50 protein-coding genes and 5 tRNA genes (1 of these 55 running past the window's edge) are annotated in these 57671 nt (G+C 31.4%); 31 read left to right on the top strand and 24 right to left on the bottom strand.

Features of this window, described 5'->3' with window-relative positions; genetic code table 11:
* A protein-coding gene (locus tag G0Q09_RS03905; RefSeq protein ID WP_219034032.1) for a site-specific DNA-methyltransferase crosses the window boundary here: on the top strand, positions 1-784 show its end. 878 nt of this gene lie to the left of the window's left edge; the window shows 784 of its 1662 coding nt (coding positions 879-1662); the start codon falls outside the window, past its left edge; the stop codon is at positions 782-784.
* A gap of 2 nt (positions 785-786) precedes the next feature.
* Positions 787-3477 carry a DEAD/DEAH box helicase gene (locus tag G0Q09_RS03900; RefSeq protein ID WP_219034031.1) on the top strand — a complete coding sequence of 897 codons (2691 nt, stop codon included), beginning with the start codon at positions 787-789 and terminating at the stop codon, positions 3475-3477.
* Positions 3478-4003: 526 nt separating this feature from the next.
* Here G0Q09_RS03900 and G0Q09_RS03895 read toward each other — a convergent pair.
* The 3 genes from G0Q09_RS03895 to G0Q09_RS03885 all read right to left on the bottom strand — a co-directional run bounded on the left by G0Q09_RS03895 (position 4004) and on the right by G0Q09_RS03885 (position 5156).
* Positions 4004-4074: transfer RNA gene (locus tag G0Q09_RS03895), tRNA-Cys, on the bottom strand.
* Positions 4075-4126: 52 nt separating this feature from the next.
* A complete protein-coding gene (folB, locus tag G0Q09_RS03890; RefSeq protein ID WP_219034030.1) occupies positions 4127-4483 on the bottom strand; it encodes a dihydroneopterin aldolase in 357 nt (118 codons plus the stop codon).
* Positions 4484-4553: 70 nt separating this feature from the next.
* Entirely contained in the window at positions 4554-5156 is a 603-nt protein-coding gene (locus G0Q09_RS03885; protein ID WP_219034029.1) for a superoxide dismutase, read from the bottom strand.
* 135 nt (positions 5157-5291) lie between these two features.
* On the opposite strand from G0Q09_RS03885, the gene G0Q09_RS03880 reads away from it, so the two are divergent.
* Both G0Q09_RS03880 and G0Q09_RS03875 read left to right on the top strand, forming a co-directional pair.
* Positions 5292-6497, top strand: a complete 1206-nt coding sequence (locus tag G0Q09_RS03880; RefSeq protein WP_219034028.1) for a serine hydrolase domain-containing protein — start codon at positions 5292-5294, stop codon at positions 6495-6497.
* Positions 6472-7179, top strand: coding sequence for a 3'-5' exonuclease (locus G0Q09_RS03875; protein ID WP_219034027.1), 708 nt, complete (start codon positions 6472-6474; stop codon positions 7177-7179). The genes G0Q09_RS03880 and G0Q09_RS03875 overlap by 26 nt, the downstream gene beginning before the upstream one ends.
* A 53-nt stretch (positions 7180-7232) precedes the next feature.
* On the opposite strand, the gene G0Q09_RS03870 is transcribed toward G0Q09_RS03875, so the two are convergent.
* Positions 7233-8654, bottom strand: a complete 1422-nt coding sequence (locus G0Q09_RS03870) for a hemolysin family protein (RefSeq protein WP_114998216.1) — start codon at positions 8652-8654, stop codon at positions 7233-7235.
* Between the two features lie 178 nt (positions 8655-8832).
* On the opposite strand from G0Q09_RS03870, the gene G0Q09_RS03865 reads away from it, so the two are divergent.
* Positions 8833-10569: an ABC transporter ATP-binding protein gene (locus G0Q09_RS03865; RefSeq protein WP_371875727.1), complete on the top strand. Its 1737-nt coding sequence runs from the start codon at positions 8833-8835 to the stop codon at positions 10567-10569.
* A 131-nt stretch (positions 10570-10700) separates the two neighbouring features.
* Here G0Q09_RS03865 and G0Q09_RS03860 read toward each other — a convergent pair.
* The 5 genes from G0Q09_RS03860 to G0Q09_RS03840 form a co-directional block, all read right to left on the bottom strand.
* Positions 10701-10772: transfer RNA gene (locus tag G0Q09_RS03860), tRNA-Glu, on the bottom strand.
* 98 nt (positions 10773-10870) lie between these two features.
* Positions 10871-10942, bottom strand: a tRNA-Glu gene (locus G0Q09_RS03855).
* Between the two features lie 286 nt (positions 10943-11228).
* Positions 11229-11300, bottom strand: a tRNA-Glu gene (locus G0Q09_RS03850).
* 12 nt (positions 11301-11312) lie between these two features.
* Positions 11313-11567, bottom strand: a complete 255-nt coding sequence (gene rpsT, locus G0Q09_RS03845) for a 30S ribosomal protein S20 (RefSeq protein ID WP_038334974.1) — start codon at positions 11565-11567, stop codon at positions 11313-11315.
* A 94-nt stretch (positions 11568-11661) separates the two neighbouring features.
* Positions 11662-11733: transfer RNA gene (locus G0Q09_RS03840), tRNA-Glu, on the bottom strand.
* Positions 11734-11951: 218 nt separating this feature from the next.
* Between G0Q09_RS03840 and G0Q09_RS03835 the strand changes: the two genes are divergently transcribed.
* Positions 11952-12584 carry a C40 family peptidase gene (locus G0Q09_RS03835; protein WP_038334971.1) on the top strand — a complete coding sequence of 211 codons (633 nt, stop codon included), beginning with the start codon at positions 11952-11954 and terminating at the stop codon, positions 12582-12584.
* A gap of 56 nt (positions 12585-12640) precedes the next feature.
* Here the strand turns inward: G0Q09_RS03835 and G0Q09_RS03830 are convergent, their stop codons facing one another.
* The 4 genes from G0Q09_RS03830 to G0Q09_RS03815 form a co-directional block, all read right to left on the bottom strand.
* Positions 12641-13348: a rhomboid family intramembrane serine protease gene (locus G0Q09_RS03830; RefSeq protein ID WP_219034025.1), complete on the bottom strand. Its 708-nt coding sequence runs from the start codon at positions 13346-13348 to the stop codon at positions 12641-12643.
* Positions 13348-15915, bottom strand: a complete 2568-nt coding sequence (locus G0Q09_RS03825; RefSeq protein ID WP_219034066.1) for a DNA gyrase/topoisomerase IV subunit A — start codon at positions 15913-15915, stop codon at positions 13348-13350. Before G0Q09_RS03825 ends, G0Q09_RS03830 begins: the two co-directional genes overlap by 1 nt.
* A 4-nt stretch (positions 15916-15919) precedes the next feature.
* Positions 15920-16387: a hypothetical protein gene (locus tag G0Q09_RS03820; RefSeq protein ID WP_219034024.1), complete on the bottom strand. Its 468-nt coding sequence runs from the start codon at positions 16385-16387 to the stop codon at positions 15920-15922.
* Between the two features lie 93 nt (positions 16388-16480).
* Positions 16481-18331, bottom strand: coding sequence for a DNA topoisomerase IV subunit B (locus G0Q09_RS03815; protein ID WP_125348938.1), 1851 nt, complete (start codon positions 18329-18331; stop codon positions 16481-16483).
* Between the two features lie 107 nt (positions 18332-18438).
* Between G0Q09_RS03815 and G0Q09_RS03810 the strand changes: the two genes are divergently transcribed.
* A complete protein-coding gene (locus G0Q09_RS03810) occupies positions 18439-19578 on the top strand; it encodes a methionine aminotransferase (protein WP_114998290.1) in 1140 nt (379 codons plus the stop codon).
* A 55-nt stretch (positions 19579-19633) separates the two neighbouring features.
* On the opposite strand, the gene ychF is transcribed toward G0Q09_RS03810, so the two are convergent.
* A complete protein-coding gene (gene ychF / locus G0Q09_RS03805) occupies positions 19634-20725 on the bottom strand; it encodes a redox-regulated ATPase YchF (RefSeq protein WP_125348936.1) in 1092 nt (363 codons plus the stop codon).
* Positions 20726-20807: 82 nt separating this feature from the next.
* Positions 20808-21209: a hypothetical protein gene (locus tag G0Q09_RS03800; RefSeq protein WP_219034023.1), complete on the bottom strand. Its 402-nt coding sequence runs from the start codon at positions 21207-21209 to the stop codon at positions 20808-20810.
* A gap of 62 nt (positions 21210-21271) precedes the next feature.
* Between G0Q09_RS03800 and G0Q09_RS03795 the strand changes: the two genes are divergently transcribed.
* Positions 21272-21784, top strand: coding sequence for a thioredoxin family protein (locus G0Q09_RS03795; protein WP_219034022.1), 513 nt, complete (start codon positions 21272-21274; stop codon positions 21782-21784).
* A 36-nt stretch (positions 21785-21820) separates the two neighbouring features.
* Here the strand turns inward: G0Q09_RS03795 and G0Q09_RS03790 are convergent, their stop codons facing one another.
* Positions 21821-22516 carry an ATP-binding cassette domain-containing protein gene (locus tag G0Q09_RS03790; RefSeq protein WP_219034021.1) on the bottom strand — a complete coding sequence of 232 codons (696 nt, stop codon included), beginning with the start codon at positions 22514-22516 and terminating at the stop codon, positions 21821-21823.
* Between the two features lie 243 nt (positions 22517-22759).
* On the opposite strand from G0Q09_RS03790, the gene G0Q09_RS03785 reads away from it, so the two are divergent.
* The 11 genes from G0Q09_RS03785 to G0Q09_RS03735 all read left to right on the top strand — a co-directional run bounded on the left by G0Q09_RS03785 (position 22760) and on the right by G0Q09_RS03735 (position 34163).
* On the top strand, positions 22760-23581 hold the full coding sequence (locus tag G0Q09_RS03785; protein ID WP_219034020.1) for a prephenate dehydratase: 822 nt from the start codon (positions 22760-22762) through the stop codon (positions 23579-23581).
* Positions 23578-24720 carry a pyridoxal phosphate-dependent aminotransferase gene (locus G0Q09_RS03780; protein ID WP_219034019.1) on the top strand — a complete coding sequence of 381 codons (1143 nt, stop codon included), beginning with the start codon at positions 23578-23580 and terminating at the stop codon, positions 24718-24720. The genes G0Q09_RS03785 and G0Q09_RS03780 overlap by 4 nt, the downstream gene beginning before the upstream one ends.
* Positions 24717-25565, top strand: a complete 849-nt coding sequence (locus tag G0Q09_RS03775; protein ID WP_219034018.1) for a prephenate dehydrogenase — start codon at positions 24717-24719, stop codon at positions 25563-25565. The genes G0Q09_RS03780 and G0Q09_RS03775 overlap by 4 nt, the downstream gene beginning before the upstream one ends.
* A 46-nt stretch (positions 25566-25611) precedes the next feature.
* Positions 25612-26691: a bifunctional 3-deoxy-7-phosphoheptulonate synthase/chorismate mutase type II gene (locus tag G0Q09_RS03770; RefSeq protein ID WP_115002148.1), complete on the top strand. Its 1080-nt coding sequence runs from the start codon at positions 25612-25614 to the stop codon at positions 26689-26691.
* Between the two features lie 6 nt (positions 26692-26697).
* Positions 26698-27618, top strand: a complete 921-nt coding sequence (gene rsgA / locus G0Q09_RS03765) for a ribosome small subunit-dependent GTPase A (protein ID WP_219034017.1) — start codon at positions 26698-26700, stop codon at positions 27616-27618.
* A 102-nt stretch (positions 27619-27720) separates the two neighbouring features.
* Positions 27721-27993, top strand: a complete 273-nt coding sequence (locus G0Q09_RS03760; protein WP_038333228.1) for a hypothetical protein — start codon at positions 27721-27723, stop codon at positions 27991-27993.
* Between the two features lie 135 nt (positions 27994-28128).
* Positions 28129-28578 carry a D-aminoacyl-tRNA deacylase gene (gene dtd / locus G0Q09_RS03755; protein WP_038333231.1) on the top strand — a complete coding sequence of 150 codons (450 nt, stop codon included), beginning with the start codon at positions 28129-28131 and terminating at the stop codon, positions 28576-28578.
* Between the two features lie 19 nt (positions 28579-28597).
* Positions 28598-30490: a DUF3857 domain-containing protein gene (locus G0Q09_RS03750; protein WP_038333234.1), complete on the top strand. Its 1893-nt coding sequence runs from the start codon at positions 28598-28600 to the stop codon at positions 30488-30490.
* Positions 30491-30497: 7 nt separating this feature from the next.
* Positions 30498-32516, top strand: coding sequence for a transglutaminase family protein (locus G0Q09_RS03745; RefSeq protein ID WP_219034016.1), 2019 nt, complete (start codon positions 30498-30500; stop codon positions 32514-32516).
* Positions 32517-32604: 88 nt separating this feature from the next.
* Complete coding sequence (locus G0Q09_RS03740) at positions 32605-32931, top strand: nucleotide pyrophosphohydrolase (protein ID WP_038333238.1); 327 nt, start codon at positions 32605-32607, stop codon at positions 32929-32931.
* Positions 32932-32933: 2 nt separating this feature from the next.
* Complete coding sequence (locus G0Q09_RS03735) at positions 32934-34163, top strand: 3-phosphoshikimate 1-carboxyvinyltransferase (protein WP_038333240.1); 1230 nt, start codon at positions 32934-32936, stop codon at positions 34161-34163.
* Positions 34164-34219: 56 nt separating this feature from the next.
* On the opposite strand, the gene G0Q09_RS03730 is transcribed toward G0Q09_RS03735, so the two are convergent.
* Both G0Q09_RS03730 and G0Q09_RS03725 read right to left on the bottom strand, forming a co-directional pair.
* Positions 34220-36052 carry an ABC transporter ATP-binding protein gene (locus tag G0Q09_RS03730; protein WP_180905440.1) on the bottom strand — a complete coding sequence of 611 codons (1833 nt, stop codon included), beginning with the start codon at positions 36050-36052 and terminating at the stop codon, positions 34220-34222.
* 149 nt (positions 36053-36201) lie between these two features.
* Complete coding sequence (locus G0Q09_RS03725; protein ID WP_038333244.1) at positions 36202-36627, bottom strand: DUF2147 domain-containing protein; 426 nt, start codon at positions 36625-36627, stop codon at positions 36202-36204.
* A 332-nt stretch (positions 36628-36959) separates the two neighbouring features.
* Here G0Q09_RS03725 and epsC point away from each other — a divergent pair, with 332 nt between their 5' ends.
* From epsC to clpB, 3 genes are all read left to right on the top strand, one after another.
* Positions 36960-37733 carry a serine O-acetyltransferase EpsC gene (epsC, locus tag G0Q09_RS03720; RefSeq protein WP_125348924.1) on the top strand — a complete coding sequence of 258 codons (774 nt, stop codon included), beginning with the start codon at positions 36960-36962 and terminating at the stop codon, positions 37731-37733.
* A gap of 12 nt (positions 37734-37745) precedes the next feature.
* Positions 37746-38654: a cysteine synthase A gene (gene cysK, locus G0Q09_RS03715; protein ID WP_038333247.1), complete on the top strand. Its 909-nt coding sequence runs from the start codon at positions 37746-37748 to the stop codon at positions 38652-38654.
* A gap of 157 nt (positions 38655-38811) precedes the next feature.
* Complete coding sequence (clpB, locus tag G0Q09_RS03710; protein ID WP_219034015.1) at positions 38812-41424, top strand: ATP-dependent chaperone ClpB; 2613 nt, start codon at positions 38812-38814, stop codon at positions 41422-41424.
* 54 nt (positions 41425-41478) lie between these two features.
* On the opposite strand, the gene G0Q09_RS03705 is transcribed toward clpB, so the two are convergent.
* Positions 41479-41988, bottom strand: coding sequence for a DUF2480 family protein (locus tag G0Q09_RS03705; RefSeq protein WP_038333255.1), 510 nt, complete (start codon positions 41986-41988; stop codon positions 41479-41481).
* Between the two features lie 100 nt (positions 41989-42088).
* Between G0Q09_RS03705 and lpxB the strand changes: the two genes are divergently transcribed.
* The 4 genes from lpxB (at position 42089) to G0Q09_RS03685 (ending at position 45796) form a co-directional block, all read left to right on the top strand.
* Positions 42089-43201: a lipid-A-disaccharide synthase gene (lpxB, locus tag G0Q09_RS03700; protein ID WP_219034014.1), complete on the top strand. Its 1113-nt coding sequence runs from the start codon at positions 42089-42091 to the stop codon at positions 43199-43201.
* Positions 43202-43448: 247 nt separating this feature from the next.
* The gene (locus G0Q09_RS03695; RefSeq protein ID WP_219034013.1) at positions 43449-43889 is read left to right on the top strand and encodes a hypothetical protein; all 441 of its coding nucleotides are present in this window, start codon (positions 43449-43451) and stop codon (positions 43887-43889) included.
* A 13-nt stretch (positions 43890-43902) separates the two neighbouring features.
* Positions 43903-44460, top strand: coding sequence for an RNA polymerase sigma factor (locus G0Q09_RS03690; RefSeq protein ID WP_038333274.1), 558 nt, complete (start codon positions 43903-43905; stop codon positions 44458-44460).
* A complete protein-coding gene (locus tag G0Q09_RS03685; protein ID WP_219034012.1) occupies positions 44447-45796 on the top strand; it encodes an outer membrane beta-barrel protein in 1350 nt (449 codons plus the stop codon). The genes G0Q09_RS03690 and G0Q09_RS03685 overlap by 14 nt, the downstream gene beginning before the upstream one ends.
* 16 nt (positions 45797-45812) lie before the next feature.
* Here G0Q09_RS03685 and G0Q09_RS03680 read toward each other — a convergent pair whose 3' ends face one another.
* Positions 45813-46250, bottom strand: coding sequence for a DUF2141 domain-containing protein (locus G0Q09_RS03680; RefSeq protein WP_257468052.1), 438 nt, complete (start codon positions 46248-46250; stop codon positions 45813-45815).
* Positions 46251-46326: 76 nt separating this feature from the next.
* Between G0Q09_RS03680 and G0Q09_RS03675 the strand changes: the two genes are divergently transcribed.
* The gene (locus G0Q09_RS03675) at positions 46327-48291 is read left to right on the top strand and encodes a ComEC/Rec2 family competence protein (RefSeq protein WP_219034011.1); all 1965 of its coding nucleotides are present in this window, start codon (positions 46327-46329) and stop codon (positions 48289-48291) included.
* Here G0Q09_RS03675 and G0Q09_RS03670 read toward each other — a convergent pair.
* The 4 genes from G0Q09_RS03670 to G0Q09_RS03655 all read right to left on the bottom strand — a co-directional run bounded on the left by G0Q09_RS03670 (position 48281) and on the right by G0Q09_RS03655 (position 54669).
* On the bottom strand, positions 48281-48724 hold the full coding sequence (locus tag G0Q09_RS03670; protein ID WP_125348917.1) for a thioredoxin family protein: 444 nt from the start codon (positions 48722-48724) through the stop codon (positions 48281-48283). The two genes, G0Q09_RS03675 and G0Q09_RS03670, sit on opposite strands and share 11 nt — an antisense overlap.
* Positions 48725-48739: 15 nt before the next feature.
* Complete coding sequence (locus G0Q09_RS03665; protein ID WP_219034010.1) at positions 48740-50824, bottom strand: peptide MFS transporter; 2085 nt, start codon at positions 50822-50824, stop codon at positions 48740-48742.
* A gap of 29 nt (positions 50825-50853) precedes the next feature.
* A complete protein-coding gene (locus tag G0Q09_RS03660; protein ID WP_219034009.1) occupies positions 50854-52338 on the bottom strand; it encodes a peptide MFS transporter in 1485 nt (494 codons plus the stop codon).
* A 171-nt stretch (positions 52339-52509) separates the two neighbouring features.
* Complete coding sequence (locus G0Q09_RS03655) at positions 52510-54669, bottom strand: S9 family peptidase (protein WP_219034008.1); 2160 nt, start codon at positions 54667-54669, stop codon at positions 52510-52512.
* An 844-nt stretch (positions 54670-55513) separates the two neighbouring features.
* Between G0Q09_RS03655 and G0Q09_RS03650 the strand changes: the two genes are divergently transcribed.
* The 4 genes from G0Q09_RS03650 to G0Q09_RS15170 form a co-directional block, all read left to right on the top strand.
* Positions 55514-55777: a hypothetical protein gene (locus tag G0Q09_RS03650; RefSeq protein ID WP_219034007.1), complete on the top strand. Its 264-nt coding sequence runs from the start codon at positions 55514-55516 to the stop codon at positions 55775-55777.
* A gap of 50 nt (positions 55778-55827) precedes the next feature.
* Positions 55828-56541 carry a GLPGLI family protein gene (locus G0Q09_RS03645; RefSeq protein ID WP_219034006.1) on the top strand — a complete coding sequence of 238 codons (714 nt, stop codon included), beginning with the start codon at positions 55828-55830 and terminating at the stop codon, positions 56539-56541.
* An 11-nt stretch (positions 56542-56552) separates the two neighbouring features.
* Positions 56553-57293: a GLPGLI family protein gene (locus G0Q09_RS03640; protein ID WP_219034005.1), complete on the top strand. Its 741-nt coding sequence runs from the start codon at positions 56553-56555 to the stop codon at positions 57291-57293.
* Between the two features lie 202 nt (positions 57294-57495).
* Positions 57496-57671 (top strand): transposase (locus tag G0Q09_RS15170; protein WP_219034065.1); only part of this gene is annotated, 176 nt, incomplete at its 3' end.

Here is a 57671-nt window from a genome sequence, read left to right as displayed (position 1 = left end):
AAAATTGTTCCCTGAATTTTCTAAAAGTGAATGGTTTGGTACTCCTAAGCCTGAAAAATTAATTAAGAAAATTCTATTATTATGTACAGAAGAAAATGATTTAGTACTTGATTCTTTTTTAGGTTCAGGAACTACTGCCGCAGTAGCTCATAAAATGGGGCGTAAATACATAGGTATTGAGTTAGGTGAACATGCAATTACACATTCTGTTCCTCGTTTAAAACAAGTAGTTGATGGCGAGCAAGGTGGTGTCTCTAAAGCTGTCAATTGGCAAGGGGGCGGTGGTTTTAAGTTTTATACTTTAGCTCCTAGTTTATTAAAGAAAGATAAGTTTGGGCAATGGATTATGTCCGATGAGTACAATGCCGATATGTTAGCCGCTGCAATGGCAAAACAAGAAGGTTTTAAATACAACCCAAGCGAAACGCAATTCTGGAAACAAGGTAATTCATCAGAGCAAGATTTTATTTTCACTACCACACAGTTTCTTACCGTTCAGCAATTAGAAGCTATTGCAGAAGATATGCAAGTAGGCGAAAGTTTATTAATTTGTTGCAAAGCATTCCAAACAGAATGTAAAAACAAGTTTCCAAATATTACCATCAAAAAAATACCGCAGTTGTTATTAGACCGTTGCGAATTCGGTAAAGACGATTACAGTTTAAATATCGTCAACATACCACAAGAAGATAACCAAGAAGACTACGATGTAGAAGAAGAAATTGAAAATGATGAGGAAGTAGTTGATACAAAAGAAAATAACCAAAAATCATTATTTGATTAACTATGAATCAAAACACTATTAACCAAATAAAACAACGTTTATCGTTGCGTTTACCTTTAGCAGAAGCGTTAGAAGTTACAGCAACCATAGCAGATCATATTCCTCTAAATAAAACGAAAAGAAATACTACTGTTCAGGAAGATTTACAAGTCATAAAAGGCTTGTATCCTTCTTGTACTGATTTTCAGCGTGCATTTCCTTCCATCACCCACAATATAGCTACAGGGGTTGGTAAAACACGTTTAATGGGGGCTATCATTACCTATTTGTATTTAGCAAAAGGCGTTAAGAATTTCTTTATTCTAGCACCTAACTTAACCATTTACGAAAAACTAATCAAAGATTTCGGAGACCCAGCATACAGTAAATATGTATTCAATGGTATTTCAGAATTTGTCCACAATCGTCCTGTAATTATTACAGGAGATAATTATGCACAGCAAGGGGCTTTGTTTAGCGAATCAGAAGTACGCATCAATATTTTCAATATCTCTAAATTCAATTCAGATAACAAAGGTTCTAAATCTGGTGGTGTAGCATTAGCACCTAAAATGAAACGTTTATCAGAATATCTTGGCGAATCGTATTGGAAGCACTTATCTTCTTTAGATGATCTTGTTGTCTTGATGGATGAAGCTCATCGTTATCATGCAGATGCTTCTAAAAAAGCGATTGATGAATTAAATCCTGTATTCGGGATTGAATTAACTGCTACGCCAACAGATGAAAAAGGAAAACCGTTTAAAAACATTGTTTACGAATATACCTTAGCTAAGGCATTAGCAGATGGTTTGTATGTGAAAAATCCAACCATCGCTAAACGTAAAAACTTCGATCCAAAAGGAAAAAGTACCGAAGAAATTGAACAAGTGAAATTAGAAGATGCTATTTCTATTCACCAACAAACCAAAACGGATTTAGAATTATACGCACTCAATAACGATCAGAAATTAGTAAAACCTTTTGTTTTAGTAGTTTGTAAAGATATTACCCATGCTAAAGCGGTTTATGATTATATCAATTCAACTACTTTTTACGAAGGGCAATACATAGGGAAAGTTTTACAAATCGATTCTTCTACTAAAAAAGATGAAGAAATAGAACAGTTATTCGTTTCGTTAGAAAATCCAGAGAACGAGATAGAAATTGTTATTCACGTGAATATGCTCAAAGAAGGTTGGGATGTTTCCAACTTATATACTATTGTGCCTTTACGTGCAGCTAATGCAACCGTATTAATCGAACAAACCATTGGTCGTGGATTGCGTTTGCCTTTTGGTGGTAAGCGTACGGGCGAAGCTAATATTGATAAATTAACGGTAATCGCACACGACAATTTCGATTCAGTAATTGCAGAAGCTCAAAATCCTGATTCTTTATTAAACAAAATGTCTTTTGTAGAATACGATGAAGAACAGGTAAAAGAAAAAACCATTGCAACGACTTCTGTATCTAAAGCAGAGAAAGAAATTGCAGTGGAACAAGCAAAGGTTGATGCTATTGTAGATGTGCAACAAAAACAAACAGCACAAAATCAAGTTGATGCTAAAAAGGCTATTATTTCTGTATTACCTACATTAAATAAAATTCCAGAGATAAAGAAAGTTGAAGATTTTGCTAAACCCGAAGTAAAAGCTATTGTAATAGAAAAAATTATAGAGAATTTTAGCCAAGGACAAGGGAATTTATTCGCTGCTGATATTGTTAAAGAAGCCGAATTAATTTATGAACCTGTTGTTTCTAATTACAAAAAGCAAATCATAGAAATTCCTCGTATGGACTTAGTTCAAGGGGATGCTCATGCTTATTTTGAAGATTTTGATTTAGATATTTCCGGATTTCAGCTTAAAGCATTCGATGATGAAATTTTAAGACAAAGTTTATCTGATAAAAAAGATATAGAAACTCTTAGAGCTGTTTCTAGTGGTAATTATGGTAATCCTATCAATAATATCATTGTAGAATTATTAAATTATTCGGATGTAGATTATGATGATAATGCTGAATTATTACATAAGCTAGCAAAACAAGCCTATGGTGCAATAGAAGCTAGTAATTCAGATGAAAAAGATATGAAAAAAGCAGTATTTCAATTTAAGAAAACCATTGCTGATCGTATCTACCTTCAAATGAAAAACCATTTCAAAATTGAATACAGCAACTACGAAAAACCAAACGTATTACCATTTACCAAAATAGAATCACATAATTTTAAAGCATTAGATAATAATGGTTTTAAAGATTATAGAGATACTATCTCACCTGTTAGTTTAGTACCAAAGTATGTATTTACAGGTTTTGAAAAAGCATGTCATTTTGAATACAAGTTTGATTCAAACACAGAAAAAGAATTAGCATTTGTACTTGAGAATGATAGTACAGTAGTAAAATGGTTAAGACCGGCAAGCAATCAATTCCGTATTTATTGGGATAATAACTCTAAACGTTACGAACCGGATTTTGTAGTTGAAACTGAAGATGCAATTTATATGGTTGAACCAAAATCGAAAGATAAAATGCAAGATTCCGATGTATTACAAAAAGCTGATGCAGCAAAAATATATTGTAAATACGCAACAGAAAACAATCTTGAAAACGGAGGAAAACCATGGTATTATGTTTTAATTCCACACGACGAAATTAATAAAACAATAAATTTTGCATACTTACTAAATAAGTTCCTAACAAAATAACAATTTGTAGCATCTGTCACAAAGCATTTACACATAATGGTTACAAAGAAGTATCCGATGGAGTTTGGAGACCTCAATCAGATCCATATTCTTCACAGATATGTAGCATAAATTGTGGCAAAAAACATACAAAGAAAGTACATGATTTAATTGATGAAGTTGAAGACAAATATAATAATGGAATAGATCCACATTCTAATCAAGAATATCAAAGAGGTAATGATGGAAGAATTTACGAAACCAAAAAATGTATTATGTGTTTCGGTAAAGGGTATACTGATTACATAAACCCTGCTAATGGTCAGAAAGAGTCTGAAATTTGTTCAATGTGCAATGGTGCAGGACATTTATCATATTAATAGAAATAAATTGTATTGAAAAAAAATATATCTTCTTATAAAAGATTGATTTTTTATTATCTTAGTAAAACAAAAGTAAGAAATCGAGTAAAATCGGACTAATGTCGGACTATTGAAAAACAAAAAAAGTTAACTATCTAAATACAAGACAATTAACTTTTTAATTGAGGTTCCTAGCGGATTCGAACCGCTGTGGACGGTTTTGCAGACCGCTACCTAGCCTCTCGGTCAAGGAACCATTCCCGTTGTTTTGGATTGCAAATATAGCAATAATTTCAGAAAAAAAAAGTTTAATACGATTTTTCTAAAATAACACTCACTTTTTCTACATGCCCACCAATAGGAGGATTCAGCTTAGATAATTTTACTTTTGCATACGTGACATTCGTAAGTTCTTGACCTATACGATCTAAGACTCTTTTACAAACATGTTCCAAAAGTTTTGAACGAATACCTACTTCTTCCTTCACAATTTTATTTAACGAAACATAATCCAAAGCATCTATCAATTCATCCGATTCTGTTGCTTTCGTAAAGTCTGCATGCGCTTCCAAATCAACCAAATAATCAGAACCAATACGTGCTTCTTCATCTAAACATCCGTGATTCGAATATATTTTTATATTTTCTAAAATAATTATTCCCATAGTTCAAAGATAAAAAAAGACTTGCGTATTTCTACACAAGTCTTGTATTGTTTAATTTTTTTAAACCTTATTATTTTGCAGATGCATATCTTTCCGCAACTTTATCCCAGTTAATTACAGAGAAGAAAGCCTCAATATAATCAGGACGACGGTTTTGGTAGTTTAAGTAATAAGCATGTTCCCAAACATCTAATCCTAAAACTGGAAATCCTTGTACATCAGCAACCGGCATCAAAGTAGAATCTTGATTTGGAGTTGATGTAACAACTAATTTTCCATCTTTTACGATTAACCAAGCCCATCCAGAACCAAAGCGTGTTGCAGCAGCTTTAGAAAACTCATCTTTGAAAGCTTCAAAAGATCCAAAAGCAGCGTTAATTGCATCAGCAACTTCTGCAGTTGGTTGATTAGCACCACCTGGAGTTAAAATTTCCCAGAATAAATTGTGATTATAGAAACCTCCACCATTGTTACGAACAGCAGGTTTGTCAGTTCCTTTTGCTAAAATTTCTTCGATTGTAGCGTTTGCTAAATCAGTTCCTTCAATAGCAGCATTCAAATTATTTGTGTACGCAGCATGGTGTTTATCATGGTGAATTTCCATTGTTTTTGCGTCAATATGAGGTTCTAATGCATCAAATGCATAAGGTAATTTTGCTAATTCAAAAGCCATAATATTTATTTTTTAGATTTAATTTTCTTGTATAAAGATACACAATAACTCAACAAATATGATTCCGAAATGATAGAATTTTAACATTATTTAATAGTAAAAGCTTATTTTAGTAAAAGATTCTAAATTTTTGAAATGAAAATACTTTGGAAAATAATAAAATGGTTCATCGTAATCATTTGTGTATTAATCCTAATTCTTTATGCAACAGGGAATGACTACATTTTTCGTGGCGTAAAATTAACCTATATGAAAGGTGAAAGCACTGCAAATATCAACGATTACAAAGATTTTGATAACAATGTAATTTTGGCAGATGCACCGCGAGTTTGGCATCAACATTTAGATTATAATCAATTTCCGTTGTCAGCTAATTTCGAAAAGGAGATGAACGATTTCGGAACTGCTGGGTTAGTTATTATAAAAGATAATCAAATTTTGAGCGAATATTATTTCAATGGATATGCGCAAAATGATATTACCAATTCTTTTTCGATGGCGAAAACATTCACGACAATGATGTTAGGAAAAGCGATTGAACAAGGTTATATCAAAGGTTTAGATCAAAAAATAACAGATTTTATTCCCGAATTTAAAAACGATAAATTTGGAGCTGAATGCACCGTTGGTGATTTATCTGCGATGACTTCTGGTTATGATTGGGACGAAGATTATTATTTTCCTCTAAATCCTACTGCAAAAGCATATTATGGCGATGATATAGTTAAACAAATGTTAGCTCGAAAATTTGTTTCTCAACCTGGTGGACATTTCAAATATCAATCGAGTGACACGCAATTATTAGGAATTGTGATTGAACGCGCGTTAAAAAATAAATCGTTATCACAATATTTTCAAGAAGAATTTTGGCAACCAATGGGTATGGAATTAGATGCACAATGGTCGAAAGATAATCCGAAAGGAATGGAGAAAACCTATTGTTGCTTCAATGCAACAGCGCGAGATTTTGCCAAACTTGGACAATTATTATTGAATGATGGAAATTGGTACGGAAAACAAATTTTAGATTCAGTATTTGTTCAGAAAATGGTTTTACCAAACAAAAAAGCATTCGGACCAAATGAGTCACAAATTTATGGTTATTCAGTTTGGATGGATTACAATTACAAAACGCCTTTTTATGCAATGTTAGGACATTTGGGACAACGTATCATTGTAATTCCTTCAGAAAAATTAGTTATTGTTCGAACTGGAAAAACGCATAATGATCAACCAAACAATCATCCAATTGCAGATGGCGATGTTTACCGATTGGTAGACGAAGCAATGAGAATTAATCAAAAAGTGAAAGAAAATGATCCAACGAATTCCTTACAGTAAAATATTATTTTTAGATATCGAAACGGTTCCACAAACCGATGATTGGAATCTTTTGTCTGAAAGAACACAAGCTCTTTGGGAAAAGAAAACAGCTTATCAACGCAATAATAATGAAATTTCTCCTGAAGAATTTTATCACGAACGTGCTGGAATCATGGCTGAATTTGGAAAAATTGTATGCATTTCAGTCGGAATTGTAGTTAAAGATTCTTTTATTCATATCAAAAGTTTTTATGGTCACGACGAAAAGAAATTGTTAGAAGATTTTAATTCAATGTTGATTGAAAATTTTTTCAAGCCTGATCATATTTTATGTGCACACAACGGAAAAGAGTTTGATTTTCCGTACATCGCTCGCCGAATGATGATTAATCAAATTGAAATTCCAGCTATTTTGCAATTATTTGGTAAAAAGCCATGGGAAGTTCAGCATTTGGATACAATGGAATTATGGAAATTTGGCGATTACAAGAACTTTACATCGTTAGATTTATTGGCAAATGTTTTCGAAATTCCAACACCAAAAGATGATATCGATGGTTCACAAGTTGCACGAGTTTATTACGATGAAAACAATGTAGAACGCATCAAAGATTATTGTGAAAAAGATGTTGTAACCTTGATTAATGTTTTCCGAAAAATGCGTTACGATCAACCTTTACAACGAAAAGAAGATATATAAAAACGAAAAAAATCCGCTAATGAGCGGATTTTTTATTCTATATTTTCTAATGATTAATTTTCATCATCTTCGGCTGAATCTGGTTCATCGCGAAAGTTTTCAATCAATTCATCTTTCACTTTCAATTGAACTTGCTCAACAGAATTTCGGTACATTTTGATAATTGTTCCTGTATATTCTTCCAAATCAATCAAATCTCCTTCCGTTAATTCTTTATCAGGATAACATTCAGAAATCAATCCAGCCAACGTATCATAATGTTCACTTTCTTCGAATCTAAACGGTACTAAACGATTAATATCGCTTATCGCGTTGTGTGCATTTATATTATAAACACCTTCAGAAACACGAGAAACTATCGGATCTTCGTTATCATATTCGTCTTGAATTTCTCCAACCAACTCCTCCAAAATATCTTCCATCGAAACAATTCCTGCAACTTCACCAACTTCATTTGTTACAATTGCAATTTGCATATGTTTTTTCTGAAATTGTTTCATTACATTCTTAATCAATGCATTTTCTGAGATAAAAATTGGCTCTCGCAACAATCCTTCAATTTCAGTTTGATTTGGATTTTCCAATAATTGCTTGATTAAATCCTTAGCGTAAATGATACCTTTTATATTATCAAATTCTTCTTCGTAAACAGGATAACGCGAATAACCTTCATTAATCGCATAATCTAACGCATCTTTTACAGAAGTATTAATATTAATTGCAGAAACATTTTTACGTAATGTTTGAATATTCATCACTCGACGATCATCAAACTCAAACACATTTTGAATTAAATTACGCTCAGATTCTTCAATTGCTCCACCTTCAGAACTTTCTGTAATAATCATTTTCAACTCTTCTTCTGTGTGAATTTCACCTCCATGAATAGGATGAATTCCAATCGCACGAAGAATTACATTTGCCAAACCATTCATTAAAACAATAAGAGGTTTGAAAACAAAATAAAATGCACGAAGAGGCCAAGCTACTGTAAAAGTAGTTTTTGTTGGATACTGAATCGCAATAGATTTCGGCGCTAACTCACCAAAAACAATGTGCAAAATAGTAATGATAACGAAAGCTGCTGGGAATGCAACATTATGCGCAATCGCTGTCCAAGAAGGAGAAGTTAAACCAACTACTTCAAAAAGTTTTACGATTACAGGTGTTAAAGAGCTTTCTCCAACCCAACCAAGACCAAGCGAAGCTAATGTAATACCTAATTGTGTTGCGGCAAGATAAGAATCTAAATGATTAACGATTCGTTTTGCAGCATTTGAAGTTCTTTCGTTAATATCTTGATTAACTTCAATTTGTGACGAACGTACTTTTACAATTGCAAACTCGGCTGCAACGAAAAAACCATTTAATAAAACAAGGAAAATTGTAAGCAAAAGTTTTGCTACAGAAATTTCATCGGCGACATTGTGATTAGCGACTAAAAACAATGTCGAAATCTGGGAGTATGTATCCATTCTTCGAATTTAAAAAACTGACTTGTTATAAGTTTTTATAAGTCAGTAAATCAATACATCTAAATTAATAAAAAAAATTAAAAATCACAACGTTTTGATTCGTAGCAAAATTACAAAATTTATAAATACAAAATCTTAGAAATTATTGATTCGAGAAAATGATTAAAAAAATCACTAAATTTCCACTTCATTTACCAAGCAACAATTTGCCATGCAAAAGCAAGATTTACATTATATTATCGAGGTCAAAAATTTATCGATTTCTTTTGGAGATAAACAAGTTTTGAATAACATCAATTTCAAAGTAGAACAAGGTGATACATTAGGAATTGTTGGAGAATCTGGCTCAGGAAAGTCGTTAACTTCATTGGCAATTATGGGTTTATTGTCTCCTAATGCAATTATTCATCCCAAAAGTGAAATTCTTTTTCGTCAAGATGATAAAATGATAGATTTGCTTAAACTTTCGCCTAAAGAACTGGAAAAAATAAGAGGAAATGAAATCGGAATGATTTTTCAAGAACCAATGACTTCTCTAAATCCAAGTTTACGTTGCGGGGAACAAGTGGAAGAAGCGATTCGTTTGCATCAAAATTTATCGAAAGAAGAAGCTAAAAAGAAAGTTCTTCATCTTTTTGAACAAGTAAAATTACCAAATCCCGAACGTATTTATAAAGCCTATCCGCACGAATTATCTGGCGGACAAAAGCAACGTGTAATGATAGCAATGGCGATTTCTTGCGAGCCGAAATTATTGATTGCGGATGAACCTACAACAGCTTTGGACGTTACGGTGCAAAAAGCGACGTTAGATTTATTGAAAGAATTACAAGAAAAAAATAACATGAGCATGTTGTTTATTTCTCACGATTTGGGCGTAATTGCAAATGTTTGCGAAGAAATTTTGGTGATGTTTCGTGGTGATGTTGTAGAACAAGGAAATGTGGAAACTATTTTTAATCATCCGAAAGAAAATTATACAAAAGGTTTAATTGCTTGTCGACCTCGATTGGATGAACGCGCAAAACGTTTACCTACGGTGAAAGATTTCTTAGAAAATCCAAATTTCAAAACTGAAATCTATACAGAAGAGGAACGAGAAGCTTTTCACGAAAAAATTTATGTAAATCCTCCAATTTTAGAGGTTAAGAACTTGAAGAAATATTTCTATCCTTCGACTCTATTTGGAAACGCTACAATCCCGAATGTAAAAGCTGTCGATGATATTTCATTCAAAGTATATCCAGGTGAAACAATGGGCTTGGTTGGCGAATCGGGTTCTGGAAAAACAACCTTGAGTAGAACGGTTTTGTTATTAGAAAAATCAACTGCCGGCGAAATTTATTATAATGGTATAGATATTACGAAACTAAAAAAAGAGCAAATTCGTAAATTAAGAAGAGAAATTCAGATTATTTTCCAAGATCCATATTCAAGTTTAAATCCTCGCCAAACCATTGCGCAAATTATTACAGAACCAATGCAAGTGCATAAAATTGGTCAGAATAAAGCTGAGCGATTAAAAACGGCTTCATCTCTTTTACAAAAAGTGGGTTTATCAGATCAAGATTTGAACAAATATCCGCACGAATTCTCTGGTGGGCAACGTCAACGTATCGGGATTGCTCGTGCTTTGGCTTTAAATCCTAAATTTATCATTTGTGATGAATCTGTTTCTGCGTTGGATGTTTCTGTTCAGGCGCAAGTCTTGAATTTATTAAATGATTTGAAAACAGAGTTTAGTTTTACCTATATATTTATTTCGCACGATTTGGCGGTTGTAAAATATATGAGTGATCAATTATTGGTCATGCAACACGGAGAAATGAAAGAATTGAACGATGCAGACAAGGTTTATGCGCATCCGATAACAAACTATACCAAAGAATTGATAGAAGCAATTCCAAAGCTATAAAAGGATCCTTTATAAAAGCAAAAAGCGTTTGAAGTTTATTTCCTCAAACGCCTTTTTATTGATCGCAATAAATCAATATAAACTAAACTATTTCAAAATAAAAAAAGCATCCAAATCTGAATGCTTTTTAGTAGTCCCTAGGGGAATCGAACCCCTCTTTCTAGAATGAAAATCTAGTGTCCTAACCGATAGACGAAGGGACCTCCTTTCGTATTATTGTGGTGCAAAAATAAACGTTTATTTTTTATTACCAAACAATTTTCGAAAAATTTATACTATTTTTTTTAATCAAGTCAAATTGTAGTCCCTAGGGGAATCGAACCCCTCTTTCTAGAATGAAAATCTAGTGTCCTAACCGATAGACGAAGGGACCACTTAATATGAATTAATTAATTCGAATATTATTTATTTTGAATGAACGTCATTTTGTGTTGGGAGTTGTAGAAAAGTCGATGTATAATTCTAATAATTTGAACCAAGTTGAATTATACAGCGACATTTTCATTCCCGATTAATCATCTAAACATTATGATTAACCTTTACAAACAAAACACAAAAAACAATTTCCTTTACACAGTATTCTACTGGTTGTTTAAAAAATCAACAACTATGAACAAGGAAAAAAAAGATTGCAATAATGCAATCCATCTATTAATTTGTAGTCCCTAGGGGAATCGAACCCCTCTTTCTAGAATGAAAATCTAGTGTCCTAACCGATAGACGAAGGGACCACTTTTATTTTATTAAGCTAATCCCGCAATATGTTTCGCTAACTTTGATTTTAAGTTTGAAGCTTTATTCTTGTGAATAATGTTTCTTTTTGCTAACTTATCAATCATTGAAGAAACTTTCGGAAAAACTGTTTCTGCTTCATTTTTATCAGACTCAGATCTTAAAGCTTTAATAGCTGTACGAGCTGATTTGTGATAATATTTATTACGATCGCGTCTTACCGCTGACTGTCTAATTCTTTTTAATGCTGACTTATGATTTGCCATAACTTAAATCTCTTTCTATTTTAGTTCGGCAAAGATATAAACAAATATTTTATCTCGCCAAATTAATTTAATAATTTTCTAAAACACTTTTATGTAGCCCATAGGAGAATCGAACTCCTGTTTCCAGGATGAAAACCTGATGTCCTAACCACTAGACGAATGGGCCGCATGACGGCTTAACCACTTGTTGTGAAAAGCGAGTGCAAATGTAGAACAATTTTTTGGACTTCCAAATATATTTAAAAGTTTTTTTGAATATGTTTTTGTTAAAAAATGTTAAGGAAGTTAATATTTTGTCAAAACAACTCTTATATATAATGAGTTATAATTTTAACAATTACTTTAGCGGTGCTATTAAAATTTATACAAACGAATACTCAATATATGAAAGCATCGATATTAGGTGTAGCTGCAGTGGTTTGCACGATGTTTATTACATCATGTTCATCTTTAACCCCAGTTAGTGAAGCTACAGAATATTCTTCGAGAAGTTTCGTACCGAAACCAAGAGCTATTGAAGCTCAAGCTAAAATAATCAATAAACATGCCAATTTAGATGTTACACCAATAGAAATTAACGATGAAGCGAAATCTATGGTTGTGTTAAACAGCGTTTTAGAAGAAACGAATGAATTGTTTGCAGGGTTTTTATTAAAAGAAGCAGAAACGTATATTGGTACACCTTACCGATACGGAGGCACAACAAGAAGTGGTATTGATTGTTCTGCCTTTGTTAGAAACGTTTTCGAAACTTTCAATAAAAATTTACCTCGTGTATCTGCAGATCAGGCAAGAGAAGGTTTTACAGTTAGTACAGACGAAGCAAAGGAAGGAGATTTAGTTTTCTTTGCAACAAGAGGTCGTGGTAGAGTTTCGCATGTAGGAATTGTTCATGGAAGAAATAAAGATGGAGTTTTAGAATTTATTCATTCATCTACTTCTCAAGGTGTTATGGTATCTTCTTTAAATGATAGATATTGGGGACCAAAATTCTTATACGTAAAAAGAATATTATAACATTATCATAAAAAAAGCATCAAGTAATTTTGATGCTTTTTTTTTGTCTTATTTTTTTATTTTCGATGTTCTCTCAAAATCATCACAAGCAATACAATTAATGGAACAATCATTCCTAAAATATAATATGTATTGATTTGTAAAATTGTTGGATAAAATAATATTGCAGATAATAATCCCACAATTGCTCCACCTAAATGCGCTGAATGCCCGATGTTCCCTAAATTAGTTTTCATTCCATAAACTGAATATCCTAAATATAAAATTCCGAAAATCCAGGCTGGAATTGGTAAAGCAAAAAATAATCTTAATTCCATTTCAGGAAAAGCTGCAATTGCAGCGAATAAAATCCCTGTGACTCCTCCAGAAGCTCCTACTGCCGAATAAAAAGTTTCTTTCTTGTGAATCAACAAAGACAAAAGATTTCCGCCAATAACCGCTGCAAAAAAAACTAAAAGAAACATTCCGTAACCTACATTTAGTTTAGCATTCGAAAAGTCTCCTAATAAAAATCCTTCTGGACTTGCAAAAAAACCGATAACAGGATTCGCAAAAAAGTAAAGAGTTAACATATTGAATAACAAATGAGTAAGATCAACATGTAAAAATCCTGAACTTAAAATTCTATAGTATTCCTTATTATATAATATCGACCCTACTTGGAATTTATATTTTTCAAAAAAAGCTAAATCGTTAAAACCTTTCCAACTTACCAAAACATTCAATCCAATAACGACTAATGCCACAATAGAGATGTCTCCCATTATTCTTCTATATTTTCTTCTTCATTATTATCCTCCTCAATCGCATCAAATAGCGTCGGCTGCGGCTCTTCTTCTGACTCCTCCTCTTCTTCTGGTTCTTCGAATGGAAGCGGTTCTAACACATTAATCTGTTTTAATTTATATGTCGTCAATTGATTTCCTTGCGCTTTAATTCCTTTAACTGTAATAAATTCTTCTAAATTTATCACTTCTGGTTCTTTTTCTAAACCTTTTACTTTCGGGAAAATCAACTCAATAACTGGTAAATAATCTGTCGAAACAACTTTTATTGATGATTTACCATCTTCTAACGTATAAAAAGTTTGTGGAGAAAATGTATCTTCTAAAAGGAAACGTTTCACAAAATAACGATCTTTTTCTGCATCATAATACACGCAAGAAATCGGTTTTGAAGGTTTCCATTTCTCGATAATTTCTAAATCTTCGTCAAAACGATTACTCAAATCAAACGAAACCAATTTTGCTTCACCTTTTTTATTAATCGTTAAAATTTTATCATCACCCTTAAAAGAACCTAATAAAATCCCCAATCCATCTGCATTTAGGCGTTTTGTATCCGTATCAAACCAAATTTGACGAGGTGCTAAAGTCGAAACTCCTTCCTCTTTCAATTCTACTTTTTTGATTGGATATTTTGTTACTAAATTTCCTTTTGATGCACGACCTTTAATCGCTAAATCAGCAAAATTAATATCAAATTTTAATTTTTTGATTCGTTGATGAGTTTTTAAAATAATTGATACAACTTCGGCTTCTCCATTTGGATTTGCTGAAAAATACAACACTTCCGAACCTTTATTACCAGCCGTTAAATCATATTCTTTATCGCGAGTAATTCCCGTTACAGCAAAACGTTTTTGATAAGCCGGACCATTTTTACCATCGCGATAAATCAAGTTATAAATGGTACGTTTATCATTTTTATGCCAAATTCCAACATGAATAATTCCTTTTCCAACAAAAGTTTTTGCATCAACTTTTGTCACAATCATCGAACCATCATGTTTGAAAACCACAATATCATCAATATCAGAACACTCGAATAAATACTCGTCTTTTTTCAATGAAGTTCCGATAAAACCTTCGTTTCTATCCACATAAAAACGTGTATTTGCAACGGCAACTTTTGTCGCATCAATCGTATCAAATGTTCTAATTTCTGTTTTACGTTCTTTTCCTTTTCCGTATTTTGTCTTTAGGTTTTTGAAATAATCGATCGCATAATCAATCAAATTTGCTAAATGATGTTTTACATTCTCGATTTTATCTTCTAATGATTCAATAAATTGTTGTGCTTTATCTAAATCAAATTTTGAAATACGTTTGATTCGAATTTCTGTTAAACGCGTAATATCTTCTTCCGTAACTGGACGAATTAAATGCGCAATATGTGGCTTCAGCCCTTTATCAATCGCAGAAATTACACCTTCCCATGTTTCTTCTTCTTCGATATCGTGATAAATTCTATTCTCGATAAAAATTCGTTCCAACGAAGAAAAATGCCATTGTTCTTGCAGTTCATCTAACTCAATTTCTAACTCTTTTTTCAACAATTCAACTGTATTGTTTGTATTGTGAATTAAAATTTCAGAAACTGTTAAAAATTCTGGTGTTTGTTCATTAATCACACACGCATTTGGCGAAATAGAAATCTCGCAATCCGTGAATGCATACAATGCATCAATTGTTTTGTCTGGACTACTTCCTGGAACAAGATGAATTAAAATCTCAACTTCAGCCGCTGTATTATCTTCAATCTTTTTGATCTTGATTTTACCTTTATCATTGGCTTTTAAAACTGAATCAATCAAAGATCCTGTCGTTGTGCCGTAAGGAATTTCCGTAATTTTTAACGTTGTTTTATCTTCTTGCAAAATCTTTGCACGAATACGCACTTTACCACCACGCAATCCATCATTATAATCGGAAACATCAACCAATCCAGAAGTTAAAAAATCTGGGAAAATTTGAAATTTCTTTCCTTTCAGATGTAAAATTGACGCATCAATTAACTCATTGAAATTGTGTGGCAAAATCTTTGTTGACAAACCAACTGCAATTCCTTCTACTCCTTGTGCCAAAAGCAAAGGAAATTTGATTGGAAGATCAATTGGTTCTTTATTTCGACCATCATAAGATGGTTGCCATTTTGTAGTTTTTGGATTATAGACAACTTCTAACGCAAATTTAGTTAATCGAGCTTCGATATAACGCGACGCAGCTGCTCGGTCACCAGTGTAAATATTTCCCCAGTTTCCTTGCATATCGATCAACAATTCTTTTTGACCAATTTGAACCATTGCATCAGAAATCGCCATATCACCATGCGGGTGATATTTCATCGTATTTCCTACAATGTTCGCAACTTTGTTATATCGTCCGTCTTCCAACTCGCGCATTGAATGTAAAATTCTACGCTGAACTGGTTTCAACCCATCATAAATAGATGGAATTGCTCGTTCTAAAATTACATAAGAGGCATAGTCAAGAAACCATTCTTGGTACATACCAGAAACCTTCTTGATGCTCTCTTGATTGTCTTGCATCATGTTAAATAGCTACTTCTACATTGTTTTTGACCATACAATTAGACTCCACAATTTTGTCTAATTCAGTCAAAATAATATTAATATTTCGGTTAGAAATGAATGCTAAACGAAATTTGACTTTTGTTAAATTGGTAGGATTCTTTTTACTGTTAATATAAAAGACAACGTTTTTTGAAAGAATTCCTTTCTGAAAATCGTATTTGATCAATTTATACTTCGGTAAATCGATTTTGTTCGTTTTTGAATCTAAGAAGGGTAAAAATCCAACATTCTTCGTTTCAAAAGTTATGGTTTCACCTTTTGTGTCTATCGCAAAAAATTGATTTCCACTTTTATAGCTTACATAAATAAACAACGCTATAAAAATTGCAACAACATAAGGTGGTATTATGTGATACTTGTAAGGTAAAATACCAGCATACATAATAAGGTTTAGAATGATTAAAATAACGATGGTGAAATTTAGCATTTTAAAGAGCTGTATCACATTTTTATTATTCTTCTTCATATTTATAAAATAGGTGTTTAGGTTAGATAGAAAGTAAGTTTTTTATATAATATTCTAATTTTTAATAGCTTCTACAGCCAAATTGTTAATAATAAATTCTTGTCTTGTTGGTGTATTTTTTCCCATGTAAAATTCTAAAAGACTTTCGATGGTTTGATCTTTTCCAATCATTACTGGTTCTAAACGAATATCTTTTCCGATAAAATGTTTGAACTCATCTGGCGAAATTTCACCTAATCCTTTGAATCGTGTAATCTCTGGATTTTTAACTTCTTCCAACGCTTTTATACGTTCTGGTTCAGAATAACAATAACGTGTTTCCTTCTTGTTTCTCACACGAAAAAGTGGTGTTTGCAAAATATACAAATGTCCCTCTTTGATCAATTCTGGGAAAAATTGTAAGAAAAATGTAATAATCAACAAACGAATGTGCATTCCATCGACGTCAGCATCAGTTGCAATTACAACATTATTGTAACGTAAATCTTCTAATCCTTCTTCGATGTTTAATGCCGCTTGTAAAAGATTAAATTCTTCGTTTTCATAAACAATTTTCTTTGTCAAACCGTATGAATTCAACGGTTTTCCTCTCAAACTAAAAACCGCTTGCGTTTCTACACTTCTACTTTTGGTAATCGATCCACTTGCCGAATCTCCCTCGGTAATAAAAATAGTTGTATCTAAACGTAATTCAGCTTTCGGATCATTATAATGTTGACGACAATCGCGCAATTTCTTGTTATGTAAACTAACTTTTTTGGCGCGATCACGCGCTAATTTTCGAATTCCAGAAAGCTCTTTTCGTTCCGTTTCTGATTGTTTAATCTTGCGTTCTAATGCTTGCGCAACTTCTGTATTTTTATGTAAAAAGTTGTCAAGATTCGTTTTGATAAAATCATTTACAAACGTGCGAACCGTTGTCATTCCTGGTCCAATTTCATTCGAACCAAGTTTAGTTTTTGTTTGCGATTCAAAAACTGGCTCAATTACTTTGATCGAAATTGCTCCAATAATTGATTTTCTAATATCCGCAGGATCATAATTTTTATTATAAAATTCGCGAACAGTTTTCACAACAGCCTCTTTAAAAGCTGTTAAATGTGTTCCTCCTTGCGTTGTATTTTGACCATTCACAAAAGAATAATACGTTTCCGAATATGATTTCGAGCTGTGCGTCATCGCAATTTCGATATCTTCTCCTTTCAAATGGATGATATCATAAATTGTTTCTTCCTCGATATTATCATTCAATAAATCTTTCAATCCGTCTTTCGAAAAGAATTCTTCTCCATTGAAAATAATTTTCAATCCTGGATTTAAGTAAACATAGTTTTTCAACATTTTGTCTACATATTCTTTTCTGAATTTAAAATTCAAGAAAATCGATTTATCTGGGATAAATGTAATTTTAGTTCCTTTTCGTAAAGATGTTTCTTTTTCATCTTCTTGATTTGCTAAAATCCCTTGCTCAAACTCTGCAATACGTGTTTTTCCATCTCGAATAGATTGCACTCGAAACGATGTTGACAACGCATTTACAGCTTTTGTACCAACACCATTTAAACCAACCGATTTTTTGAAAGCTTGTGAATCATATTTACCACCTGTATTCATCTTAGAAACGGCGTCAACCATTTTTCCAAGCGGAATTCCACGTCCATAATCACGAACCGTTACCTCATCTTCGCGCAGATTAATTTCGATTGTTTTTCCTGCACCCATCACAAATTCATCGATACAGTTATCTACAATCTCCTTCAACAAAATATAAATTCCATCATCTTGAGACGAACCATCTCCCAGCTTCCCAATATACATCCCAGGTCGCATGCGAATATGTTCGCGCCAATCAAGGGTTTTGATATTGTCTTCCGTATAATTTACTTGTTGATCTAATTCTGACATTTGAGTTGTTGAGTGTTAAACGAGTTTTACAAAAATAAGAAAAAATTTCCTAAAAATATTAAGGTTCATTGTTTTGATTTTGAGCAAAAACGACCTAATTTACCAATATGATAAAATCTAAACTACCCAATGTTTCGACAACCATTTTTTCGGTAATGAGTCAATTGGCAAATGAACATCAAGCGATTAATTTAGCGCAAGGTTTTCCTGACTTTAATGCAGATTCTGAATTAATTAGTCGTTTAAATTATTATTCAACACAAAATTACAATCAGTACGCGCCAATGACTGGCGTCGAAAAATTGCGTGTATTACTTTCAGAAAAATATTCTAATCTTTATCAATCTGATTACGATTTTCAGAATGAAATTAACATTACGAGTGGTGCAAGTCAAGCGATTTTTAATGTTGTTTCTACATTAATTCATCCAAATGATGAAGTAATTATTTTTGAACCTGCTTACGATTTATATCAACCAACGGTTGAATTATTTGGAGGAAAAATTGTTCCAATTCAGCTAAAATATCCTGAATATTCTATCGATTTTGAAGAATTGAAGAAAAAAATTAATGATAAAACGAAATTGATTATCGTTAATAATCCGAATAATCCAACTGGAAAAATTTTATCCGAAAATGATTTAAAACAATTTGAACAAATCCTAAAAGATTCAAATTGTTATTTGCTTGCAGATGAAGTTTATGAGCACATTACATTTGATGGAAAATCGCATCAAAGTTTTGCAAAATTAAAATCAGTAAAAGACAAGATTTTCATCGTAGGTTCTTTCGGAAAATTATTTCACATAACTGGTTGGAAAATCGGTTATATTTTAGCCGAAAAAGAATTGATGAAAGAGTTTAGAAAATGTCACCAATTCAATACTTTTTCTACGCATACACCATCACAATATGCAATTGCAGATTATTTAGAAAAACCTGATCATTACTTGCATTTGAATGATTTTTTTCAACAAAAAAGAGATTTATTTGTTAAAGGTTTAGCTTCAACAAATTTTGAAGTTTTGCCTTGCGAAGGAACTTATTTTGTAAGTGCAAATTATGCTAAAATAAGTGATTTATCTGATGATGAGTTTGCAAAACAGTTAACCATCAAAAATAAAGTTGCGACGATACCAATTTCAGCATTTTACCATGATAAAACAGATAACAAAGTAATTCGATTTTGTTTTGCTAAAAAGGATGAAACACTTTTAATGGCTTTAGAAAATTTGAAAAGTTTGTAGAAAAATAAAAGCTCAATCTTTCGATTGAGCTTTTTATATAGATATAATTTAAATCTTAAACATTAAACAAGAAATGCATAATATCACCATCTTGTACGATGTACGCTTTTCCTTCTACGTTTAATTTTCCTGCTTCACGACATTTAGATTCTGATCCGTATGTAATAAAATCCTCAAATTTGATTACCTCTGCACGAATAAATCCTTTCTCGAAATCAGTGTGAATAACTCCTGCCGCTTGTGGTCCTGTAGAACCTTTTTTGATTGTCCAAGCACGAACTTCTTTTACACCTGCTGTGAAATATGTTTCTAAATCTAACAATGTATAAGCAGAACGAATCAAACGATTAACTCCTGGCTCTTCTAATCCTAATTCTTCCAAGAAAATTTGACGCTCATCAAACGTTTCTAACTCGTTGATGTCTGCTTCTATTTGTGCCGCTAAAATTAACACTTCTGCGTGTTCATCTTTTACAGCTTCTTTCACTTTTTCTACCCATTCGTTTCCGTCTTTTGCAGCAGACTCGTCTACATTACATAAGTACAAAACTGGTTTAGAAGTAATCAATTGTAACGAATCCACAATTTCTTGCTCTTTTTCGTCCAAATCCATTTCACGAACATTTTTCAACTCTTCTAAATGAGCGATTACAGCTGTTAAAACTTCTACAACTTTTTGTTCGTCTTTATTTCCTGCTTTTGCTGCTTTTTTAGATTTATCGATACGTTTTGTAACTGTATCCAAATCTTTCAATTGCAACTCAATATCAATTGTTTCTTTATCACGCAATGGATTAATAGAACCATCAACATGTGTAATATTTTCGTTTTCGAAACAACGTAAAACGTGAATAATTGCATTACACTCTCGGATATTTCCTAAAAATTGATTTCCTAAACCTTCTCCCTTACTTGCTCCTTTTACTAAACCAGCAATATCTACAATTTCTACAACAGCAGGCACAACGCGCTCTGGATTTACAATTGCTTCTAACTGATTTAGACGAGTATCTGGTACAGAAACTGTTCCTACATTTGGTTCAATTGTACAGAAAGGATAATTCGCCGATTGCGCCTTTGCATTCGACAAACAGTTAAATAAAGTAGATTTACCAACATTAGGCAATCCAACAATTCCACATTTCATATATGTTGTCTCTTTTTTTAATGATTGAATATTAGAACGATGTTCTAATAATTTTGTGCAAAGATAATGATTTCCATTAAATTTATTTAACCGAAGAAACTCTGTTCAATTTTATATTTAATACATTTCCAGAATATGATTTCATTTCACCATAAAAACAATCGCAAGTCGCATTATAAGTTAAATCATAATAATTAGAAGTTTTATCAAGATTTATTTTTCTGAATTTGAGTTGAGGAAAATTAAACACAACAGAATCTGTCACATCTTTTTCATAACCATCTTGAAAATCAAATTCTATTTTTAATTTTGATTTATTTCTTGAAACATCCATAACCGCATCACTCTTTGTCAAAGGAACTTCTACCACTTTCGATTTATAATCCAAAAAATCTTGTTTCCATTTTCCTTCAATTGTTTTTATATTATTGGATGCGCAACTCACAAGAAATAGCAAAAAGATAAATCCTAAAAAATGTTTCATAAGTGTTAATTTTTTATTGAAAATACAATTATTTATTTACATTTACTTAAATACTTATTACAATGAAATTAAAAGCCTTAATCGTAAGTTTTATGATTGCTTTCGCAGGAATCGTAAACGCGCAAACAGCAACAGAAATATTAACAAAAGCTCAAAACCAAGCGAAGGTTGAAAATAAAAATGTCTTTTTAATTTTTCATGCTTCTTGGTGCGGATGGTGTAAAAAGATGGAAAAAAATATGGACGATCCAGCTGTGAAACCATATTTTGATGCGAATTATGTCAAAACATTTATTACTGTACAAGAACGTGCAGAGAAGAAAAATTTAGAAACTCCTGATGGAGATGCTGTCAATGAGAAATTAGGTGGTAAAAATCAAGGTTTACCTTTTTGGGTAATTTTAGATTCGACTGGAAAAGTTTTAGAAGATTCTCGCGTAAATGGAGAAAATCTTGGTGGTCCAGCTTCTGAAGAAGAAGTAAATCACTTGATTGCAAAACTTGAAAAAACAACGAAAAACGATAAAGTTGATCCAGAAAAAATCAAAGAAGTTTTTATCTTGAAAAAGAAATAATTCACAAAAAAATCCGCTCAATGGACGGATTTTTTTTTATTGTGTTAAAACATGAAAAGCTTCTTCCAAGTTTTTATATTGTCCTTTAAATTCTTCTATCGCTTGATCGGCTACAATTTTTCCTTTATTCAAGAGGATTACACGCGAACAAAGCGCTTCTACTTCTTGCATAATATGTGTCGAAAGTATCACCGTTTTTTCTTTTCCAATTTCTTTAATTACCTCTCTAATTTCAATAATTTGATTTGGATCCAAACCATTTGTAGGCTCATCTAAAATTAAAATTTCTGGGCTAGAAATAATCGCTTGCGCCAATCCAACACGCTGTTTATATCCTTTAGATAATTGATGAATTTTCTTATGTTTTTCTGGTGATAAACCTACTTTTTCAATGACTTCATCAATTTTTGATTTAGGCACATTTCGAATATTTGTTACAAATTCCAAATACTCTCTTACATACATATCCATGTACAATGGATTATTTTCTTGCAAAAATCCAATCAACTTTTTCGATTCAATTGGTTGCGTCGAAACATTAAAATCATTCACAGAAATTTCACCAGAATCTGCATTTATTGCATTGGTAATACTTTTCATCAATGTCGATTTTCCTGCTCCATTTGGTCCAAGTAAACCAACAACTTCGCCATTATTTATAGAAAACGAAACTTTGTCTAAAGCCATCTGTTCACCGTATTTTTTTACTAAATCTGTAATGATTATTCCCATTTGATGAAAAATTTTCGATAAAATTAGCAAAAAAGATTTGGATAACTGAAAAATTATTTTTTAGATTTGTAGAACAATTAGAAAAACGAAATGGCAACATTCAATTATTTTAACGCATTCTTTTTTTACTTTTTTGGATATTATCCAGGAGAGCAGGGACTGCGTTGTCAAAATTGATTGTTAACATTCATAATAAGATAATATAAAGTCCCGCAATTTGTGGGACTTTTTTTGTGGAAAAAAATGAAAGAAAGAGTTGCAATACAAGGTTACATTGGTTCATATCATCACGAAGCTGCCAATAATTATTTAGGAAATGACATCGAAATTGTAGAATGCGACACATTCAAAACTTTAGCAAAGTCGCTTGCAAAGGGAAAAGTTGAAAAAGCAATCATGGCAATTGAAAACACAATTGCTGGGGCAATTTTACCAAACTATGCATTGCTAACGAAATATAATTTGAAAGTTGTTGGAGAAATTTATTTATCAATTCAACATCAATTGATGGTAAAAAAAGGACAAACTTTAGATGATATAAAAGAAGTTCGTTCGCACCAAATGGCATTGTTACAATGTGATAAGTTCCTTGAAAAACATCCAACATGGCGCGTTGTAAATGATATCGACACTGCATTAACAGCCAAAGATATTATTGAGCAAGATTTGAATGATGTTGCTGCAATTGCCTCAAGAAAAGCGGCAGAAGTATATGGATTAGACATTTTAGCTTCAAGTATTCAGACGTTTCAAGATAATTTTACTCGCTTTTTTGTATTGCAACGCGAGCACAACGATTACGAAGATTTCAATAAAGTTTCGATGCGTTTTTCTGTTCCACATAAAGCTGGTGCTTTAGTAGATGTATTAAATCAAATTGCAGAATGTGGAATAAATATGGACAAAATACAATCTGTTCCGATTATTGAAAAACCTTGGGAATACTCTTTCCATATTGACATTACGTTCGAGCAAAAAGAACAATATTATGAATTGCTTGGAAAAATTGCAAGAAAGTTAACGGATTTAGAAATATTAGGCGAATATAAACTGGGGAAAAAATGATAGCAGAAGCCCAACGATTACAAAGTGTTCAAGAATATTATTTCTCGAAAAAATTACAAGAAATAGCGAACATGAAAACCGACATTCCAATCATTTCATTAGGAATTGGAAGTCCAGATTTACAACCTCATCCAGATGTGATCGAGGAATTAATCAAAAGTTCACGAAACGGAATCAATGGCTATCAAAGTTATCGCGGAATTCCAGAAATGCGCGAAGCAATGGCAAGTTTTTACAAAAACAAATTTGATGTAGACGCCAATCCTTCAACAGAAATTTTGCCACTTATGGGCTCTAAAGAAGGAATTATGCACATTTCGATGGCATTTTTGAATGAAGGTGATAAAGTTTTAATTCCAAATCCTGGATATCCAACTTATTCATCTGTTACAGAATTAGTGCAAGCAGAACCTTTATTCTACGATTTGAAAAATGAAAATGATTGGCTTCCAGATTTTGATCAGTTAGAAAAATTAGCCGAGCAAAAACCAAAAATTATGTGGCTCAATTATCCACATATGCCAACCGGAGCCAAAGCCCCAAAAGACGTTCTTAGAAAATTAGTAGAGTTTGCAACTCGTCACAATATCTTAATCGTAAATGATAATCCGTATAGTTTTATTTTGAACGATGAACCGACAAGCATCTTAGGAATTGAAGGTGCAAAAGATGTTTGTATCGAACTGAATTCATTAAGCAAAACCTTTAACATTGCAGGTTGGCGAGTAGGAATGGTGATTGGAAAAGAAAGTTTTATTAATTCTATTCTAAAAGTAAAGTCAAATATGGATTCGGGAATGAATTTTGCGATACAAAAAGCCGCGACAAAAGCTCTTTTAGTTGATGATTCTTGGTACGATGAATTAACAAAAATTTACGCAGAAAGACGAAGAATCATTTGGGAAATCGCTGATATTTTAAATGTAAAATATAATCCCAATGCAACAGGAATGTTTATTTGGGCGAAGCTTCCAGAAGGAAAAGATGATAAAAAATTTATTGATGAAATTTTATACAATAAAAAAGTATTTATTACACCAGGAAGTATTTTCGGAAGCAATGGTGAAGGATTTATAAGATTTTCACTTTGCGCACCTGTCGAGAAGTTGATTGAAGTAAAGAGAAGATTAGAAGCATGAAAATAATTTCAGTAATCGGTTTAGGATTAATCGGAGGTTCTTTTGCTTTAGCATTAAAAAAAGTTGGTGTTGCCGAAAAAATAATCGGTGTTGATCAAAATATTGAACATCAAATTCAAGCTTTAGAATTAGGAATTGTGGATGAAATCGCTCCTTTGAATGAAGCACTTTCTCAATCAGATTTAGTAGTGATTGCGGTTCCAATTAATTCAATTCAAAAAGTTTTACCAGAGATTTTAGATCAAATTAATGATAAAACGATTGTTATGGATATGGGATCAACAAAAGCTGGAATTTGTAAAAAAGTTGCAAATCATCCCAAAAGAAAACAATTTGTTGCCACACATCCAATCGCAGGAACGGAAAATTCTGGACCAAAAGCTGCTTTTCCTGAGTTGTTTTTAAACAAAGTTGCGATTTTGTGTGATGTTGAAGAAAGCGAAAAAGAAGCAGTAAAAAAAGTAAGAAAAATTTATCAATCGCTCTGGATGAATGTTAAAACAATGACTTCGGAAGCGCATGATGCGCACATTGCGTACGTTTCTCATCTTTCGCACATTACTTCTTTCGCCTTAGGACAAACAGTTTTGGAAGAAGAAAAGAATGAAGATGCAATTTTTGACATGGCTGGATCTGGTTTCGAATCTACGGTTCGTTTAGCAAAAAGTTCTCCTGATATGTGGACACCAATTTTGATTCAGAATCGAGAAAATTTACTCAATGCTATTGATGCTTATCAAACACAAATTTCGAAAATCAGAAAAATGATCGAAGAAAAAGACGCCGAAGATATTCATCAATATTTAAAAAACACAAACGACATACGTCGAATATTAAATAAATAATTACTCTCAAATAAAATAAATATTAAATCTTAAATTTGTAAATGTTATGGAAAACAATAACTGGATAAAAGAATACGATAAACCAATGATCATCGCTGGACCTTGTAGTGCAGAAAGTGAAAAACAAATGATGACAATCGCTGAAGATTTGGACAAAGATTATGTGCAAGTTTTCCGTGCGGGAATTTGGAAGCCTCGTACTAAACCAAATTGTTTCGAAGGAGTTGGTGCAATCGGATTAAACTGGTTGAAAAAAGTAAAAGACGAATTCGGAATGAAAATCGCAACTGAAATCGCCAATGCAAATCACGCAAAATTAGCGTTAGAATATGATGTTGACGTTTTATGGATTGGTGCTCGTTCTACGGTAAACCCTTTTACAGTACAAGAAATTGCTGAAGCTTTACGTGATACAGACAAAACAGTTTTGGTTAAAAACCCTGTAAATCCAGATTTAGATTTATGGATTGGTGCTTTGGAACGTTTAGAAGGTCAAGGAATCAAAAATTTAGGTGCTATTCACCGTGGTTTCTCAACATACAAAAAGACAAAATACCGTAACAATCCGCAATGGCAAATTGCGTTAGATTTCAAAAACAAATTGCCAAACGTGCCAATTATTTGTGATCCATCACATATTTGCGGAAACAGAACAGGATTGTTCGATGTTGCGCAACAAGCCTTCAATTTCGAATACAATGGATTGATGATCGAAACGCATAACAATCCTGATGAAGCTTGGTCTGATGCAGCTCAACAAGTAACACCAGCTCGTTTATTAGAAATCTTAAAAGATTTAGAAATTCGTGTTTCTGATGATCCAGATGCAATTTACAAAACTGGAATTCAGAATTTACGTCATCAAATTGATGAATTAGATAACTCTATTTTAGATGCAATTGCTCAACGTATGAAAGTTGCAAACTCTATCGGAGAATTGAAAAAAGAACATAATGTGGCAGTTTTTCAGCCAGATCGTTGGAAACAAATCAAAGATAATTCTGTAAAAGCAGGAGTTTCTTTAGGTTTATCTGAAGATTTTGTTGACAAATTATTGCAAGCAATTCACCAAGAATCTGTTGCGCAACAAAACCAAATTATGGTAAAAAAAGAAGAAAAAATTTAAACAATATTGAAAGGAATTGTCATAAAATCTACTGGTAGTTGGTATCATCTTTTAACCGAAGATGGTGCAACCTATCAGGCAAGAATTAGGGGAAAATTTAGAATAGCCAATATCAAACATACCAATCCAATTGCTGTTGGAGATGAGGTTGAGTTTGAGATTGATAAAGATGATATTGCAGTCATTACAAAAATTCATGATCGCAGAAATTACATCATTCGAAAATCTGTTAATCTATCCAAAAAAACGCACATTATTGCCTCTAATATTGATGTTGCTTTTTTGGTTGTAACGCTTTCTAATCCCAAAACTTCGTTTGGTTTTATTGACCGTTTTTTGATTACTGCCGAAGCTTATCATATTCCTGTTGTAATTTTATTCAACAAGATGGATTCGTACACGGAAGATGAAATGGTTGAGTTAGAAATTTATAAATCAATTTACAATTCTATCGGTTACGAAAGTCTTGATATTTCTGCTGAAACTGGTCTAAATTTAGATCTTGTAAAAAATCGAATGAAAGATAAAGTAAGTTTGGTTTCGGGACATTCTGGTGTTGGAAAATCAACGTTGTTGAATACTTTAAACCCTGATTTGAACCTAAAAACGCACGAAGTTTCTGATTTTAATAGCAAAGGACAACATACCACAACTTTTGCACAGATGTACGAATGGCCTTTTGGAGGTTTCATTATTGATACGCCTGGAATTAAAGAATTTGGTTTGGTTCACATCGATAAAACCGAATTACAAGGTTATTTTCCTGAAATTTTAGAATTGAAAAACAATTGTAAATTTGATAATTGTATTCATGTTAACGAGCCAAAATGTGCTGTGCGTGATGCAGTAGAAAATGGAGAAATCCCAGTTTCTCGCTACGAAAATTATCTCACTTTTTTAGAAGAAGATATTTATACCGAAAAATAATTAAAAGCCATTTCTTTCGAAATGGCTTTTTTATTTTTTCAAATTACGGTTTCACGTAAAAATAATTCAACTTCTCATTTTATTTTTGTTAAAATTAATTGAATGAGCAATTTATCCGTACAAATCGCTTTAGATTTTGTGGAATGTACAAAGGAACAAAAAGAAAGATTTTTATTGCATTTAGAAGATTTAAATTGGAAACCATTAAATCCAAATAAATTGTGGACTGCTGAATTCGATAATTCTAAAAACAAAGAAAATAAACTAAAAAATATAGAACAAGAACTAATTAATGCAAAACAAATATCGAAGCTCTATGAGCTAGATTATGTGATAATTGCAGATGAGGAAATCTATTTTAACCAACTAACTTAAACCTATAGCGATTGCTTTCTAAACTTAAATTACAACAAGCGTTATAACACATCTAAAAGATGAGTTGTAACGCTTTTTTATTTGTTAATAATTTCTTAAATTTCAATCAATTTAATACCGATTAAAACAATATTTATGCGAGTGATTTTACAGCGTGTGCAACATGCTTCTGTAATGGTGGATGGAGAAATAACTGGAAAAATAGAAAGTGGAATTTTGACCTTGGTTGGCTTTGAACCTGATGATACGAAGGAAGATTTTGAATGGATTTCGAAAAAAATAATTCAACTTCGAGTTTTCAATGATGAAAATGATGTGATGAATTTAGATGTGCAACAAACAAATGGAGATATTTTGGTTGTTTCTCAATTTACGTTACATGCCTCTACGAAAAAAGGAAATCGTCCGTCATATATCAAAGCGTCAAAACCAGCTGTTGCAAACGAACAATATGAAACATTTTTGAACGTTTTAGAATCAAATTTCAAACCTGTACAAAGAGGAATTTTTGGTGCAGATATGAAAGTAGAATTATTGAATGATGGTCCTGTAACCATTTTTATCGATTCAAAAAATAAAGAATAACTTGATTAATAGATATTGAATGAAACAAACTCTACTTTTTTCAACTTTTTTGATTAGTTCATTTTCTTTTGCTCAAAACTATGCGGTCGATCAAATTCCATCCGATTTGATAAAAGATGCTTACGCTATTGTACGAAAAAATGAAGAAAAAATAGAACTTCTCAAAGTTGATGAATTAAAATATACGGAAGACGTTGTCGTAACGGTTTTGAGTAAAGCGGGCGATAATTATGTTGGTGCGCAAGCGAATTATGATGCAAATACAAAAATTGACTTATTCGAGGCAACTTTGTATGATGCAAATGGAAAAGAAATTAAAAAATTCAAGACCAAAGATTTTGGTGACCAAAGTTATGTAACAGGTGGACAAATGTACACGGATGATCGCATAAAATATTTGAATTATACTCCAACAAATTATCCTTACACGATACATTATAAAATTGTTACAACGAACAAAAATACACTTTGGATTCCGCGTTGGTCACCTATACGAGCAGCGAATTTATCAATCGAAAAATCGTCTTATCAATTTGTAAATAAAACATCTTCAACTATTCGATTGAAAGAAGATAATTTTAAAGGTTTTGACATTGCAAAAACAGGAGATAACAATAATTTGAGCTATTCATTAAACAATGTTTTGGCATTTAATGAAGAAGATCAAATGGTTGGAAGTCAAAAAATATTTCCTCGCGCTATTTTAGCTTCAAATCAAATTAATATCGATGGTGTTAAAGGAAATTTTGACAATTGGAATGATTACGGAAAATGGACTTTTGATAATTTAATTCGTTCAAAATTAGATTTTACTCCATCTCAAAAATTAACTTTTCAAAATATGGTCAAAGATGCAAAATCGGACGAAGAAAAAGTTCAGATTTTGTACAAACATTTGCAAAATAAAGTTCGATATATTGGCGTACAACTGGGAATTGGAGGACTTTCGCCTTTTCCAAATTCTTATGTTGAGAGCAAAAGTTATGGCGATTGCAAAGCCTTATCTAATTATATGATTGGAATGTTAGATGCAGTGAATATCAAATCGTATCACACCATATTATTTGCTGGAAATCCAATTGATATTGATGAACAAATGATGTATCAACAAGGAAATCACATGATTGTTTATATACCTCTAAATGGAAAAGATATTTGGTTAGAAGCAACAAGTCAAACAGCTCCTTATAATTATTTAGGTGATTTTGCAGGAAATAGAAAAGTATTAATTGTTGATGAAAAAGGCGGAAAAATTATTCCTTCGCAACAATTCAAAACAGAAGATAATCAATTATTCGTCAATGGAAATGCAACACTTTTAGCAGATGGAACATTAAATTTTGATTTTTCTGAAACTTCCAAAGGTTTGATTTATGAGAATTTTGCAAGATTTAATCAATTAAGCGAAAAAGATCTTGATGTTCGTTTAAAAAATCGATTTTCTTACTTACAAGGAATATCATTCAAAAAGAAAGAATTTAATAATGATTGGAAAAATGCTGTTTTTACTTCAAATTTCGAGTTTTCAGCACCAAATTATGCTAAAATTCAAGGAAATAACATCATTCTGAATATTATTCCAGTGAATAAAGAAGAGACTTCTGTCAAAAAAATGAAAGATAGAAAGTTTGATTTCAACATCGAGACAGGATATGTTGACGAAGTTTCGTATACATTGACACTTCCTTCTGGTTATAAATTACCACAAAAATTTGATGCTATAACCGTGAAATCTGCTTTTGGAGAATATCAATTAGAAATCAATCCGAAAGAAAATAATGCATTCGAAATAAAACGTATTTACAAACAATTTTCTGGAACTTTTTCGAAAGAAAAATACAACGAATATGTAGAATTTAGAAGACAAATTTCGGGTTACGACAACACAAAACTACTTTTAGAAAAATTATAACACTAATATGAAAACAATATTTACGATTGTTGCGACAGTTGCAACTGTTTCGAGTTTTGCACAAGATGTAAAATTTGGAAAACTATCTAAACAAGATTTCGAGAAAACAAAAAGTACAATTCAAGCTGATGCTCCAGCAGAAGTTTTATATGCTGACGGAAATTATAAAGTTAGTTTTAATACCAATCAAGGCGGTGTTGAGCAAACAAAAAAAGTTTTTTATAGAGTAATTGTTTTTGATAAGGATAAAACACCTGATGATGTTTTAAAAATAGAAATTCCTCTTTACAAAAGCTCAGGATCAGATCAAGATAAATTGATTACTTTAAAAGCGGTTACCTATAACCTTGAAAATGGAAAAATTGTTGAACAAAAAGTTGAGAAAAAAGATATTTTCTTAGATAAAGTCCATCGTTTTATGGATAAACAAACGTTTACATTTCCTAATGTAAAAAATGGATCGATCCTAGAATATACGTACGAAATTATTTCCCCTTTCTATGGAAATACTGATACGTGGTATTTTCAACAATCGATTCCTGTGGTTGCAAGTAATTTCACGATGCAAAATCAAGAACATTTTAATTATCAACAAGATTTGAGAGGTGCATTTGCTCCAAAATTAACAAAAAATTCTAAAGATGATACTTTTTCAACTACTTCTTTTGGAAACAGAGGTGTTTCATCTTTTGGGGGAAATATGGGAAATCAAGGCGCGACATCAAGTAACCACAAATTAAAAATTGACACGCAAACCTATTCATTAACTAATTTACCTTCTTATTCTCGCGAAGCTTATGTACTTAATCCGAGAAATATGTTAGCAAGTATTCAGTTTGAGTTAGCTTCATTTGTGGTTCCAGGAAGAACCTCAGAAAATTTTTCTACAACTTGGGAACGTATTGGTAAAGATTTGATGGATCATGAAGATTTTGGAAGACAATTAAATGGAAATAACTTTTTAGATGAAACAGTAAATACTACAATTGTTGGAAAATCTACAAATATTAAAAAAGCTCAAGCAATTTACAATTATGTAAAAAACAACATGGCTTGGAATGATTATTTAGGTCAATATACAGATAAAGGAATCCGAAAAGCATTTAACGAAAAATCTGGAAATTCAGCGGATATCAATCTTATGTTAACAGCTATGTTGCGTAAAGCCGGATTAGACGCAAATCCAATTGTTTTGAGTACGTTGCAAAATGGTTTAATCAATTATTCGTTTCCTTCACGTAGCAAATTGAATTATGTAATTGTTGGAGCAACAATAGATAATGAATTTTATTTAATGGATGCAACTGATAAAAATGCTCAAATTAATTTATTACCAATTCGAGCAATTAACGATCGTGGATTTATGGTAAATGACAAAGGAATAAAAGAAGTTCCTCTTCGTAATTCGGTTATGACCAATGATAAAATATCAATTACGGCAGATTTAAAAGCAGACGGAACATTAACTGGAATTTTTTCGAATGTTCGCGATAATTATTTTTATATGTTTGATAAAAGTGAAATCGCAGATGATCCAAAAGCGTTCGAAAAAGAATTTGTAGAAGATTATAATTTTGAAATTTCAGAATTTAAAACACAAGATAACAAACAAAATGTAATTCGTCATCAATTCAAATTTGATGATGTAAAAGTAGATGTGGCTGGAAATAAAATATTATTCAATCCATTTTTATTTGTTGCGAATACAAAACATAATTTAAATCTAGATCAACGTAATTACAATATTGAGTTTGGTGCACCAACTACGAATACAAATACAGTTAAAATTAAAATTCCAGAAGGTTACAAAGTCGAATCTTTACCAACTGAAAAGCAATTTACAATGCCCGATCAAGCTGGTGGATATGCATATAAAGTAATTGAAAAAGATGGTTTTATTATCGCTCAAGCCCAAAAAGTTATTCCATACAGTATTTTACCTGCACAATACTATAAACCATTGAAAGAATTTTTAACAAATATTATTAATGCAGAAAGTCAGCAAGTGATTTTGGTAAAACAATAAAAAATATTCTAAACATCGAATAAAGCCAACTCCAAATACGAGTTGGCTTTTTATTTTTGTACCTTTAACTTTTAAAATTTAAAATAAGATGAGCCTTAAACAAGCACAAACAGACGTTGATAATTGGATAAAAGAACATGGTGTTCGTTATTTTAACGAATTAACAAATATGGCACAATTAACTGAAGAGGTAGGAGAAGTTGCACGTATTATTGCGCGTCGTTACGGTGAACAATCGGAGAAAGAATCTGATAAAAACAAAGATCTTGGCGAAGAATTGGCAGATGTTATTTTTGTAGCGCTTTGTTTGGCAAATCAAACAGGTGTTGATTTAGAATCAGCTTTTTACAAAAAATTAGATTATAAAACAAAACGTGACCACGATCGTCATCAAAATAATGATAAATTAAAATAAATATGATTGAAATTTCTGCTCTAAAATCTCCGATAAACAATCAATTAGCCATCACAGGTTCTAAAAGCGAAAGCAATCGTTTGTTGTTATTAAGTCAATTATTTGAGAATGTTTTGACATTAGAAAATGTTTCAAATTCAGAAGATTCTCAATTAATGCAAAAAGCGTTAGCGAACAAAAGTGATTTAGTTGATATTCACCACGCGGGAACTGCCATGCGATTTTTAACGGCTTATTTTTCTATTCAAGATGGACGAAAAATAACGTTGACAGGTTCTGAAAGAATGAAACAACGTCCAATAAAAGTTTTGGTTGATGCCTTGAATGAGCTGGGTGCAGAAATTTCGTATCAAGAAAACGAAGGTTATCCACCTTTATCGATTGTTGGAAAAAAAATAACGAAAGATTCTATTACAATCCCTTCTAACATTAGTTCTCAATATATCTCTGCTTTATGTTTGATTGGAACGAAATTAGAAAATGGATTAACGATTAATTTGGATGGAAAAATTATTTCTATTCCTTATATTCAAATGACAATTCAATTATTGAATAAAGTTGGAATTAATGCAATTTTCGAAGGAAATACAATCAAAATTCCTTTTACTGAAAACATCAAAGCTAAAACTTTACAAGTAGAATCTGATTGGAGTTCAGCTTCATATTATTATAGTTTGATTGCTTTATCGCAGAATTCTGAAATTAAAATCTCAACTTATTTCGAAGATTCTTTACAAGGAGATTCAGCTTTGCAACATATTTATGCAGAAAATTTTGGTGTAATTTCAACTTTTGAAAATGGAGTTTTAACATTGAAAAATGAAGATAATTTCATACCAAAATCTATCATCGAATTAAATTTAATCAATACTCCAGATATTGCACAGACAATTGCTGCAACTTGTGTGGGATTGAAAACAAAATGTCATTTAACTGGTTTAGAAACACTAAAAATCAAGGAAACCGACCGTTTAATCGCACTTAAAAATGAGTTGGAAAAATTTGGAGCAATTATAACAATTACAAACGATTCATTAACGATAGAAGGTTATAATAATTTTGAAAAAACGCCTACTTTAGCAACATATAACGACCACAGAATGGCAATGTGTATGGCGCCTTTGTCGCAAATTTACCCAATTCGAATTGAGAATGAAATGGTCGTAGAAAAATCTTATCCAACATTTTGGGAAGACTGGAAACAATTAGGTTTTGAAATTAAATCGATTTAAAATATAACAAAAAAATCCGCTTAAAAGCGGATTTTTTTAGTTTGTATATACTTCATTTATTCAAAATTCTGCATATTTACCAAATTGGCATAAACACCTTTTTTCTCAATAAGTGAATGATGATTTCCTTGTTCAATAATTTTACCTGCTTCCATTACTACAATTTTATCCGCATTCTGAATTGTTGATAAACGGTGCGCAATAACCAAAGAAGTACGATTTTGCATCATATTATTCAAGGCAACTTGTACCAATTTTTCAGATTTCGTATCCAAAGCAGAAGTTGCTTCATCCAAAACCATAATCGGTGGATTTTTATAAACCGCACGCGCAATACTTAAACGTTGTTTTTGTCCACCAGAAAGCTTGCTACCTCCCTCTCCTACTGACTCTTGATATTTTTCTGGCATTTTTACAATAAACTCTTCCGCATTTGCAATTTGCGCAGCATATTCTACTTTTTCCAAATTTGGAGATTTATCACCTAATGAAATATTATTAAAAATTGTATCATTAAACAAAATAGAATCTTGCGTAACCAAACCAAATAACAAGCGATAATCATTTAATTTTATATGTTTGATATCAATTCCATCAATCAAAATTTGACCTGATTTCACATCCCAAAAACGAGTAATTAAATTCGCCAAAGTCGATTTTCCAGAACCAGATTGCCCAACTAAAGCAACGGTTTCTCCTTTATTAATTGTTAAATTAAAATTCTCGATCACATTATGTTTTCCATAAGCAAATGTGACATTTCTAAACTCAATTTTATCTTCAAACGCATCAATTCCTTTAGCATCTGGAACATCTTTTATCGAAACATCAGCATCCAAAACTTCAAAAATTCTCTTTGCAGAAACTTCTCCTTTTTGTACATCTGATAATGCTTTCGAAAAGCGTTTAATCGGATCTAATAATGTATAAAATGTTGCGATATAAAAAATAAATTGTGATCCTGTTAAACCATTTCCTTCTAACGATAATTTACCACCAAAAAAAACAATTAATCCAATTGTAACAGCACCTAAAAATTCACTTGTTGGTGAAGCCAAAGCACGTTTTTTCATTACTTTTTGAAGATATTTTCGATAACGATTAATCGATTCATCAAAACGACCTTTTACTTGATCTTCTGCGTTAAAAATTTTGATAATCTTAAGCGAAGAAAGTGTCTCGTCTACATAAGTAATAATGTTAGATAATTCGTCTTGCGCATGAGCAGCAGCTTTTTTCAGACTTTTTCCAATCAACGAAATAATTGTTCCCATAATCGGAAAAACCAAAATAGCGAAAATTGTTAATTGATAGCTAACTGTAAATAATACTACAACGAAAACAATAATCATAATTGGCGAACGAACAATCTCTACAATTGAATTTAAGATGTTAGATTCTACTTCGTTTACATCGCTTGAAATACGATTAATCATATCTCCTTTTCGTTTTTCAGTAAAATAAGCAACTGGCAAATCAATAATTTTGTTATGAATATCAACACGTAAATCACGTGTCACACCCGAACGTAAGTCTACCAAACAAGTTTCTGAAAGAAAACTGAAAATATTTCGAAATAAAAATGCAATAATAAATATCACACACGAAATCGCTAACACATAAACTGGTCCTTGAGTTTGAGAAAGCTCATTCATATAATAAGCTGAATAATCTGAAAAAAATTGTTTCAGATTACCCAAATCACCAGAATAAATAGGTTTTGCGATAACTCCAGGTGATTTTTCACCAAACAAAACACTCAAAATTGGCATCATAAAAGCCAATGCAATTACATTGAAAAGTGCATAGAGTAAATTGAATATAATCGCTGTAACAAACGAAGTTCTATATGGTTTTGCGTACGAGAACGCTCTTTTAGTTAAACTCATTGATGTATTTTAGAAAATCAAAACCTTAGTTTTGAAGTTACAAATTTACGTAAAAAAAATAATGACTATTCTTTTAGAAATAGTCATTATAGAGTAAAATTTTGTGGGTTTGATTACTCAGAGTAACCTTTTCGTTTTTGTTTTGATTTTTATTTAACTCGTTGCCAAGTTTGCGTTCTTCCTACAAGAGAAATCCCGATAAAACCTCTTACGTCTAATTTATCATTTCCGTTAAGAGACATTTTTGCTTTGTATTCCTTTCCACTATTAGGATCAATGATTTTTCCTCCATTCCATTCTTTTCCGTCTTTTTTAAGACCAGAAAGAATTTGCATTCCTAAAATTGGTTTATTTTTTAATGCTCCTGAACAATCTGTACATTTTGCATCTTCTTTTCCTTTCGTTAAAATCTTAGTGACTTTACCATAAAGTTTTCCATCTTTCTCGAAAATCTCTACGTAAGACTTCGCCTGTTTTGTCTCATCATCAATTGTTTTCCAAGTTCCTATTGGTGATTGCGCATACATTAAAGATGTCAACATAAAGAATAATCCGAATAAAATTGATTTTTTCATATTTTTATCCTTTAAAATTTATTTCACTAAAATAACTATTTTTTAGTGTAAATAAAACACTATGCTTTATTTTTTATAAAAATAATCTCTTTTAAACATACAAATTCATTTATAACACTAATTACCAATCATTTAATTAAATAAATATTTTTAAATAAATAATTATAAATTTTATTCATAAAAGTCAAAATAGTGTATTATTATGCTTACATAGCAATAATAAAAACGAAGGCATTTTTATGGTTTTTGTCATTTTTTCGACAATTTCTTCTTCAAGAATAAAAAAATGAATACATTTGTCTACTATTTTTATAGAGTTTATAGATTGAAGAATGAATCAGCTTACGAAATACAGTTTACCATTTAGAAAACAAGAAGTAGAACCGTTGATAGAATCCATTATTTATGATGAGATTTTTCAACAACCAAATCCTTTGTATAAGAAAGAAGATTTACTCAATCAATTCAATTCTATCTTGTTAAAAATTGTTCCTGAGGAGAAATCGAATCAAATTAGTTTATATTTTTTTGAACAATTTGCACAACTTAGACAAGAATTAGAGGAACTAATTTTTGTTTTTTATGCAAATGATCCTGCATCTAAATCGGAAATTGAAATCATTTTAGCCTATCCTGGTTTTTTTGCAATTGCAATTCATCGTTTAGCACATATTCTCTACAATTTAAATACGCCTATTCTTCCTCGTTTTTTTTCCGAATATGCACATTCTAAAACTGGAATTGATATTCATCCTGGTGCTTCAATTGGAAAAAACTTTTATATCGATCATGGTACAGGAATTGTCATTGGAGAAACAACATTGATTGGTGATAATGTGAAAATTTACCAAGGCGTAACATTAGGAGCGTTTTATGTTTCGAAGAATTTGGCTAATAAAAAACGTCATCCAACAATAGAAAATAATGTCACAATTTATGCTGGAGCAACTATTTTGGGAGGAACAACAATTATTGGAAAAAATTCTGTAGTCGGCGGAAATGTTTGGATTACAGAAAGTATAGAAGAAGATTCTGTTGTCTATCAAGAGAATCAACCACAAATAAAAAAACAAAAAAAAGAACAACATATCAATTATATCATCTAAAACCTTACAACAATGATTTACAATAATGTATTAGAAACCATAGGAAATACACCAATTATTAAACTGAATAAATTATTTCCTAACCATAACGTTTATATTAAAGTAGAAAAACAAAATCCGGGTGGATCAATAAAAGATCGTATTGCTTTGGCAATGATTGAAGATGCTGAAAAAGCTGGAATTTTAAAACCTGGAGGAACAATTATAGAACCTACTTCGGGTAATACAGGAATTGGCTTATCATTTGTTGCGGCTGTAAAAGGTTACAAAATGATTATCACAATGCCAGAATCGATGTCAATTGAACGTCGTAAAATTATGGAAGCTTATGGTGCTGAATTTGTTTTAACTCCAAAAGAATTAGGAATGAAAGGCGCTATTGCAAAAGCACAAGAATTAGCCGAAACAATAGAAGGCGCTTGGGTTCCGCAACAATTTGAGAATAATTCGAATCCGACAGTCCATTACAATACAACAGCAAAAGAAATCCTTGAAGATTTTCCACAAGGAGTTGATTATTTAATTACAGGAGTTGGAACAGGCGGACATCTTTCTGGAATTGGAAAAGCATTAAAAGAAGTTAACTCTTCAACAAAAGTTATCGCTGTAGAACCAACAGATTCTCCTGTCATTTCAGGAGGAAATCCTGGTCCACACGCGATTCAAGGAATTGGAGCAGGATTTATTCCTACTAATTTAGATACTTCAATCGTTGATTCTTCTACTCAGATTACAAAAGAAGAAGCATTTGAATTTGCAAAAAAAGTGGCTAAAGTAGAAGGTATATTTGTCGGAATTTCTACAGGTGCTTCATTGGCTGCAGTTGCTAAAACTTTGAATGAAGTAGACAAAAACACGAAAATATTAACTGTCAACTACGATACTGGCGAACGCTATTTATCAGTAGAAGGTTTATTTTAAATACTATAAAAATTTTTAAACGAAAGGAGATATTGACAAAATGTCTCCTTTTTTTATTCAACAAAGTCAAAAAGTCAGTTTTTAGGTTTTATTTCTACTTTGGAATTTTTTTTGATGAAATACACCAAACAAAACCAATATAAAAAACTAAAAACCAATGGATTTTAATCAATTTACAATAAAGGGTCGTGAAGCGATTCAAGCAGCGCAGCAAATTGCAGTTGCACAAAAAAATCAAGCAATAGAACCAGCTCATATTTTAGGTGGAATGATAGATGTTGACGAAAACGTGTTATCATTAATCTTAGAAAAACAAGGTGTAAAAATGGATATGTTGAAACCTGAGTTGGATTTAGAAATCAATAAATATCCAAAAATAGAAGGTCAACAAGGAAATCATCTTTCCAATTCATCTAACCAAATTTTGCAATCTGCACAAGAAATTGCAAAAGAGATGAACGATGATTTTATCACCTTAGAGCATTTATTATTAGGTATAATCAAGAATGTATCGCCTGTAAGTCAATTATTAAAAAATAGAGGTGTAACATTCGACAACACAAAAAAATTAGTAACAGAATTGAGAAACGGAGAAAGAGTAACTTCTGAAAACGCGGAAGGAACATATAATTCATTAAACAAATACGCTAAAAACTTAACAGATTTAGCAAAAGAAGGAAAATTAGATCCTGTAATTGGACGTGATGAAGAAATTCGTCGTGTTTTACAAATTCTATCACGTCGTACAAAAAATAACCCAATCCTTATTGGTGAACCAGGTGTTGGTAAAACCGCTATAGCAGAAGGTTTAGCACATCGTATCATCAATGGAGATGTTCCTGAAAATCTTTTGAATAAACAAATTTTTTCATTGGATATGGGAGCTTTGGTTGCTGGTGCAAAATACAAAGGTGAGTTCGAAGAGCGTTTGAAAGCCGTTGTGAAAGAAGTAACCGCTTCGAATGGAGAAATTATTTTATTCATCGATGAGATTCACACGCTTGTTGGTGCTGGCGGTGGCGGAGAAGGCGCAATGGATGCAGCAAATATCCTAAAACCTGCTTTGGCTCGTGGCGAATTACGCTCGATTGGTGCTACTACTTTAAATGAATATCAAAAATATTTCGAAAAAGATAAAGCTTTAGAGCGTCGTTTCCAGAAAGTAATGGTTGAAGAACCAGATGAAGAATCTGCAATTTCTATTTTGCGTGGAATCAAAGATAAATACGAGCAACATCATAAAATTGGAATTAAAGACGAGGCAATTATTGCGGCTGTAAAATTATCAACACGTTATATTACAGATCGTTTTTTACCAGATAAGGCCATCGATTTGATGGACGAAGCAGCTTCTAAGTTGAGAATGGAAATGAATTCTAAACCAGAAGATTTAGATAAATTAGATCGTAGAATTATTCAGTTAGAAATCGAAATTGAAGCGATAAAACGCGAAAATGACGAGAAAAAATTGAATCTTTTAAAAGAAGAATTATCTAATCTTCAAGATGAAAGAAATCAATTGAATTCGAAATGGGAAGCGGAAAGAAATCGTGCCGATGAAGTTCAAGATTTAAGAAAATCTATCGAAAATATCAAATTCGAAATTGAGCGTGCAAAACGAGATTACGACTATGCAAAAGCTTCCAAATTAGAGTTTGAAGATTTAGTTAATGCAAAAAATAATTTAGAAGAAGCTGAACATAATCTAGAAGAAAATAAACAAAACAAACTAGTAAAAGAGTTTGTTGATGCAGATGATATTGCAGAAGTTGTATCAAAATGGACAGGAGTTCCGGCTCAGAAAATGATGCAATCTGATCGCGAAAAATTATTGAATTTAGAAAACGAATTACACAAACGTGTTTTAGGTCAAGAAGAAGCAATTATAGCAGTTTCTGATGCCATTCGTCGTTCTCGCGCAGGTCTTAGTGACGAAGGAAAACCAATTGGTTCGTTCTTATTCTTAGGTTCAACTGGTGTTGGGAAAACTGAGTTGGCAAAAGCCTTAGCTGAATTTTTATTCGATGATGAAAATGCAATGACTCGTATCGACATGTCCGAATATCAGGAGCGACATGCAGTTTCTCGCTTGGTTGGGGCACCTCCGGGTTACGTTGGTTACGACGAAGGTGGTCAGTTAACAGAAGCGGTTCGTCGCCGTCCTTATTCAGTTATTTTGTTGGACGAAATTGAGAAGGCACATCCAGATGTTTTCAATATTTTGTTACAAGTTTTGGATGACGGACGTTTGACAGACAACAAAGGTCGTGTGGTTAACTTTAAAAATACGATTATCATTATGACATCGAATTTTGGTTCTCATACGATTTTGGATAAATTCTCGAATATTGACGAAAATAATGTGGCGCAAGTTTATGATGAAACAAAAGATGTCGTTTTTGAGGAATTGAAACAAAACTTTAGACCAGAATTTTTGAATCGTATTGATGAAATTATTTTGTTCCGTCCGTTGAGCGAAAACCAAATTTCCGGAATCGTGAATATCTATTTAAGCGGAGTTGCGAAGAAATTAGCACAACGCGATATTACATTAGATATTACGCCAGAAGCTGTCGATTATTTAGCAAGAAAAGGTTACGATCCACAATTTGGAGCACGACCATTGAAACGAGTTATTCAACAAGATGTATTAAATGAACTTTCGAAAGAAATTTTAAAAGGAACAATAAATGATAATGATGCGGTTTTAATCGATTATTTCGAAGAAAAATCTGGAGATAATAAATTAGTTTTCAGAACTAATCAATAAGTATATTACGATTTTATTCATGTGTAAAAAAATCCGCTCGTTGAGCGGATTTTTTTATTTCTTCTTTTTATAAAGCGGAACAGTGCTACACGCTTCACCAAACATTAACGAACTTACAATTGGTTGTAAACGTTCAATTAACTGAATATAAGCCGAATCTGGAACTGGCTTGTGTGAACAACCTTTCACTATTATTTTTCCATCAACATAATCTTCGTAAGGCAAATGATCTACAATTTCTGTGTACAAAATCGTATCTAAATCTTGTAAGCTTCCGTGTACAATTCGTTTCGCAATTGGCGACAAATAGGTTGCGACCAACAAATAAGCCCAAGACGGAACAATCGCATCCGCAGTACACGTTAACGCTACATATTTATCTTGATATTGTGTCCAATCATGATTTTTCAGATTTTCTCTAAAATCCTTTTCTCTAAGAATCAATTCTTCATATAACCAATCTTTCAAGTCAAAAACAACACGATCTCCATCAGGATAATAATCTTGTAAATCAATTGTTACTAAACTACTATTGGCAACTTTATTTATAATTTCGTCTGACATTTTTCTTTGTTTGAAAGAGTAAATTTACGCAATAAAAAACATTGAAATCTACTCCACTTATAGATTTCTCCTATCTTTGTAAGAAGAAAAATGATTTCCATTGAAATACTATATCATTGCAGGTGAAGCTTCGGGCGATTTGCACGCATCGAACTTAATGAAAAAATTAAAATTAAAAGATCCACAAGCTGAATTCAGATTTTGGGGAGGAGATTTGATGCAAATGCAAGGCGGAACTTTAGTCAAACATTACAGAGATTTGGCGTTTATGGGTTTTGCTGAAGTTGTAATGAATTTAAGAACGATTTTAGGAAATATTTCGGTTGCTAAAAAAGACATCGAAACTTATCAGCCAGATGCAGTTATTTTAGTTGATTATCCTGGTTTTAATTTAAGAATTGCTGAATTTGTAAAAAGTCTTGGAATTAAAGTTTACTATTATATTTCACCACAAATTTGGGCTTGGAAAACTGGTCGAGTTCATAAAATCAAAAAAGTTGTCGACAAAATGTTTGTGATTCTTCCGTTCGAAGAAGAATTTTATCAACGTTACGATTACAAAGTAGATTTTGTTGGAAATCCATTATTGGATTCGTTGAATAATCTTCCGCCAATTGATGAACAACAATTTAGAAAAGACAATAATTTAGACGAAAGACCAATTATTGCTTTACTTCCTGGAAGTCGAACACAAGAAATTAAAGTCAAATTACCTTTAATGCTTTCTGTTGAAAAAGATTTTCCCGATTATCAATTTGTTGTGGCGGGTGCTCCATCTCAACCAATCGAAAATTATAAAAAAATTGCAGAAAATGATTTGAAAATTGTAGAGAATAAAACCTACGATTTATTGCGCGTTTCTCATGCAGCTTTGGTTACATCAGGAACAGCAACTTTAGAAACTGCTTTACTGAAAGTTCCAGAAGTTGTTTGCTACAAAGGAAATGCAATTTCGTACGAAATCGGAAAACGTGTTGTAAAAAACATTCGTTTTATTTCGTTGGTGAACTTGATTATGGATGAAGAAGTGGTGAAAGAGTTGATTCAATATGATTTAACTTACGAAAATATCAAACGAGAATTAGATTTAATTTTAAATTCTCCTAAACGAGAAAAAATCATGAAAAGCTATGAAGAATTGTATCATAAACTTGGTGGAATTGGCGCTTCAGAAAGAACCGCTTCACTAATTACTGAGGACTTAAAAAAATAATTAAAAAAAAGTAAAAGTTTGACGCAACCTTTTATTGTTTTTTAAATCTTGTAAGCTATAGATGTCATTCAGATCTAATTATTAAAATGTTTCAGGATTGACTTAATTAAAGTTTACACCTATTCTAACAAAGGTAATCCTCTTGATTTTCAAGGGGATTTCTTATTCTATATGTTAATTTCTTATTCTTTCACGCAACCTTTTCTAAAATCTATATCTTATTTTTATAACGATTAAAACTCATACAATGAAATTAATGAAAAGATTAAGCATGTTTGCTTTGATAGGTATTTTAGGTTTATCAACATTTAGTTGTTTAAATAATGATGACTCAGATTATATGAATTATGGTTTTTTAGCAACAACGGCAATTAATGTTCATGAAGACTCTATTCAGCCAGTAGGAAAAACTACAAATATTCGAGTAACGTACGAAAAAACAAATTCTTGTCAAAATTTTATTCAATTTAGCTCTTTACAAGGAAGTACAACTTTTAAACACAACATTGGTGTTTATGCAAGTCAAAGTAATGGAAACTGCACGCAAAATACTTCGTACGAAACAAAAACTTTGAAGTTTACACCTAAAGAAGCTGGTGAGTACACATTAAGATTTTGGACGGGAAATAAACCAAATTCAACTGAACCAATTTATGACTCAATTGTGTTAAATATCAAAGAAAAATAAAGTCCAATAAGTTTTGAATAGTGACTCTCTTGAAATTTTAATCAAGCAATGTCAAGAACAAAATAGAAAAGCTCAAGAAGAAATTTATGTTGAGTTTTCGCCTGTTTTGTTCTCGATCTGTCTTCGTTATGCCGAAAATTACGAAGATGCGCAAGATATTTTTCAAGAGGGTTTTATTCATATCTTCAATAAAATAAATCAATTCAAGTTCGAAGGATCTTTTGAAGGTTGGATGAAACGGATAATGGTAAATCTTAATTTAGAAAAACTAAAAAAGAAGAATAATTTACCTTTTGAAGATTTCGAAAATCTCATTATCACACAGGAAGATGACGACGAAGTTGAAGAAGATTTTGATTATCAACAGTTGTTAGAAGCCGTTCATAATCTTCCACCACAATATAGGCAAGTTTTTAACCTCTACGTTTTTGAAGAATATTCGCACCAAGAAATTGCAGAAATGCTGACCATTTCGGTTGGAACTTCAAAATCAAACTTATCAAGAGCACGAAATTTATTAAAACAAAAACTCAATCAATTAAAAACTGTCACAGAAGATGAACAAATTTGATCAACATATTAAAGATAAACTCTCGCAACCACAACTTCCTCCTTTGGATGCTTGGAAAAATATTCAAGAGAAATTAGACGAGAAAGAAAAGAAAAAACGCATCATTCCTTTATTTTATTGGATTGGTTCTACAGCAGCGTGTTTAGTTGCGGGAATTTCTATTTATTATTTTAATCAAAATGATGCGGTTAACGTTAATCATACTCCGACTAATGAAGTTGTAAAAACGAAATCGACTTCTAAAGAATCTATCAAAAAAGATTGGAATAATATTGAACATACAAATGAAAAGTCTTTTGATAATAAGATTGTTTCTTCTGTAAAAAAATCGACTGAATCAAATCAAAAAATAATTCAAAGTTCAAGTTCATATTTTGAAAATATAATTGGAGAATCAACTTTATTTTCGAATACAATTCCAAATCAAAAAGAAGATAAAACACTAGAATTATCTCAAAAGAATTCAACTCAAAAAGATAATTTTGTACAAAATAATTCTTCAATCAATCCAAAAAATGAAGTTTCTGAAAAAGAAACTAATCCTAAAATTTTAGAAGAAAAACCATTAGAATTAGTTCTTCAAGAAGAGGAAAAAAAGAAAGAGAAAGTAGAAATCAAACAGAAATCTCCACTTCTGACGATTTCTTCGTACATCAATCCAACAAAAGTGTTAGAATCAAAATCTATTTTAGCAAATGAATTTAATGATTACAACATCAAAAATAACATTACAGTTGCTTATGGCGCAAAAGTTTCTGTTCGATTAAATGATAAGATAAATGTTCGTTCGGGAATTGCAAAAGTTGAGTTGGAACAAAATACAACCAATATAAATTCGGGAATCAATACAGGTGTTTATGCACTTTCTGCAAGCATGCCAAAATCATCTAACAATATCACATATCATTCGAATATTCGAGTTGTAGGTGATAATATATCACATACAACAATGACAATGTTGTCTTCTGAAACAAATAATATGGAGCAAAAAGTGCATTATATCGAGATTCCGTTAGAAGTTGAATACAAATTAGCGAGTTTTGATAAATTTAATCTTCTTGCAACAGCTGGTGGAAGTTATTATGTAGTCACAAAAAATACGATTTCTTTGGCTGATGTTAACACAAGATCTCAATATAAATTGGGTGAGGCAAGCAACTTGAATGATATGAGTTATAGCGCGAATGCAGGTGTTAAATTAGAGTATAATTTATCGAATAAATCAAGCATTAACCTTGAACCAAACTATAGATATATGCTAAATCCATTGAAAAATGTTGACGCTAAAAACCCATCTTTATTAGGATTAAATTTAGGTTTTTCAATTAAGTTTTAACAAAAAAAGACGAAGATTATTCTTCGCCTTTGTTATTGTTTAATTTGATTACAATTGTGTTATTTTCTTCGGTCATTTCTACTTTAGCTTCCTCAAAAGTTGGCTCGCGCAAAATAGGATCCAAGTTTTTCGAAAAACCATAAGGTTCTTTACGAACGCCTAAAAAACTTTTGTCTAATTTTTTGTTATTGTTCGTATCCAAAAACACTTTTACCGCATAAAATGTTGGTTCAATATCTTTAAAAACCGTTTCATACTTGTCTATATCAGCAACTGGAACGTACAATTTCTTAAATGCATTTTGACCTTTTGTATAATTTTCTACATTTCTATAAAACTCTATAGCCAAATTTCCTTTCATTTTCTTAAGGTTTGTGATTGATAGTTTTACATCAATTTGAGCCATTGCCATTTGAGTAAAAAATAACACAATTAATATAAGAATCTTCTTCATTTTTTTATTTTTTTAATCAATTCATTTACAAATAATTAAAACCTACTATTTGTAAAAAAATTTATAAATTATTAGGATGAAAAAGTATCTCTTTTTTACCCTAACAATTTGTTTCTCAATCGGAATAATTTTATCCGAATTATTAATTCCTGCTACAAATTTACGAATTATATTTTTTTCATTAATTATTCTACTTTTTATCTCTTTGTTAAAAAATAATAATCGTCAAAATATAATCACTTTTTTAGGCATTTCGATGATTTTAGGCTATTATATTCATCAAAATTATAATAGACATTCAAAAATTGATTTCGAATCTGTTTCGAGAATTCATTTACTAAAAGTCGTTTATAGTTCTAATTCTACCGAAAAATATACCAATTACGTTGTAAAAGATATTGAAACGAATGAGCAAATTTTACTTCATATCAAACCTCAACAACAAATTTTATATCCCAATGATGAAATCATAATTTTAGGAGAAAAAAGAGAAATCCAAGAACCGTTAAATCCATATCAATTTGATTATAAACGTTTCTTAAACAGAAAACGAATTTATTCTCAAATCTTTACAAATGAAATTATTTCTATTCACAAAGAAGGAAATGGATTTCGAAATTGGGTTGCCAAATCGAAAGTCAAGATTCGAAAAGAACTAACAGAACAAGGTTATTCCCTTGAAAGTAGAGCGATTATTTCGTCTATGCTTTTGGGTGATAGAACAGAGCTTTCGCAAGAACTCAATCAAAGTTATGTAGCAACAGGAGTTGTGCATATTTTATCCATTTCTGGTTTACATGTGATGATGATTTACATGATTTTACAATTCGTTTTACAACCATTATTAAAGCTAAAACAAGGTCGAAAAATTAGAATAATTATTAGCTTAATATTTATCTGGATCTTTGCTTTTTATGTCGAATTACAACCGCCAGTTTTTCGTTCTGCGTTGATGATTACCATTTATTATATTAGCGAATTACTCAACCGACCAAAAAATATTTTTCACACACTTTCACTTTCTGCTTTTATCATTCTAGTTTTTCAACCTAATTATTTGTTTGATGTTGGCTTTCAATTGAGTTTTTCAGCGGTCTTTTTCATTGTTTGGCTCAATCCAATTTTTGAGTATTATTGGAAAGTTAAAAATAGTTTCCTGAAGAAAATCAAGATTATGATTGAAACAAGTTTATCTGCTCAATTAGGAACTTTACCAATTTCGGTCTTGTATTTTAATCAATTTTCAGGATTGTTTTTATTTGGAAATTTAGTCTTGATTCCTGCTTCCTTTTTTATGATTTGTGGCGGAATAATTAGTATTCTTCTCATCATTTTCGATCTTAATATTCCAATCTATACATGGATTTTCAATCATTTTATCTATTACTCAAATCAATATATTTATTGGTTAGCGAACTTCAAGTTTATTGCAAAAGATGTTTACATCAGTTTATTTACCGCAATTTTGATTGGCGTTATTTTATATGCATCAAAACCATTGTTCCTAAAAAAATCTAAACTAGCATTATTTGTTTGTTTAATTTCTTTATTTCTAATTCAAGTGGAACGATTTCACCAAATTAATCAACTCAATCATTCGAATGAATTAATCGTTTTTAATCAATACAAGAATAGTATTATCGGCATAAGAAATCAACGAAGTTTAAGCATTTTAAGTGAAAATCCTTTAGATGAAAAAACATATAATTTTACGATTAAACCATATAAAATCCACGAAAGAATAAAAGATGTTAGTTTCTACTCTTATGATTCAGACTTTAAACATCAACATTTTATCAAACATCCAAATTCTATTGAAACGAAGTCATTTAAGCTCTTATTAAATGAAGAACATTCTGATATTCCTTTTTATGTGTTAATTCATCAATCAAGGCTTTATCCTTTCGAAAATAATGAAAATTTAAAAAGGGTAATTGCTGATGCCAGCAACTACCCTTCTATTGTTACAGAACTCGAAAAAACTTCTGATTCTGTTTTATGGAAAACCTCTCAACAAGGTTATTTCTCGATTAAATTTTGATATCGTTTATGAAATCTGTTGAACTACGATAACCCAAAACGACTTTGTTGATATCTCCTTTTCCGTTCATCAAAACAGTTGCAGGATAACTCAATTGTCCGTTTGTAAAGGCATATGCCATATAATTCGCTTTAGCAGGCGCAATATATGTATACTGAATTCCCATAAATTTTACCATATCCTTTGTTTCTGCATCAAATTTTACCGCAATATAATTTTTGTTTACATAATCTGCGACTTTATTATCTGTAAAAGTTTCTTTGTCCAAACGCTTACAGAATCCACACCAAGTTGTATAAAAATTAATCAATACAGGTTTTTCTGGATGTGCTTTTATTTCCTTTGTTGCTTCGTCTAATGATAACCATTTAATTTCTTGTCCGAAAAGAAATGATGATAAAATTAGGGCAGCGATTGCTAAGCTTGATTTCATAAATTTCAATCTTTATTATTTAACTCCGTGCATCAATTTCTTCATAACTGGATTTAATGCGATAACGATTAAACCTGCTACAATTGGTACAATTGTAAAAATTAAGAAGAAAGTTGATAACGAATATTCTTTTGTAATATTTTCGATTTGACCTCCTAAAATGGCTGCCAATTTGTTACCAATTGCAATTGCAAGGTACCACATTCCGAACATAAATGCAATCATACGTGCTGGAACTAATTTTGATACGTACGAAAGTCCAACTGGAGATAAACAGAGCTCGCCCAATGTATGGAACAAATAAGCTAATACTAACCAGATGATAGAAACGCGAACGCCTTCTGAAATTCCGTAAGAACCGAAAGCTAAGAATCCGAATCCGATTGCCATAATGATTAATCCTAAACCATATTTTACAGAAGCTGATGGGTTGTATTTAGAATCCCAAACACGAGAAACTAATGAAGCTAATGCAATGATGAAGAAAGAGTTTAATGTAGAGAACCAAGAAACGGTAATTTCTACTTGAGAATCTTTAATCTCTGCTACTTTCGCAGGAACAACTTCAGATGGTTTGTTTTGATTTTTATATTCAGTATCTAATTTCACTAAACTTTCTGGAGAAACTAATACAAATTTATCTCCTTCTTTGTGAATGCTAATATCTGAACCTTTTGTTAAAGCGTCTTGAGAAGCTAAATTAATTGTTTCAGTAACAATTTTATCTGTAGAATTTGCAACATAAGAAGCCGTAACTGGTGTTTTATCAAAAACAGGTTGACCTTCTTCGTTCATCACTTGTTTACCAGAGTCGTCTAATTTAGCCGTTTCAATTGCTTGGTAAGAAACATCGTAAGAGTGAGAAGTCCAGTTATAGTTTAACATCCAAATTGCAGCAGCCCAAATTCCTAAGAAAGTAAACGCTAAAACAACATTAGATAAAGCCGCTTTTTTAAATGTTTGTTTTGCTAATAAAATCAATACATACGAGATGAACAATAATGGAACAACTGTTAATAATGTATTGAAAACGTTGAATGCCATTGCAGCACCTCCAATTAAGTTACGTTCTGTATTATCACGCGCAAAGATTACTAATGATGTAGCTCCTTGTTCGAAAGACATCCAGAAGAAGATAACGAAGAAAGCAAAAATAATTACCGCAATCATACGATCACGAACCACTTTTGTATAATTTGCCAAACGACGAATTACCACAAAGAAGAACAAGAATAATGCTACTAAAATAACGACATTTTGTCCTGATAATCCTCCGATAGAGAATGGGAATAAGTTAATTCCACCAATTGCATTTAACGGATCATTGAACGCATATCCTAATCCTAAAAGCGTCATAATAACGATCAATACTTGATCTAATACTGTAAAAGGATTTGGTTTTTCTCCTGGTTCGTATTTTGGTGTATCATCATCAGCAGTAATTTGATTTCCTGTTTTTGAAGGAACTTCACCAATATGCCCAAATAATGGTTTTGCTAACCAGAACTGTAATGTTCCTAATAACATGAAGATTCCAGCTAAACCGAATCCCCAGTGCCATCCTACTTTTTCTGCTAAGAATCCACATAACATCATTCCGAAGAATGCACCAGCGTTAACTCCCATGTAGAAAATTGTATAAGCACCATCCTTTTTCTCAGGAAAGTCTTTGTACATTTCTGATAAGATAGATGTCATATTTGGTTTAAAGAATCCTGTTCCGATAACCAAACACGCCAATCCTAAATATAAAAAGATAGGTGTATCAAAAGCCATGAATGCATGACCAAGAGTCATAATAATCGCACCAATTACAACTGCCCAACGATAACCTATGTATTTATCGGCAATAATACCTCCAAAGATGGGCGTAATGTATAATAACATTGCATATGTTCCATATAAAGCAGTTGCTTTTTCTATAGACCATTCCCAACCTGGATTTAACCCAATAACTGCAGCTGTTAAAAACTGAATTAATAAAACGCGCATTCCGTAGAATGAAAAACGCTCCCACATCTCTGTAAAGAAAAGCACGAACAATCCCGACGGGTGTCCTAATACTTTTGAATCAAAGAAATTTTCCGATTTTGAACTCATGTTTGTTTGTTAAAAGTATATCTTAAAAGTTATTTTACGTCTTGCATTAATTTACGAATAAATGGAGACAATACGATGACAATAACACCTGCAACTAAAGAATAAATTGCCAATTGTTGATAACCATCTGTGTAAGCCATTAATTTATCTGTTAAAGATGCAGTTGGACTTGGATCTGACATTCCAGCTCCTAAGATTCCTGCTAAATATTGCCCGTAAGCAGATGCTAAGAACCATAATCCCATCATCATTCCTCCTAAGTGTTTTGGAGATAATTTTGTTACCATTGATAATCCAATTGGTGATAAACACAACTCTGCAATTGTAACTGCAAAATATGCTAATGCAAATATTTCTAATGATGATAATCCATTTTCGTCAGCAAAAAATCTTAATGAATAGAAGATATAATAAGCCCCTGCTAACATCAAGAAGGCTAAACCAAATTTTACAACTGTGTTTGGCTCAATTTTCTTTTTCGCCATCCATAACCAAACTAATCCTAATAAAGGTGAGAAAATAATAACATACAATGAATTTGCACTATTATTTACAATGTTTGGATCTAATGGAACGCTAAATAAAGTTGAATGTAAGTTTTTGTTAGCAAACAAAGCTAAAGAACCTCCTGCTTGCTCAAAAATTGCAAAGAATAAAATAGAGAACGTAATCATGATAAAAGCAGCGATAAACTTACTTTTTTCTTTAGAACTTGGTATTTTATATAATTGAATTAAATAATAAATAATTGCCAATGGTCCTACAATAAACATAAACATATCTGTGTATGCTGTATTATGAATCATGATAAAAATTAAAGGAATACAAACCAATGCTCCTACATATACGGCTACTTCTCTAATTAATCTTTTCTTAGGATCCATTTTTTCAAGTGGAGAATCTCCAATTGGTCCCAGCTCGTTACGGATAAATAAGAATAAAACAACTCCAATTATCATTACGATACCAGCCGCTAAGAAAGCATAATTCCAACCAACTTGTTTACCTAAATAAACACAAACTATACCTCCTAAAAATGCACCTATATTAATCCCTGAATAAAATAAACCGAATCCGGCATCACGTCTTGGATCATCTGCTTTGTACAGTTCTCCAACCATCGAAGAAATATTTGGTTTGAAAAAACCTGTTCCAATAATACTTAATGTAATTCCGTAATAGAAAAATTGATGAGGATCTGTTGCAATTAATAAGTTTCCTGCAACCATTACCAACCCTCCGAAGATTAATGATTTTTTGAATCCTAAGATTCTATCTGCAAAAATACCTCCAATAAAAGTAAATGCATAAACAAAAGCTTGGATTGCTCCATATTTTAAATTTGATTCTGCATCCGTTAATCCCAACATATCTACCATAAAAATGGCAAGAACTCCTCTCATTCCATAGAAGCAGAAACGCTCCCACATTTCTACCATAAACAAATGCCAAAGCTGTTTTGGGTATTTCCCTTCAAAGTTTTGAATTTGCTCTAAAGTTAATTTTTGACTCATAATTTCTTTAACTAAGCGCTAATATATCATTTAGATTTTATTAGCAATCAACGAAAATAAAAAAAACCTCCGACAATGCAGAGGTTTTTTTTGTTTAATGTATGATTTTTGTCAATTTGAATAATGTTTCATCTTATTCATTGGCGTATTCTAATAAATACAGCTTTTTTCTTACAAATTCTTCTTGATAAAATTTGTCATTTTACGATATAACTGAATTCTTGTGTTTCCACCATAAATCCCGTGATCTTTATCGGTATAGATTGCCATATCAAAATCTTTGTTCGCTTGTACCAACGCTTCCGACAATTCGAATGTGTTTTGTGGATGTACATTATCATCAGCAGAACCAGAAATTAATAAGAAATTACCTTTCAAGTCGTTTGCATAATTAATCGGTGAATTATCGTCATAACCAGCAGCATTCTCTTCTGGTGTACGCATAAAACGCTCTGTATAAACAGAATCATAATAACGCCAATTCGTTACAGGAGCAACTGCAATTGCCGCTTTGAACACATCATTCCCTTTGAATAATACATTCGAAGCCATGAATCCTCCATAAGACCAACCCCAAATTCCGATACGAGATTTGTCCACATAAGGTAAATTACCAATCTCTTTTGCTGCTGCAATTTGATCTTCTACCTCATATTTCCCTAATTGCAAATACGTTTGTTTCTTGAAAGCTTCTCCTTTATATCCCGTTCCTCGACCGTCAACACAGAAAACGATGTAACCTTCTTGTGCCAACATCATGTGCCAATAATCATTCGAGTTGAAATACGCATTGTTTACATTCTGAGAACCCGGTCCAGAATATTGATACATCAAAACTGGGTATTTTTTAGTTGGATCAAAGTTCTTTGGTTTGATTACATAAGCATTCAACTCATTTCCAGCCGCAGTTTTCAACACAAATAATTCTTTTGTTCCAATATTATCTGTATTCAATTTATCTTTTAAAGAAGTATTCTCAACAATAACACCCAAATCTTTACCAGATTTAGATTCTACTAAACTAATTGTTTTTGGAGTCGTTGTATTCGAAAAAGTATTAATGAAATAAGTAAAATTCTTACTGAAAGCAGCCGAATTTGTTCCATTATTTTTCGTCAACATTGTAGTTTTCTTACCATCTAAACTAACCGAAGAAATTTGTCTTTCTGTCGAAATACGTTTTCCATTATTCGAGTTAGATTGATAATAAAGTGTTTTATTACCAGGATTATACCCATAGTAATTCGTTACCTCCCAATCTCCTTTCGTCACTTGGTTAATTAGCTTTCCGTTATCTGCATAATGGTAAATATGGTTATTTCCATCGCGCTCAGAAGTCCATAAGAACGAATTATCTGCTAAAAACTCTAACGTTAAATTATCCGTTTCTATCCACGCTTTATTTGTTTCAGTAAATAATTTATTTACTTTTTTCGTGTTGATATCATAAAACGAAACATCTACATTATTTTGATGACGGTTAGACGTTACAACCGTTAATAAATTCGCTTTTGTAGAGAACTTAATTTTAGGAATATAATAATTCTGAACTCCGCCTAAATTAACATTTGCAGTTGAGTTATTCTTCGTATCAAAAACATGTAACGAAACTTCCGAATTATCTTGCCCTGCCTTTGGATATTTGTAACGTAATTCTTGTGGATAAAGATTGTTGTGGTAAATCGGAATATTAATTTCTTTCACTTTCGATTCGTCAAAACGAACATAAGCCAAAGACGTTCCATCAGCATTCCAATCAAAATTTCTTACGAAACCAAATTCTTCTTCATAAACCCAATCATTAATCCCGTTGATAATATTATTCTTTTTACCATCAGTCGTAACTTGCGTTACCTTGTTCGATTTTAAGTCTTGAATGTATAAATTATTCTCAAAAGCAAAAGCTACCTTAGAAGCATCTGGCGAAAACAAAGGCTCTTGAATTCCTTTTCCATCAAATAACAATACTTTCGATTTTGTTTGCGTATCATACACCTCAAACTTTGCTGTAAACGAATGACGATAAATTTGGTGCGAATTAGTTTGCAATAAAACGTAACGCTCATCAGAACTAAATTCATAACCTTCAAACTTTCCTGGAACGACAACAATATCAGAAGTCTGCCCTTTTTTCAATGTCGATTCGTACGAACGTTTTACCAATCCGTCTTTTGTCAGAATAGTATAATTTTCTCCATCGTTCAATGAGTTCACACCGTACAATGAATTTTCGCGGTATTTTCCGCCATATATCCCTTCAATGGTTATTTGTTGTGCATAAGAATAAGCGCCCATCGCAAGGACAGCCAAACTTAAAATAAATTTTTTCATATTAATTTTCTAATCATGTGAGTTCAAACAATCAAATATAAACAATTCTATTTTCTCAAATAACACATTTCCTCGAATAATCCATTATAATCGTTCATATAAACGAAAAACTCTTCACTATTTTATATTTTAAACAATTTACAGATAATCGTATTTCATCATTCTTATCAAAATATTTAAATTAATCAAATATTTGTAATATAATCATTTAAACAATACAAATCACATTTTCCGCAAAAAGTGACCACAAGTGCCCGGTTTTGTCCACTTCTGTCCTCCAATATTTTTATCAACAATACATTTTTGTTAATTGAAACTCCTATACAAACCTTTGTGTATCTATGTTTCACATCATCTCGAAAAATAGCTCATTTTACTCTTGTTCGACCATCCTTCGACGAACTTGCGGAAAAATGCACCTTTGCGAGGACAATGGTCGAAGAACTGTCGAAGAAAACACGAATAAACTCTATAGAGAGTTATAAAAAAAATAATAACGTTGCAGTAAAAAATTAGTACGAAAGAAAAATAATTTTGTCTGATATGAATACCTTCACTCAACGATTAAATGCTTCTTTCAGAGCATTTTAAATTACAAACTTGTTTGTTCAAAACTGCACTCTCACGCAATCAGTGTTTTAACCTAAAAATCTTTGGTGTATAATAATGATTATGTTAAGTTGGCTTACATTTTTAAATAATTAGAAAATTATCCATTTTTAAATAATTATACAGATATTTTTTCTATTTTTTTATTGACTGTTTTTTTAAAAAAAATATATACATAACTTGTTATAACCTAATGGTTAGGTGAATTTAAAAATCAATTTTAAAATTTATTACTATGAAAAATTTATTTTTTACTTTATTTCTATCATTTGGAAGCCTTGCGTTTGCTTCAAATGGAATAGATAACAATCAAGTAACAGTTTCTTCAAATTTAAATGAAACTACTGAAACTATTACTGAGTGCAATATGCAAACAACACAGGATTCTGATGGAGATACCGTTACAGTTACATGTTGTAGAACTACTTATTCAGAAGCATTTAACTGTGCTGCTGATAAATTAAGAAAAGCTGTAGAAGAAGTTGCTCCAGTTGAATAAAATCACAAATTTCCACCCCCTTTTTTAAAGGGGGTTTAATTTAAATTAAAATGACTAAAACTTTATATTTATTAATAATATTTTTTATTACACAACACTCTTACGCACAAAAAATAAAATTTTCATATAATAACATTGAGACAATTTTAGAATACGATTTATTAATAGATGAAATTTCAAACACTTCTCAATGGAAATTAACTAAAAATGCTAAAGGAGAAGAAGTGATTAATTTTGATTCTAATAATTTATTTTTTAGAAATAATGATATTTATTATTTAAGTGATAAAACATTAAAAAGAAGATTTCTAGTTAAAGATATTCCTGTGTTTAATTGGAGTTTTGATGATAAAATGAAAGTGAATATATTAGGTTATACTTGCAATGTAGCAAGTGTTATTTATAGAGGTAGAAAATTTAATGCCTATTACACTACTCAAATACCTTTGAAATTTGGCCCATGGAAATTTAATGGATTAAATGGATTAATATTAAAAGTTGAAAGTGATGATGGACTATATAAATTTGAAGCAACAAATATTGATTTAAATTATTTTAATGATAATTTATCAAAATCTTTTAAGTCTATAGATAAATATACATTTAATAGTTGGGATGAATTTACTAAATTATATTTATCTGATCTTGAAAAATATATTGAAGATCAAAAATGTAATTGTGATACTGATGGTAGAAATGAATTGAAAATTTCTCGAATTGAAAAAATCCACCCTGAGTTACATGACTTAGGAGTAGTTTTTTAAATATATGTACCATGAAATTATATAGAAAATTTATTTTTATCTATCTATTTAGTATTTCAATTTATACATTTTCTCAATCAAATGATCAAATTGAAATACTTTATTCTGAGAGAGTTTTTTGGGAAATAAAAGATTCTTCTAAATATTCTAAAGAACAGTTGATAAGTTTAAAAAATACAATGTTAGAGAAAAGATTTTTTAATTTAAAAGCTAACAGAACTGAATCCTTATATAACTCTGTTCCAAAAATAAACAATAGTCAATCAAATAGTTTTCATAACTCTTTTCATAGTTCTGAAAACTACATATATAAAAATTTAGATGATAATTTTTATATTATAGAAGAGACATATCCTAAACTTTTTTTTATAAAAGATTATTTACAAAATTTAAATTGGAGTATCAATAAAGAAACTAAATCATATAAAGATTATATTATTAAGTCTGCTTATTGTGAATTTAATGGGTATAAAATACTTGCTTGGTATAATGAAGACATTAGCATACCTACAGGACCTAAGTATTTAGGAGGTCTCCCTGGTATTATTCTAATTGTAGAGATGGAACACATAAAAACAGGAGAAAAAACACAGATATTAGCTGAGAAGATATCTTTTTCAAACACTAATAAGATAATAAAACCTAATAATTTCAAAGAAAATAAGGCTATTTCAAAAGAAAAATATGATGAAATATTAAAAAAGCACATTCAAAAAGAAAATGATTTTTTTAATATAAGCGTAGATAAATAGAATTAATTTTAAATGTATTTTGATGTAATTATTTATATTCTATAACACCTTTTATGTTAAGTAAAAGGTGTTTTTTATATTTTAGAATATCAATTTTCAAGTGGATATTTTCTTCAAAAAGTTATAGTACAATAACTAATTCTGTAATCTTCCCTAAAAACCGGACCGTTTAAAAATATAGTTTATTAACTTAGGGATAATTATGAAACAAAGCAATTTTACAGAAGTTCAGATCGTCAAGATCTTATCAGAACAAAATCAAGGCAAAACAGTCAATGAAATTTGTCGTGAACATGGAATAAGCCAACCCACTTTTTATAAATGGAAGAGTAAATATGGCGGAATGGAAGCCCATCAATTAGCTCAATTAAAGGAACT

Origin of the sequence: Empedobacter falsenii (genome assembly GCF_019308355.1) — a bacterium.
GTDB classification, from domain to species: domain Bacteria; phylum Bacteroidota; class Bacteroidia; order Flavobacteriales; family Weeksellaceae; genus Empedobacter; species Empedobacter falsenii_B.
Note: the sequence above shows the minus strand (reverse complement) of the source record. Positions and strands in the feature narration are given on the sequence as shown.

Excerpts from the sequence above, each read along its gene's own strand:
- G0Q09_RS03900 (WP_219034031.1), top strand. The coding sequence starts at position 787 with ATGAATCAAAACACTATTAACCAAATAAAACAACGTTTATCGTTGCGT.
- folB (WP_219034030.1), bottom strand. The coding sequence starts at position 4,483 with ATGGGAATAATTATTTTAGAAAATATAAAAATATATTCGAATCACGGA.
- G0Q09_RS03885 (WP_219034029.1), bottom strand. The coding sequence starts at position 5,156 with ATGGCTTTTGAATTAGCAAAATTACCTTATGCATTTGATGCATTAGAA.
- G0Q09_RS03880 (WP_219034028.1), top strand. The coding sequence starts at position 5,292 with ATGAAAATACTTTGGAAAATAATAAAATGGTTCATCGTAATCATTTGT.
- G0Q09_RS03875 (WP_219034027.1), top strand. The coding sequence starts at position 6,472 with ATGATCCAACGAATTCCTTACAGTAAAATATTATTTTTAGATATCGAA.
- G0Q09_RS03870 (WP_114998216.1), bottom strand. The coding sequence starts at position 8,654 with ATGGATACATACTCCCAGATTTCGACATTGTTTTTAGTCGCTAATCAC.
- rpsT (WP_038334974.1), bottom strand. The coding sequence starts at position 11,567 with ATGGCAAATCATAAGTCAGCATTAAAAAGAATTAGACAGTCAGCGGTA.
- G0Q09_RS03835 (WP_038334971.1), top strand. The coding sequence starts at position 11,952 with ATGAAAGCATCGATATTAGGTGTAGCTGCAGTGGTTTGCACGATGTTT.
- G0Q09_RS03830 (WP_219034025.1), bottom strand. The coding sequence starts at position 13,348 with ATGGGAGACATCTCTATTGTGGCATTAGTCGTTATTGGATTGAATGTT.
- G0Q09_RS03825 (WP_219034066.1), bottom strand. The coding sequence starts at position 15,915 with ATGCAAGACAATCAAGAGAGCATCAAGAAGGTTTCTGGTATGTACCAA.
- G0Q09_RS03820 (WP_219034024.1), bottom strand. The coding sequence starts at position 16,387 with ATGCTAAATTTCACCATCGTTATTTTAATCATTCTAAACCTTATTATG.
- G0Q09_RS03815 (WP_125348938.1), bottom strand. The coding sequence starts at position 18,331 with ATGTCAGAATTAGATCAACAAGTAAATTATACGGAAGACAATATCAAA.
- G0Q09_RS03810 (WP_114998290.1), top strand. The coding sequence starts at position 18,439 with ATGATAAAATCTAAACTACCCAATGTTTCGACAACCATTTTTTCGGTA.
- ychF (WP_125348936.1), bottom strand. The coding sequence starts at position 20,725 with ATGAAATGTGGAATTGTTGGATTGCCTAATGTTGGTAAATCTACTTTA.
- G0Q09_RS03800 (WP_219034023.1), bottom strand. The coding sequence starts at position 21,209 with ATGAAACATTTTTTAGGATTTATCTTTTTGCTATTTCTTGTGAGTTGC.
- G0Q09_RS03795 (WP_219034022.1), top strand. The coding sequence starts at position 21,272 with ATGAAATTAAAAGCCTTAATCGTAAGTTTTATGATTGCTTTCGCAGGA.
- G0Q09_RS03790 (WP_219034021.1), bottom strand. The coding sequence starts at position 22,516 with ATGGGAATAATCATTACAGATTTAGTAAAAAAATACGGTGAACAGATG.
- G0Q09_RS03785 (WP_219034020.1), top strand. The coding sequence starts at position 22,760 with ATGAAAGAAAGAGTTGCAATACAAGGTTACATTGGTTCATATCATCAC.
- G0Q09_RS03780 (WP_219034019.1), top strand. The coding sequence starts at position 23,578 with ATGATAGCAGAAGCCCAACGATTACAAAGTGTTCAAGAATATTATTTC.
- G0Q09_RS03775 (WP_219034018.1), top strand. The coding sequence starts at position 24,717 with ATGAAAATAATTTCAGTAATCGGTTTAGGATTAATCGGAGGTTCTTTT.
- G0Q09_RS03770 (WP_115002148.1), top strand. The coding sequence starts at position 25,612 with ATGGAAAACAATAACTGGATAAAAGAATACGATAAACCAATGATCATC.
- G0Q09_RS03760 (WP_038333228.1), top strand. The coding sequence starts at position 27,721 with ATGAGCAATTTATCCGTACAAATCGCTTTAGATTTTGTGGAATGTACA.
- dtd (WP_038333231.1), top strand. The coding sequence starts at position 28,129 with ATGCGAGTGATTTTACAGCGTGTGCAACATGCTTCTGTAATGGTGGAT.
- G0Q09_RS03750 (WP_038333234.1), top strand. The coding sequence starts at position 28,598 with ATGAAACAAACTCTACTTTTTTCAACTTTTTTGATTAGTTCATTTTCT.
- G0Q09_RS03745 (WP_219034016.1), top strand. The coding sequence starts at position 30,498 with ATGAAAACAATATTTACGATTGTTGCGACAGTTGCAACTGTTTCGAGT.
- G0Q09_RS03740 (WP_038333238.1), top strand. The coding sequence starts at position 32,605 with ATGAGCCTTAAACAAGCACAAACAGACGTTGATAATTGGATAAAAGAA.
- G0Q09_RS03735 (WP_038333240.1), top strand. The coding sequence starts at position 32,934 with ATGATTGAAATTTCTGCTCTAAAATCTCCGATAAACAATCAATTAGCC.
- G0Q09_RS03730 (WP_180905440.1), bottom strand. The coding sequence starts at position 36,052 with ATGAGTTTAACTAAAAGAGCGTTCTCGTACGCAAAACCATATAGAACT.
- G0Q09_RS03725 (WP_038333244.1), bottom strand. The coding sequence starts at position 36,627 with ATGAAAAAATCAATTTTATTCGGATTATTCTTTATGTTGACATCTTTA.
- epsC (WP_125348924.1), top strand. The coding sequence starts at position 36,960 with ATGAATCAGCTTACGAAATACAGTTTACCATTTAGAAAACAAGAAGTA.
- cysK (WP_038333247.1), top strand. The coding sequence starts at position 37,746 with ATGATTTACAATAATGTATTAGAAACCATAGGAAATACACCAATTATT.
- clpB (WP_219034015.1), top strand. The coding sequence starts at position 38,812 with ATGGATTTTAATCAATTTACAATAAAGGGTCGTGAAGCGATTCAAGCA.
- G0Q09_RS03705 (WP_038333255.1), bottom strand. The coding sequence starts at position 41,988 with ATGTCAGACGAAATTATAAATAAAGTTGCCAATAGTAGTTTAGTAACA.
- G0Q09_RS03695 (WP_219034013.1), top strand. The coding sequence starts at position 43,449 with ATGAAATTAATGAAAAGATTAAGCATGTTTGCTTTGATAGGTATTTTA.
- G0Q09_RS03685 (WP_219034012.1), top strand. The coding sequence starts at position 44,447 with ATGAACAAATTTGATCAACATATTAAAGATAAACTCTCGCAACCACAA.
- G0Q09_RS03680 (WP_257468052.1), bottom strand. The coding sequence starts at position 46,250 with ATGAAGAAGATTCTTATATTAATTGTGTTATTTTTTACTCAAATGGCA.
- G0Q09_RS03675 (WP_219034011.1), top strand. The coding sequence starts at position 46,327 with ATGAAAAAGTATCTCTTTTTTACCCTAACAATTTGTTTCTCAATCGGA.
- G0Q09_RS03670 (WP_125348917.1), bottom strand. The coding sequence starts at position 48,724 with ATGAAATCAAGCTTAGCAATCGCTGCCCTAATTTTATCATCATTTCTT.
- G0Q09_RS03665 (WP_219034010.1), bottom strand. The coding sequence starts at position 50,824 with ATGAGTTCAAAATCGGAAAATTTCTTTGATTCAAAAGTATTAGGACAC.
- G0Q09_RS03660 (WP_219034009.1), bottom strand. The coding sequence starts at position 52,338 with ATGAGTCAAAAATTAACTTTAGAGCAAATTCAAAACTTTGAAGGGAAA.
- G0Q09_RS03655 (WP_219034008.1), bottom strand. The coding sequence starts at position 54,669 with ATGAAAAAATTTATTTTAAGTTTGGCTGTCCTTGCGATGGGCGCTTAT.
- G0Q09_RS03650 (WP_219034007.1), top strand. The coding sequence starts at position 55,514 with ATGAAAAATTTATTTTTTACTTTATTTCTATCATTTGGAAGCCTTGCG.
- G0Q09_RS03645 (WP_219034006.1), top strand. The coding sequence starts at position 55,828 with ATGACTAAAACTTTATATTTATTAATAATATTTTTTATTACACAACAC.
- G0Q09_RS03640 (WP_219034005.1), top strand. The coding sequence starts at position 56,553 with ATGAAATTATATAGAAAATTTATTTTTATCTATCTATTTAGTATTTCA.